Origin of the sequence: Oceanobacillus sp. MO10714A (assembly GCF_037072045.1) — a bacterium.
Lineage (GTDB): Bacteria > Bacillota > Bacilli > Bacillales > Amphibacillaceae > Oceanobacillus > Oceanobacillus indicireducens.
In genome coordinates, this window is record NZ_JAXHDC010000028.1 from 1 (window position 1) to 44,785 (window position 44,785).

Here is a 44,785-nt window from a genome sequence, read left to right on the forward strand (position 1 = left end):
CCCATAATACAATTTATACAGAAAATAGCGTATGTAGTGTTTATAATCTATAAGATCTTTTTGATTAAATACTTGAAACTTTAAAAAGTCATAAGCATTATGGTTTTCAACGCTTTCAAGAACCTTAGAATATTCATTTCTAATCTCAATAAACCTTCTTTTTCCTTCTTGTTTTTCAATAAAAGGCAATTCAGATAATAAGATTTCCAAGTCAGCGTATAAGTCATCAAGTTTTATATAACAATTTTTTAAATAGATAATTCGTTCTCTATAATTTAGTGAATTTACACCGACAGTTATTCCAAACAAGAAAAGTGATGCTATTACTGTGAAAAGGGAAAAATGGGTGTTATCAGTGGTATTTAATGACCAAATGGATATACTCAAAATCACTAGTGTATAGTAATTAATTAAAAACTGGGTAACCTTGTTAGTAAAAACCAGCCTATCAGAAGTATTAATTCTACACTTTCGAGTAATCCAGACTTTATTAGATAGACTTTTTATTTGTTCTTCGTTCATCTAGTTCATTCCCATCACATATTTGCATATATATAATGTGGAGTTCCCCTTAAAATAATTACATTTTCACTTTTACGAAAAAAGCCAAAAATGTGCTGCCGTCAAACACCACACTTCTTTAAGGTTTACCTTGAAACCTTGTTGATTAGCCACGTTCCTTTTTTAAACGGAACCTTCTGATAGATTTCAGAATAAGGGGAACTCCCTATCTATTTTTACATTTATTAACTATATAGTAAACCTAAAATACTTATATTCTATTTATGAACCTCTATGAAGCTAGGTTTTTATATTGTTAAAATTACCCTAATCTCCAAATATTAATATTACGATTATTTCTTACAACCATTTTTATCACAAGTAATTTTGGAACTAGTATTTACCCAGTGACTTGATTTTTCCTTCGTATTGAATCCGCAACCAGTGCTTCCACCTTTTGTCCCACTATGAACAATTCCAGTTGGTATATGTTTAACAGCCATCTTTATCACCTCCTTAAATTACTAGTTTTATATTTAAGATTATCTGTCCTATAGCATAGGAACAGTCACTCACAAACAAAAAATGCCAGTCATTAATAAAAGTTCCTTAACCTAACTTTTTCTAAAATGACTGACATCCGCTGTTATAATCTATATTCACCTTTTGATTCCGCTGCTTGTATACCCCAATCCGTTACTTCCGTATGCTCCGCCATCAACTCCGCTTGATGCATTACTGTTTCTAATGCCTTCTTCGCCTGATCAGGTGGATAATCATACTTTCTTAAAAGCCTCTTAATAATTCGCCTCATCCCAGCACGTGCGCTCTTCCTTACATGCCAATCTATTGTCATGTTGCGTCTAATCGCTTGAGTCAACTCATTGGCTATTTTAAGTAATACCTCATCTTCCATTAATTCTTTGACAATAGATTCAGAAGTTAAAGCATCATAGAATGCAATCTCATCTTCATCTAATCCTAGATCCTCTTCTTCTTGTCGGGCTACTTTCATATCTTTTGCCATTTGAATTAATTCTTCCATTACTTCGGCATTGGTAATTGCTTGGTTTTTATATTTGTTCAGCGATTGTTTAAGCTTTTCTGAGTACTTCTGAGATTTTACTAGATTGCGTTTTTCCATTGTCTTAATATTACCTTCTAGAAGCTTTTTGAGCATTTCAACCGCTAAGTTTTTATGTTCATAAGATCGTACTTCTTCTAAGAATTCCTCAGATAAGATAGAAACATCAGGATGTTTTAAGCCCATAACTTCAAAAACATCCACAGCTTCTTCAGAAATAATGGATCGTTCTAGTAATTGACTCACACGAGTCTCTACTTCCTTCTTTGATTTACGTTTTGGCTGTTTTTGTTGGAGCTTATTAAGACTTGCTTTAACAGCTTTAAAATAACTTACTTCCATAGCAACCTGTTTTCCTTCGTCTGTTGCTGCACAGAGTGAGTGGGCTTTTGCTAATTCAGTTGCAGTCTGTTTGAATTCTTTTTGTTCTTTCTCATTTTTACCAAAGATAACGTTCATTCCACCAGTGATAGCACGAATACGTCCAGCTTGTGAAGTACCCATATAAGCCGAATAATCATAGCCATGCATCATGTTTTGTAGAATTTCAAGTTTCTCTTTCATCACCGCAATGGCTGCAGATGTATCAATGCCTGTTGTCTTTTTATCACTATCGGTATATTGATTTAATGCTTTCTTTAAGCTTTCTAATATACCAATATAATCAACCACTACTCCACCTGACTTATCTTTAAACACACGGTTAACCCGTGCAATTGCCTGCATTAAGTTATGTCCCTGCATAGGTTTATCAATATACATGGTGTGCATAGAAGGTACATCAAAGCCTGTTAACCACATATCACGGACAATAACAATTTTTAATTCATCGCTATTATCTTTCATACGTTTAGCTAACAGATCACGACGTTTCTTTCCACCTATATGGGCTTGTAGTCCATCTTCGTCCCCTGCACTACCTGTCATGACCACTTTAATTTTACCTTTATCTTCAACATCAGAATGCCAATCTGGACGAATACTAACGATTTCATTATAAAGAGCTACGCAAATTCGGCGGCTCATACAAACGACCATCGCTTTTCCATTTATCGTTTTAGATTTTTCCTCATAGTGATGAACAATATCTTTAGCTAATTGCTTAATACGGTTAGGAGAACCAACAATAGCTTCAAGACGAGACCATTTTGACTTGTATTTCTCACGCGTTGATTCTTCCTGATCCTCCGTAATTTCTTCAAACTCTTCATCAATACGGTCTAGTTCCTCTTCATTAGCTTCCAAGCGAATAATACGATTCTCATAATAAATTTTTACAGTTGCCTCGTCTTCAACAGCACGTGTCATATCATAAATGTCAATATAATTACCAAAAACAGCTGGTGTTGATTTATCCTCTAACTCAATAGGTGTACCTGTAAAACCAATAAAAGAGGCATTAGGGAGTGCATCACGTAAGTATTTTGCGTAACCATATTTCACATCGCCTGTTTTCGTATTTGTCTTTGCAGAGAAACCATACTGACTACGGTGTGCCTCATCCGCGATAATAATGACATTTCTACGATCAGTTAGGACAGGCATTTCTCCTTCTTCTTCCGGCTTAAACTTTTGAATTGTCGTAAAAATAATTCCGCCTGATTGCCGCTCATTTAGTAAATCGTATAATCCATTTATTTCTTTAGAGTTTTCTTTGGCCTGTTGTTTCTTCTGCTCATTACTCAGCTTACGGACTTCTGCCTGCTTCGGTGTTTGTCTTAATATATCTTGTGATTTGGAAAAAGTATTATAAAGTTGGTCATCTAAATCATTACGGTCTGTAATCACAACAATGGTTGGATTATTTAACTGATTAATAAGCTGACCTGTATAGAAGACCATTGAAAAACTTTTACCAGATCCTTGCGTGTGCCAAATAACCCCAATTTTTCTGTCTCCATTTTCACTTGTTGCAGTTTTCGTATGTTCCACCGCTTTTTTTACAGCAAAATATTGATGGTATGCAGCCATTATTTTGGCAATCGTCTTCTTATCACCAATTTTTTTACCATTATCATTGCGTTCTTCTTCACTAGATTCTTGAAATAGAATAAAGTTTTGAATGATATCTATTAAACGTTCTTTTGAAAGCATTCCTCTTAGCAACACTTCATACTGAGGTACTTCCAAGGGTTCAATTGTCTCACCATCAACCGATCGCCAATTCATAAAACGTTCCTGATTAGCGGTAATAGTACCCGCTTTTGCATTAATTCCATCTGACAGAACGCAAAAAGCATTATAGTAGAACAAGGAAGGAATATCGCGTTTATACGTTTGAATCTGTGAATAGGCATTATCAATGCTAACATTTTCATCCGAAGCAGATTTAAGCTCAATAACAACGAAGGGAATACCATTGATGAATAGAACTAAATCCGGGCGACGTTCTTCTTTTTCAACAATCGTAAATTGATTGACCACTAGAAATTCGTTATTCGATGGTTCTTCAAAATCAATTAGAAAAGCCTTCATAGAGCGATTTTGACCATCTTTATGAAAAGATACATCTATGCCATCAGTAATTAGATTGTGAAAATAGCGATTGTTTTCTTCAAGACTTGGACTGTTAAAGGCAATGATTTGACGAAAAGCTTCTTCCAATGCCTCGTGTGGCAAATGCCTATTATTCTTAAATAAAGCATCCTTCACACGGTCCTCTAAGATAACAGTTCTATAATCTTTCCGTTCCGGTCTTTCCCCATCTGAACTAATTTCGGGTCCAAAGATATACTCGTAGTCAAGCTCTTGAAGAATCTCAATGACTGCTTCTTCTAGCTTATCTTCTGTGAAATTTTCTAGGAAACTCATTCACCTCTCTCCTTTCTAAAACAGGGGTTATATTAATACCTTTCTGACAATCATTCCTCATTCAATGGAATACGGACTTCTCCAGTCATAAGTCGAGGAATTAAGGTATCTCTAACTTTTCCTAGCAATTCCGATTCCTCGTTATTTGTTTTTACTTTTTCAAATAATCCTTGATAGAACTTTTCATAAGAGTTCATTAAATTATTATCCGGTATTAAGATTTTTGTGTTTTTTATATCTTTTTGTGTTATCAGAGGTTGTGTTGAACCTCTATTTAAGGATTTATAATCTATGGAATTCAAAATATTATAGGTAAACCCATAATACTTTGATTTAATTACTAAAGTATTATCAGAAGCCCATATTTTATTAGTGAACGTTTGTATAACTCCATGTGTACCAACTCTTCCTATTATTAATACAGGTTCGTTATAGTTAAATTCGGATGTGTAACCCATAATGGAGCTTGCTCCAACAATAGGAAATGGATGTTCATTACTAAAATTATCTTGTTTATCCTTCGGGCGTTTACCACTAGATATGCTTATAATATCTCCTAACTCTCCAAGGTTCCATCCTTTTGGTATTAAGCCTAACCCACTCTCAACCATTTCTCCACCACTTGATTTATACGGCTCTCCATTTTCATTCGGGAACTCGAAGTTAACAAACCAATGTTGAAACAACGCTTGGGCTATTTCTTCCAGCTTTTCATTGATTTGATTGTTTGTTTCAATTTTTTCGTCTAAGGTTGAAAGGATGTTTGCTATAGCCTTTTGTTCATCTAATGGCGGAATTGATATCTTTGTTTTTTCTAAAACATCTCTTTGCGCCCGTTGACGACCTGAAGTACCAGTCATTGATTTTATCGCGATATTTCTTAATTTATCAGATATTGATAAATAATATATAAAATCATTATGTGACTTCTCTGGTATTTCCCGCATGACTATGAATTCAGTAGATCCAAAACCTACTTCATTCTCATCTAGTATGTCAACCTGCGCAGTTTTTCCGTTCTCAAGACAGGGAGTTATTCGTGCTAATAAAGTATCACCATTTCTAAACTTTGTTCCACTTTTAAATTCAGCATATTCATATCCAGTAATTTTCCTCTGAAATTCTGCTAACTTATCCATTCCAATCTTTTTAGCTTTAGTTCCTTTTTTTAAACTTTCTCTGGGGTTAAATAAAATAACTTCATCAAGGGATACTTCTTTCCAATCGTTAAATGTCAAAGCCAATCCCCCCTAAATTCTTCTTAATTTCTTCTTTCAAGCGGTGAGATTTATCAAATAACTCTCTTAATTCTCCAGTAAGAGTCTCCATTTTCTCTTCAAAAGGAATTCCATCATCCGCAACATCACCTAATCCAACATAACGTCCGGGAGTCAAAACATATTCGTTTTCACGAACTTCATCCAATGTAGCTGATTTACAGAATCCTTTAATATCATCGTATGCTTTATCTTCTTTACGCCAATTTCTATAAGTGCCTGCAATCTTTTGAATATCATCTTCTGTTAGCTCTCGCAAACGTCGATCGACCATTTGTCCCATGTTTCGTGCATCAATAAACAAAATCTCATGTTCATGACTTTGATAGTTTGGATTGTTTTTCTTATTTCGGTTTAATATCCATAAAGAAACAGGAATTCCAGTCGAATAGAATAACTTGTCAGGTAAAGCAACAATAGCATCGACTAGATCTGCCTCTATTAGATTTTTACGAATCTCACCTTCATTAGATGTATTAGAACTTAATGAACCATTCGCCAATACAATACCTGCTGTTCCATTCGGGGCAAGGTGATAGATTATATGTTGTAGCCATGCATAGTTCGCATTCCCATCTGGTGGTGTCCCATATTTCCAACGAACATCATCAACTAATTCATTTCCTCCCCAGTCACTTATATTGAAAGGAGGATTGGCAAGAATATAATCAGCTTTTAGAGTCTTATGCAAATCATTATGGAATGTATCCGCATGATGTTCACCGATATTCCCTTCAAGGCCACGAATAGCAAGATTCATCTTAGCAAGTTTCCAAGTAGTTGAGTTCAACTCTTGACCATATATAGACAAGTTTTCAATTTTACCCTGCCTACGTTCTACAAATTTTTCACTTTGTACAAACATACCGCCACTACCACAGCAAGGGTCATAGATTCGGCCCTCATATGGTTCAATCATTTCAACCAGAGTTTTTACAACACTTTGCGGGGTATAGAACTCTCCCCCACCTTTTCCTTCTGCACTTGCAAATTTACCAAGGAAGTATTCATAGACACGGCCAAGCAAATCCTTTTCTTCTTTACTGTGTAGTTTTATTGTAGAAATCAGATCAATCAGTTCACCTAAACGACGCTTATCAAGCTCTGGACGTGCATAACGTTTATCTAAAACACCTCTAAGCGATGGGTTTTCCTTTTCAATCTCAATCATCGCTTCATCAATATATTGACCAATCTTTGGGTCTTTTGCATGATCTTTAATGAAGCCCCAACGTGCTTGTTTTGGAACCCAGAAGATGTTTTCGTATGTATATTCATCACGATCTTCTTCAAAACCATCTCCTTCTTCAAGTAACTCATTATATTTGGTTTCAAACTTATCTGAAATGTATTTTAAGAAAATTAATCCTAATGCAACGTGTTTATACTCAGATGCATCCATACTTCCACGTAATTTATCCGCTGCTTTCCAAAGTGTTTCCTCAAATCCGATCTTTGCTGTTTCCATGCTCTAAAACTCCCTTTTTAATAGTTATGGTCATCTAATACTTCAAATAATTCGCTTTCAAACTCATCCTGTTCAGGGCCTGTAGAAACCCAATCCGGTAGCACCTCCAAATAATGTGCCAAGCCCTCAATCGTTTTATGGAAAGTCGGTTCATGCTGTGCTTTATCTAAAAGTTCCAAAATTAATTTAAATGTATCTAAATAAGGATGGTGTTCTGTTTTATTTATCATTTCCCGAAACTTTTCAATAAGCTTCGCCCTTTCAATATCATGTTCAATTTGATTTATTTCCTCTTTATCATAAACAGGAACTTCAACAAGATCATTTTCATCACCAATCAGAAATTGTTCTTCATGTTTCATTATAACAGGTTGAAGATCTCGTTTTAGTTTCTCCTTTTGAATCTCCAGCTTTTCCAGTTCGGTTAATTCCTTAGAAAAGTATTTAGCCTCTATACCAAAAATGTTCTCCAAAGTCGGTAGATGCTTTTTAGAGATATTTTGCTTCCCTTTAATCCATAGGTTAATATTTTGCTTTTTAATGCCGAGTTTCTCAGCTAATTCAATATGCTGCATCCTATAAAGATCTAAGATGTATTCTAAACCTATCAATTGATCACCTACCTTAAATATTGTCTGAGTCAATATATAGTTATATTGTAATAGGAAATTTGTATACAGTCAATGATTGAGTTAGGTCGTTCTTCAGTTTATTTAGTAAACAGTGGTTATTAGAACTATTGGATCAACCAAAAGTATATACTGTTTAACAAACTATCACCTTGACACTATGAATATAATTGCTTAAAAAAGGCGATGGAGTATTGGGCTATTCGTTGTTCTTCAAAAAAAGCGTGACCTGATTTCAAAGACATCAGGTGAACTCGATATTAGAAATGTTTAGGCTTTTAATTCTGCAGCAAAAATTGAAGAGGACAAACCAAATGGAAGATCTCCCATATTAATATTGTTGTTTTAACGGAAAAGGCAGTCCCCCAAGACGTTAAAGATTTAACTTCCCGGGGGACAGACTTTTTTCCTTGATTTAGAAAGTGTAGATGGTTTAACGCTTAGCTTTTAAAAATGATAAGATTTATTTCTTCGGTTTACTTAAAGCGTTCTTTACTTCGCTTGGTAGAATTCCCATAAAATAGTATTCTATATTATCCCAAAACCATTTTGAGTAATTTAGAATTTTCTCTTTTGGTGAATTCCCTTCTTGTTCTTTTGTAAAAAGATACTTCAACATTTCAACGCTTGTATAATGTTTATCTTGGACATCTTTTAATATGCTATTTTGATAAAAATCACCTTGTTTAATAGCTTTTTCTAATGGATAAATTGAGTTCATTCTTAAATATATTTGTGGGTTGTTTCCACCAACAACTTGATAATTTAATAACCTTCGACTCTCTCCAATTCCAAGTGCTGCTATTTTGGCATCTAATTCAATACTATTTGCCCTCATGTAAAATGTAAGTATATCACCATCGTTCTCAACAAAATTATCATTCGGCTTCAATGTTGCTAACAAACCCCTTTTAATAAATGTTGTGAATAAATCTCCATCTAAATGAATGATATACCTCGGTTTAGAATCTCCACTGCTTGCACGCTCAGATATAAATTTAACCTCTTTTATTTTTGAGTATTCAAACGCTGCGTTAATGACCGTTTGTGCAAACGTCATTGCTTCAAATTTATCAGAGATTTTTAATGCTTTCATAAAATGGTATCCAAGATCCTCGACTGAAAAATGTTTACCAGATATTTTATAACTATTAACGAATGTTTCAAATGCCTGTAAGATTAAATTATACTTGGAAACAATTGACTCATCTGTTTCATTGTTATTTAATCCTACATATACTCCTGAAGCATATATAAACTTTTCAAAAATAGATTTATGCTTCAGTTTCTCTCTTTCTTCCGCTGTGTGCAATGCAAATTTGAAACTTGGAAAAGACATATTTCTATAATGTTTCTCCCATATTCCACTCAAGTTAACCTGATATACAGCAGAATAACTCTCACTCTGTATTTCGTATAGCTTGCTAAAATATCTTCCTAAATTTGAATGAATAAATGTTCTTTCTAATTGAGGAGTAACGAATATTAAATCATTTCCAAATAGACTTCTTGGTCTTGCTACAAAGGGAGAGTATCCAAGCTTATTTGGTGATGAAAAGTCTTTTTCGATCATTAATAACACTGTTTTCACTTTATTATCTAATGAATCTTCATCACGTTTGTTTTGAACAAAGATATATTTAAAATCCTCTGGACTAATAATTAAATTACGGTTATTATTCTTTTCTTTATATACTGATAAAACTTTTTTCATAACCTCTATAATTTGACTCTTTCGGATCGCCGACATACCGTATAGCTGTTTAACTTCATTCATATCACGATTTAAAAAATCAATTAAACCAAATCCATTAGCTACTTTATCCTTATCACGGGCTGCTCTTCCGACTTCTTGAATATAATCAACAACATTCCCAGTAGGAGCATAATGGTACACATTTGTAATATCAGGAATATCGATACCCATTCCAAAAGCTTTAGTTGCTAAAACAAATTGTAAATCTCCACTTTTGTATTGATATAAAACCTCATCTTTTTCCTCTTTAAGAAGGCTTCCGTAATATTTACCTGTAGCTTTAGCAATATCTGGTTCATTTTGTGTTAAAAAGTTACTGAAATCCGTCAACAATCTTACTGTTGGGAAATAAACTAATGATTTTTGTTTGTTTTTATGGGCCTTTTTTAAATGTTTCAACGCCAATGCGTGCTTCGTTTTTCGATAATCCCTTCCTTCTTTCTCTAAATCTTTCTCACTACTTTGAACAACCATAATTAACTCATCACGACGAACCTTTCCGAAGTATGAAATAGGACTTATCATATTAAGGCTATTTCTCGTATCTAAATACATATCTTCTCGGCCACCATATATAGCCGTTGCAGTGAAAGTAACGATAGGAAATTTGTATTCTTTCCTCAACTTAGCTAGATAAATACCTAAATACCAATAATCAGAACGAAATGATTTTCCCCAAGTAGTTACTATATGAGCCTCATCAATAATCACCACACCAATATTTCTATTACCAATCAGCATTTTAATATCGGATCGAGCTTGTAACGTTTCAGGAGATAGGTATAAAATATCAACATGCTGATTTTGAACTTCATCAAGTATGCGTTCTTTTTGGTAAGGTGGGGTATTTCCGTTTATCGTAGCTGAATTATTAATACCTTTTCTATGCATACTTTCAACTTGATCATTCATTAAACCAATTAATGGTGATATAACTAAAGTTAAAGGCTTATCATCTGTATATTTATTTGCTAAATATAACGCAGGAACTTGAAACATCACTGACTTTCCCGCTCCAGTTGCTGCAGTTATATATATATCACGAAAATCTTCAGCATGTATTGCTTTTTCTGCCTGAATGACTATATCATCGATAATTTGGGCTTGCGAAATTTTTATCGTTTCTTTAGATTGACTCTCTATGTTCTTATAAAACTCAATTTCCTTGTAATTATCGTACCCATAAACGTTATTCAATATTTTTACATAGGCATCTTCATTCTCTATTACTTTTCTTCTTATTGATAATGTTGTAAAATAAATTTTTATATCAGAAATATTAGCGATAATATTAATACGTGCTAAATAATTATTAGGTAACGACTCACTTGCCCCTGATAAAACAAATAAAACATTATTGGTATCTTCTTTTAATATAATGTTCATAATAAGATCTAAAAATGGAAGTTCATCATCTGATAATTCTATTTGCAAAATATGCTCTGTTGGGTAATCATCGCTATATTCAAAGTCATAATCCATCTCATCATAGTATTTGAAGGTCAATGGCTTTTTATCAAATTCTGGGTAAGTCACATAATAATTACCACTATGCTTTGAATAATCTATTTGTCCATAAAACTTAGAAACATTTTCTAATACCTTTAACTGGTCATTTTCTAATTCATTATCTTCTTGATAATATAAATAATGGTAAATGCTATCTACATTTGACAGTGTATCTCTGTATGGATACTGTTTATCGAATAAATTATTTTCGATTACCAGCAAAGGCATTTTATTAATAGCTTCTTGTTCTTTAAATAATTGATATTCTTCAATCGTCATCCATAAATAATCTTCTGTAAAAGTACGATGTTTGATAATGTCTTCTATTACTTGTTCTTCTAATGTTGACAAATCTACTTTATCGAAATAGTCTATATCAAACGAAAAGTACTTTTGCTCTCTTTTTAGTTCACTTGTATCAAAACCTTTTAAAACAACAATAGATGGTCCATTTTGCTTCACTATTTCCTCAATTCTATTTTCAATATTCATACATATACTCCTTTAGCACTCTTGTCGTTTTTGGTTTTCGAAGCTTCCTAAGCGCTTTTGCTTCTATTTGTCGAATTCTTTCTCTTGTTACATTAAATATTTGTCCAATTTCTTCTAGTGTCATTGTTTGATCATTATTAAAGCCTAAACGATAATATAAAATTTGCATTTCTCTCTCTGTTAATTCTCCTTGAAAAATATCATCAATTATATTTCTTAGCTCAATCTTATAATATTCTTCATCTGGAGTTTTTAAATTTCCATCTAAAACTAGTTCACCTAATGCCGTACTTTCATCGTCCCCAACTAGACGGTCAAGACTATCTAAATTACTTTGTGAAATATAAAAACGTAATTCTTCAATAACATCAATTGGCTCTTCCATTGCTTTGGCAATTTCAAATGTTGTAGCTGGCCTAGCTAATTCATTCCACAGTTCATTCTCTATTTTTATGAATTTATTCATTTTTTCCCTATAATGAACTGGAATTCGTATTAATGTTGAGCAATCCGCTATTCCCCTAGTAATAGCTTGTCTTATCCACCAAGTTGCATAAGTTGAAAACTGATAACCCAAGGAAACATCGAATTTTTCTGCAGCCTTTAGTAATCCAATAACCCCCACTTGATACATATCGTTTACATCAAAGCCCACTGTTGCTAACCCTGAATAACGCTTTACAATCTTCCAAACTAATTTTCTATTCGCTTCAACTAGATTGCTAATTGACTTCTTTCGTTTGGATTCATCTCCTGAATGTATTTGATTTAAATATTCAATATTCCATGACTTATCGATAACATCTTCGAGTGAATCAACATGGCCAATGAAGCTGTCATCATCCAGTAATGAATGTAAATCATCTTCAAATAAGTCATCAGGTAGATCGAAATCAAAGTCATTTTCATTTTTCTCTTGCTGTGTATCGTCAATAATGATATAGCCTTTTCTCATTAGATCGCTTAGAATATTCTCTTGTATACTTTCATCTATATTATTTTGATTGAACCAATTTTTAAGAATACTTCTGTTAATTTCATTTTCTAGCTCGATACATTTAAACAACTTCAATAAATTTGCCTTTAATACAGTTTTGGGGTGATCAATGATTTCAATTTGCAAAGCGTCTAGTTCATCATAAACGGTAAACCTTTCTTCGACTTTAAGTGTGTATTCTTTAAACCACTGGTCCACAATATTCTGCTTTATTTTACTACCAAAACGAAAATTATCGTTAATATGGGAAATTAGATCATCTAGCTTTTTATTCATTGCATCACCTCCCAAACCTACTAAACTTATATTTATTAGTTGGCTTGTAATCTTTAACTGCTTATAATTAAAATTTGCAAGCAATTACATAATTTTGATCGAAAGGAAATTACTTAATCATTTCTAACAAGATGGAACAGATCAAATTAATCCAATCCCTCAATAACATTTCTAAGCCCCATCTTAGTATAAGCATTTAACTTCCCGTGCTTTAATACTTCATTTGCTTGTTGGAGCAATTCTATATATTTCCATTCAGCATCATTAACTGTCTGTATTATTTCTTCTTGCCCATCTATTTCAACATCAGGAAACTCAATATCCTCAATATCCCTTGTAGTTAATGCTTTTACCGTTCCACCCTTTTTCATCCCCTCAATGAGAGCCACACCAACTGGACTATCAAGGAAAACTTTAATGTACTCCGGCTTATATGCCTTATCCTTAATTCTAATTCTTATAAACATATTAGATAGTACTAAAGGTTCATTATGGTCAGGAACGATTGCCACTTTATAAGCCGTTCCACGACTAGCAATAATAATGTCTCCACTCTCAATCATGTAACGTTCAGCATTTTTAACTGGAATGACTTCAATACTATCTAAGTCTATTTTACCATCTTCTACATCCTTTAGTTGGATAACCTTATATCCTTTTTGTCCTTCTTTAATTGTATTCTTTGCTGGTAAGTTAACTCCGCGCGATAATTGGGCTATCTCTTTTAAAGTCCTCTTATTTTTAACCTTTTCATCATATACAGCTTTATTTATAATGACATCACCAAATTGGGTTTCCACAGTTTGGCTTGTAAAATATTGATTTGGATTTAAATTAAATTCATTTTCTATAATCTCTGGCAGTTTAGCAATTTTAACATCATCTGTATCTGTTGAAGAACGTTCATACATAGCAACAATTGTTTCAATATTGTCTTGTGTTAAATAATGTTGTGATCGTACTTGGCTTGTAGACTGTTCTTCGGCATTTATAAACAAAACTTGTTGATTTCTACTTGAATGCTTCTTATTATTTAATACTAGTAGCACAGTTTGAATCGTTGTATACGACAAGAGTTTATTTGGTAATAATACAATAGCCTCGATAATATCATTGTTGACAATATATTCTCTAAACGCCCTTTCAGCATGAGAACTTCTTGATAATACTCCTACAGGAACTATTACAGCGGCTTTTCCTGTTTCATTCAAAGATGCAACTGTATGTTGTAAAAACGCTAGATCACCATGCATTCTACTGATTTTTCCCATTCTACCGCTAAAACGGCCATAAGGATCATAATCCATCATTTGTATATTGTTTAATTTCAAACCAAAGGGCTGATTCATCGCAATATAATCAAACTGCATTAAGTTACTATCATTTTCTATAAATGCGGGAGAGAACAATGTATCACCTTTTGCAATTTGAAATTTTGATAAATCTATTCCATTTACAATTGCATTCATGTAAGCTATAGCAACATTTGATTCATTTATCTCTTGCCCAAACATTGAAATGTCATTATTGAAACGGTAAGCTTCAATTAACGATCCCCCAATTCCTGCTGCTCCATCGTACAAACTGCCATTAGAAGGATTTAATATTCGTATCATAAGTCTATTTAATCCTTCTGGTGTTACAGATGTTCCTAACTCTTTTCCTTCACTTTCCATTAGTCGTTGTATGAGATGTAAGAAATATTCACCAGTTATTTTTGTATCTTGAAACTCTTCTATTGTTAGAGAACTTTGGTCCATAATCATTAGGCAATCATACAGTACATGGTCTCCTATCTTTGAAAGAGAAAAACTACTTAGCAGATCTAGATTAAAATCATTGTTATGCGCAATCTTATGAAATAACTCATCAATCAGATTGCCTATATTATAGTGAGAAGAACTGATTCTTTCCCACGACATATCATCTGGTATAGTTATTGAATGACTTTTATTTACTAACAAGAATTTTGCTGTAAAAATTCTACTTCCTACTTCATGGTATTGATAAGACTGTACCTCTCCTCTAAGTCGTTCGCCAATTGCCCTACTTGTTTTATTTGCTCTTAATTCAATGTTATCCATCAAAGCAACAACTCCTCATTAATGTATTAAATTTATTCTAATAAGGTATTTCAAATTCCTTTTAATTATCTTTTAATAAAAAGCCACGTTCTCGTGGACAGCATTTATAACACTAGAAATTCCTTTACTACGGTGATAAACCACTTTAATTCCAAATTTATCTGCAACATCTTTAACTGCATACATTGTACCATGAGATACAGCTGATAGTATAACTATAACACATTCAACATCTTTTAATAAGTTGCTGAAATAATTTTTGGTCCCTTTTCTTTTTATTCTTCCATCATGATATTTTAACTCAAAATTTAATGTCTTTAACTTGTCCTCGTATCCTTTTTTATTATCACCACCAATAATGGCAACCTTTTTCATATTTACTCACTCCATCTCTTAAATTTCTAAATCCCTAGTAACATTTAAATACGTAGTAATCTGTTGACGTTTACTACTTAATAGGTCTGCTAGTAACTTAACGTCTGATTGTGTTACCTTTGCCATTCTACTAATGTGTTGTTTTCTCGTATTACCTTCTCTGTTAACATTCTTTTTCAGGACTGTCTCAAACTTTACTAAATTCCCTCTAGGAGTGATCCTATAGTTATTCAATCCCATTATGCTTAATAGCGTATTGAACTTTACTGCTTTCTTTTCATGGTTAACAAATTTAACAATTGGTGCAAATATTGCTCTTGAATCTATTTCTACAGTTTCAACAACAAACCGAATTTCCCCAAATACTTCTGAAAGGTATTTTAAATTCCTTTTTTGTTCCTCCAAAAGTAAATCACGTTGAAACATACTTTGATTATTTGTCGCTACTCTACTTCTTTCTGCAACTGTTCTATTCATAATAGAAACCCTCCCAATGTTTTATAAAGTTTTAACTTCATTTTTCTGTCTAAAATAGTTATATCATAAATCATCAATACTTGTAAAGGGTATTTGTAATTCCTTTTTAAATTTTTATTTATTCCTTTTTCAAATGTGAAAAAAGAGAAGGCAAACATCTAATGTCGGATTGCCTTCTCTGTCTACTATTAGAATAGAACTACTCAAACTGATTTTTAATTTCAATTACAATTCACGTAGGTTATTATGCAAAAAAGTATTAACTCCATAATCAACTGTAATAATACGGATTTTATATTCTTCTCGTAGTTTTTCGATTATAAAAGATAGATAATCGGAATTTCTTGAAATTCGTGATGGATCGCTCACTATAATCGCATCGATTTTTTCTTGTTGTGCATCTTCAATCATTTTAATAAAATTTTTATTAATATTGCTTCCTAAACCAATATCCGCATAAACAGAATCTAAGTACCAATTGTTTTGAACAATAAAATCCTCGATTATTCCTGTCTGTTTTTGTAAAGAATCCTCTTTATTTTTTCCATTACTAGTTCGAACATAAGCAAAACATTTCATATTTTGTTTCTCTCCTCAAAAATTTATTTGTTATTAAAATATACTTCATCGACTTGTGTAAAACATTGTATCCTCGTTTTTTGATATTTGAAGAGGATACCAAAAAGTTTTTTAATATTTTTAGACGATAATTTAACCATATTCTCTAGATCCGAAATTATCTTCTTGCTCACTAATACATAAGCATCATACTTGTTATTGATAAAATTGAATTCTATCCTTTTTATCTTTCAATTTGAAAAACATCATGAAATTCTAAACCTAATTGATTTGATATTTTCTTTGCAACCGCTGGGCTAGGGTTTTTCTTATGATTAACAATTTGGTTAAAGTAATTTTCACTTAATCCGGTATGTCTCGAAAACTCTCGTTGAGAAAATCCTTTTTCAATTAACATTGCTCGTAGTTTATCGGAATCTTTAACAATGATTTTCATGTTTTAATTTTCCCCTCCTTTTGTTAAATGCGTGTTCTTCAAGATAAATAAAAAGAGAAAACCACCTTTAAAAGACTGCAGCATAAACACAACGCTGTCACTCTATAAAAATGGGGTTTTCCCTTTTTAGATCTATATTCAATTCTACTTTTTTACTGTTACAACTATATTCTAACAATCTTTTTCTATATTTTAAGGATCGAACACATTTATCCACTTCATTTTAAAAACATCTTTGCCAATTCATCATTTTCCTGTTTAGATATTATTTCTCTTACACTCTCTTCGGGCATAACAACTTGGAATGTCATCTTTTCAATACGGCTCTTTATCCTCCCAGCAGGATACTTCTTTTGGAGTGACTGTATCGGCATATTAGATGTGATAATAGTCGGTCTTTTGTAACTCATTCGCTCATCTAAGATTTGCGTCAAAACCTCCTCCGACCAATCTGTTGTTTTCTCAACACCTAAATCATCCATTAACAATACTGGAGCTTGCTTAAATGATTCCATTAAATTATAAAAGTTTCTGTTAGGATCTTTAATAGAAAATGAATGCTTCATCTCATTTAGCATATTTACTACCGAAATATACATTGGCTTGATCTGATACTTGATGATGAGTTCGTTGGTGATTGCAATTGACAGAAGCGTTTTACCAGATCCTTTTACATTACTATAAAAGTATAATCCTTTGCCCATGTCCTCCAACTCTGGATATTGTTCTACATAGCGTGTTGCAATTTTCTTAGCATATTGCGCTACTCTACCATTATCGTTTATCTGATAGATTTTTGTATCGAAATCTTGGATTCTTTTATTTAAATATTCATCTGGTATTCTAGCAGTCTTAATTTTACGCAACAGTTCTTTGTATTCTCTGCATTTACACATCATCATATATTCATATCCATTTTCCTTAATAACATGAATCAGTCCAGATCCATCACATTCTCTGTACATACAATCATCTGTTGCTTTTGTTAATCTACCCGGCATCTTGTATAATGGCTCAGCCGTATCGTTGGAAGTATTCGTCTTGGGCAATATATCCTGTAGCTTGTTCATCCTCTAAAACCTCCTGTTGATATTTATATGCTTGATCAAAAATGTAATTTGCTACATATCGAAATGTCCGAATATTATCTAGCTTGTGTTTCGGTTTAAAGTTATTGAAGCAATCTTTTATCCAACCAATAACTCGATGAGTCTCCCAGTTTTCGTCTACAACATCCCTAATCGCTTTTTGATCATTAAGCGATAACTGCTTGTTTTTGCTAAGACCCAAGTAGGTGTTACTAATTAATTCAAATTGATTTGTATCATAAATGTCAATTTCATCTTCAATCCATTCATTTGGCGAAGAAGTCTCTGAATTAATTTTTGGAGTAATCTCTGTAGTAATCTCTGGTATTGCTGTGCAATCATTGGGCTTCGAATCATCTTTTTCTACATTCGGAGGAATCGTTTGTTTGCTCGAAGTATCATTTTCTTTAATTCGTAATAACTGTTTGTACTCATTTATCGGATATCCCAAATTGCTTAAATCTAAGATGACTTTCACCAAGTTCACACGATATTGTAATGTCTTATCCCACTTATACCGAGGGTTGTTTCTTCTTTTAACAAAATCTTTTTCTACTATTTTACCTAGATACTTTCGAATCGTATTCGCCGATACACCAAGCATCACTTCATCCGCCAACTCATCAGCTTTCTTGTAAATCCAACCGTGTTTAAAAGACCCTTTATATGCTGAGTCATTATATAGATGTTCTCTTTCCTCAGCCTTATATTGTTCAGCATCTTTCATACGATCTATCCAGTAAATTAATTGACCTAAGATTACAGCTTCTTCCATGCTGCTTGTTAATGCCACCAAATCTTCTCTAATGACAGCCTTTTTTATTTTTCGCAATTTAATACTCTCACCTCTTACTAAATATATTTTCTAACCTAGTTTGAATTTTGTTTTCCGAATATCATCTCCTTGTCTACGTCTGCCATTTGAATTTTTCAAATAAAAAAGAGAAAAACCCAAGACAGACGTAGCAAAATCTATACACAAATATATGTGCATATTTCACTACTTCCTCTTGGGTTTTTCCCTTATTGTTGAGAAAGTCGTTCAAATTATTTATTTGACTATCATTATACAACTATGATTTTATTTTGCAAGTATTTTTTTACATTTCTTTTATTAGTAACCACAATTTTTGATTTTATATGTTTTCTTTCATAGAACTAGAAATATCCAAATTTGAAAGTACACTATTTAAAAGATCACTTCCTCTTAACAATCAACTACCCAAGTAATGTAGGTTAATCTTTTCAATATAGCATTCCAATCTCATTACTTGTAGGAAGTGTATTACTTGTAGAATTAGCACGGTCTAAGCTGACATATTGAGGCCAAACAATAGTAGGTAGATAGGAGGAATAAAAAGAGTTCTACAATAGAAAAAATATTCACCCCAAAATTTGAAAGGAGAGAGATTATGCCTGATAGGATAATATTAAAGAAAAATACCAAACAACGATTAGAATTATCTAAAACTGACTTACAACTTTTAGCTTTTCTAGAACAACAAAGGATGTTAACAATGCAGCAACTATATCAAGTTGCTACAAAAATATTTGAAATTAGAATAAAGGAATACAGTTTTAAAAACCGAATTCGTAAATTCGAAGATTACTACTTGATCCGTGGTTATAATTATAGTGAGGGATTTGATGGAGAACGATTTAAATATTTATGTATAGGTAGTAAGGGTATTGATTTGCTTATTAAATATAATTTATTAGACCAATCCTATAATAAATCAAAAATCTACAAGTTTAACCAAAAGAAGAATTTGATGCACTTTTTAGCTACTCAGCAGGCAGCCATTAACATATTGAACAGTCTTCATGCCAAAGTCATTAAGGGTGAGGCCTCAAATGAAATTAAATATACTGGCTTTTATGATATAACTTTATTTTCCCATTCACCATCGGTCTTTCAATACACTGAATGGATACGGAAAGAGAAAAATTGGCATCGCCATAATAAAGGCGCTTATCATTCTTATATAGCAAAACACATGAATGGAAACTCTAGTACATTTGGTAAAACGATGACCTTTGTAAAACCCGATTGGATCATTGAGTTACAATCGAAAAAAGCTAAAAATGCCTATATTAATATTGAGTTGGATATGGGGACTGAACCCATCGAAACATTGATAGAAAAAGTCTTTAAATATGCAATTTTAGCTGAGAGAAATAAAGAGGAACTTCATATCATGGACCTTGTTATCGCAGATAGTAGTTTCTCTAACCGCTCTAAACTTACGAACGGTATAAAAAGAGGGGATAATATTATTAAGAGATTTGTCGCAGATCCCGCAATAAAGAAAAGATTAGATGAATCCGGATTGATGCTCATTATTCATCCGTTAAGAGATAATGAGAAGGCAATTGATAACGTACTAACAAGGTTTTAAACCCCACCAGTCATTCATTTCGAATGACTGCATACATAATAAACTACAATTATTCTGAATAGATTACAATATACGTTACCATTAATAGAAACCACGTTTAACCTCTGAAATATCAATACTTGTCTCATCCTAATCTTCTTTATTTTCTTCACCATTTTCCTATTCGTTACGAATATTAGTAACCATTATCCTAAGTAATAAACTTATACATTAACTTTCCACACTATAAATTGCGATTATCATACGATTGGTAACCAATAATGGATACCATGACTGACATTCGCTGTTCCAGTATTTTCTCTAACTTATATGTTCTTTTCTTCTTCCTAGTATCTATTATTAGTTACCTTTAATTGTTACCATATCTTATTTGACAAGGCGTCGAGGGAATAAAAGTCATAACAGTGCTGCTAGATGCTTAGGCTATCCATTTTAAAAGGGGAGAACACTTCTTTTCTATTCAGAAATTAAACGGTAAACACTATTAGTAACTTGGGAAAGGAAAAAAATAACTACTGTGACTTCTCCTTTTGGCTTTAACAATTAATTATTTCCATAAAACTAGGCTGTTTTCTTATTCCCCCTTCGAATAAGAAATAGAAGAAAGTATAATATTTCAAATATCTAAGGAGGAAAGATAGCTAAAATTGTCAACCTAATGCAAATATGTCATTCATTTTACATTAAAATCACTGCATCAAAAACAAATGGAAAGGAAGCTTTGTAATGGAACTAAGTCAAAATATGCAAAAGGAACTCTATGAAGAAATGCTCAATGTTAACGAGGATAATATAGAAGGTGAATTCTTTGCCTCATCAATAGAAGATTTGAAAAGTCAAGTCATCGAGTTCTTGATGATAGATTTAAAATACGATCCAATTGATTTGGAAGATATAGATTTGGATATCCGCTGGAAAGGGGAAGGGTTATACTCTTTCTGGGGGCATTATTTTACTGACACTCATTTATTAGCCCACATTGCTGAGATATTTGAGACTGAAACAGAAGTTCATCCTTCCATTTTCCTTGGAAACCAAACACTAATCAAACATGAACGAAGCAAGTGGTACGACATCGGTAACTTTGTGTATGTCATTTGGAATAATCAATTTGAGTTAGTGGATGTTGTCTATAGCGATGAGGAGGAAACAATGTTTAATAAAAGACGTGGCGGCTATTTTATTACTGAATTACGTGAGTTAGATAACTATCGTTTTTATGATTTTTTAAGACAGTATGAGAAAAAATCATTGATGGGCATTTTATAACACTACATCAATCTTGGTGTATGGAATTCACATAATAGTTCTGAAAAAAGGGCAGAGAGAAACAAAAAGACTTTCCAGAGGAAGGTCATCCGTAAAACATCGACCAATACAGTCTTATGCAAAATAGAATCTTTAAAGTTCAACTAGAATATTAGCCACAATTAGTAACCAGTTATAGGAATAGAAAGGTTGCTCCTGTTTCTTTAAACAGGGGTAACATCTTATTAATTTCTATTTTAATAGATTATATAAAGGCATATATTTAGTAGATTTAGGAGAGTCCCTTATGTAGCAAATCTTAAAGCCGTTGGCCGACCACTCTCTTCATTCTTTTATTACGTATAACAGGATCACTTGATAACCCTTTACATAAATCCCGTACTGAAGCTACTTTTTACATAAGAGCAGTCCAAGAGCTTAACTTTTATATGACTCTTTCATCTAGAATCCTATCTTCAATCATCTTCATAAACTGAATAACTAAAATCTATATAATCCTCAAGTCTTGTATTTTCAGTCTGGTTCATCCCCCAGCCATATCGCTGGTAATTCTTCCCTCCATCTACAAATATAGCTCCACAACTACATCTTTTAAAGTCATAACTGTGTTTTGATTCGATAATATCGTCGCACTTTTTACAACGAACCTTGTTTATTAATACCCTTTTCACTTAGTATCATTCCTTTCCACCTAGAAGAAGTTTATTTGATTTCATTCAATTCAAACATGAAGTTGAAGATATGCTGGGCGTAAAAATTGATGTCGTCACAGAAAATTTCCTTCATTGGAGTATAAAGCAAGATGTATTAGCTGAAGCCGTTAAACTATAAAATGATGCATTGAATGATAAAATATATCATAATGTCTAGAATCGATGGACTTAAAACCACTTACACTTTCTAATATTTAAATGCTCCCAAATTTTATTGTTATTTATATTGGCCAGTTGGATGCCCTAATTTTTCAATATCAACAAGTAAGTCAAGGTCGCTTTTTGGTCCATCCTCAAAATTTGCTACCGTACCAAATACCCGTACATTACCAATTCCATGCTTATCTGCAATTTTTAATATTAAATCACGTTTTTTTAAGAACATCACACAACACGGTACATCCCTCTGATCCGTATTTTATCTTCTAATGAGAATGTATTAGGATAATGATCACTAATTATCCTTTTTTTGATCATCAACTATCTTTTGCAAGAATGCTTCCCACTCTTTATCTTCTAAGTAGAAAAAGTCCAAATAAGAGGATTCAGTTTCATCTACAGATGACTCCTTTTCTATCATCATTCTTTGACCATATCCTTCGTTTTGCGAAGAATACATATATTGCAAGTTAGAGATTAATTGGTTAAATCGTAGGTCCGGTTGCTCTTCCCAAATCCTTTGTATGAGTGACATAATTCTATTTATTCGTTCTATCTCTCGGATTTTTCCACCTCTATTTTCTTCGGTATTAATTCTTTCAATTGTACCATCGTAATGTTCTTTAACCCATCCCTGTTCCGTTCTATATACAATAGCAGTCTTATGGACTTTTGCATCAATCCTTGCGCGTTCACCTGTCATCTTTGCCCACTTATCCACCCATTCAAACTTTCTCTTATTTTCTGTCATAAGATAACTCTATCCTTTCCTACTTTAATCTTAAAGCAATTATGTTATATCTCATTTCATTATCGACTTTTCTTATTTGCTAACAAGCTGAAAGTTAATTATTTAACGTTTAAGAAACTGTTTTAAACCGTTTAACCTTGTTCAACTAATTTCCCTTTATTTATATATTCGCTATATCCAATATCACCCTTATATAGATTACACTCAAGACAAGCACAAACACAGTTAAAAGGTGTACTAGCTCCATCTTTTGATTTAGGAACTTTGTGATCAATTGTATCACCGTATAAACCGCAGTAATGACAAGTATATCTATCTCGTTCTAATACAAATTGCCTTAATGATTTCCAATTGAAGAAATTATGAATTAATGTACTATGTACTATACCAGCCGCTCCTTCTTCCACTAGTTTCTTTGCTCTGTTATAGTTTATTATGTTTTCATATCTATAATTACTTGCACTACGCCCACGTATGATGATTTCCTTAGACGCATCTAGAATAGATGTATCGAAACTATATTCTTGTTTTGGACCTAAAATTACCTCATGCCTACGATCTTTACAATCCCGACAAAATGATTTTCTCTTTGTTGGATTAGCCTTTCTTCCACCCTTAGCTTGAAATTCCTTTACATATTTAGTTTCTCTGCATATTTTACATTTCTTATACAGCCTGCAAGCATCACCTACACTGACACCCAATATAAACACCTCCAAGATAACGATACATTCAAACCGCTATCCAAAGAATAATAATTTCTAATGTCTTTAATTTAACCGTTTATGACCACTAACTGACCTGATAAGGAAATAGTCTATAAATCTTATAAGTTAATAGTTATAATAGCAGTAGTAAATAAAGTAAGAGCAAAATGAACGCAGGAGACAAGGACAATAGTTTAGGGAACAATTATGAACGGGGCATTCTATATTTTCGGTATGTAGAAAGGAATGGGGACAGAAGTAATGAAAAGACACGTTGTAATTGGCTTTGATGCTAGAGATCATGTTGCTATAGGTATAGTATTTGAGGATTTCAAAGAAGCAAAGGAATATCTTAATTATTTAAACACAGAAAAGATTGGACAAATAATTGGACAGGAAAATCGTCTTCTAGAATACACAGATATATTCGAAATGGATTATATTCCTTTAAAAAGGTAACTTGAGGATAATAGTCAGTAAATACTTCATACAATCCAAATCCTCCCAACGGAATCTTTTACAACAGGACTTTTTACATAAATTCCGTACCGATAATATGTGAAAATTCATATACGTACATGAATCATATCTCACAAAAAGAAGCTTCCAGTTGGAAACTCCTATATAATTAATACTTTACAGAGTATTTGCTATTATGTTCATGTTCTTTGATCCATTTTTTGTATCTGTCCATATTAGATAATGTAAAGCTGAAACGCTGGGCAGTGTTATGCGTTCGAAATTCATCCCAATTCCTCGTTATACATTCAAAAACCTTATCCATTCGGATACTTTTATTTCTATTAGTAGAGGCAACATAGTAACACGCAAAAAGAAATGTCAAATCTGCAAGGGGCATTGTTCCCTTTTTTGCTTCCACCATAATACTTCGGGGAATTATATAATACCCATATTGATGAACCAATCTTCTTGGAACTTCTTTGCCATCATCAATTATGTAATGGATTATATATTCACCACGATTGGTGCTTACTTCCTCATCTTCAAATAAAGCTTTTGGTATTTCAATCATTCCTGCTTTTTTAACCATTATTTTCTCAAAAGCCCCTTAGTCAAATTTAATCGTTATTCGATTTGCCTTGTTATAAACTGATTCTGCCCTTCTTATGCATTCCAATCTATTCTTTTCAATTACTTCTAATTCAACGTCATACGCTACGCCCTTATTTTCCAATGTGGCCCCAATCGACTGGGTGATATAGCCTTTTGCACCCAAAAGAGCCATTATTTCATCAAATAATTCTGTTGCAAATCCTTCATGTGCCTGATCCGTCATAACCTTCTCTACATCATTTGTTTCCACAGCTGTTACAAGATCCACAACCAATTTCCCTCTATAAAGATTCTTAGATGACAATAAAAACATCTCCTTTATTTTTTAGGTATTAATAATGTATCTACAAAAAATGAAAATGCATCTTTAAATGCCACGCGATATGTTAACTTACTCTGCTGGAATACCTGTTGAAATATATTTGATTTAAGATCTTCAATAAGATTATTCTTAGCCTCTTCATCAAGATCGTTAATGCTTGACGATAGCTTCTGCTCTAAATCCTGATAAATGCCCTCCATAAACATTTCGTATTCCTCACTAGTAATAATATTTTCCAAACGATTTTCGATTAGTTGATTAACCAATCTTGGGAAACCATCAATCATTTAAACACCCCTCTATTCTTAATATGAATATATTTATATTACGAATATAACATAGTATCTATTGATTGTAAAACCAGAAAATAATACGATTAAGTAAATAGAAGAATGAGAAGGGAAATAAATTAATGGATGATACTCAGGCAGGAAAGTTAATACGTAGATTAAGAAGAGAAAATAAATTAACAATGGTTAATTTTGCAAAGCAAATTGGTCTTTCTCAACCTTCTTTATCGCGGATAGAAAGTGGTAACCAAGAGATCACCTTCTCCTTATTAGAAAGAATTTGTACAGCACTTAATATATCAATGGGTGATTTTCTGTATGCACTTGAAGGGGAAAGCAAGCTACAAAACATTGAATTAAGTGAAGAAGATGATGTAGATACAGAAGAGGAACTAGATGCTATATTAAGTAAGATGATTTCAGCTTTATCGTTTGAACAGAAGAAAGGGTTATATACGCTGTTACTGCCATATACTAAAGACTAGAAAGCGGAAGTGTCATAAAGGCACTTCTGTTTTTTCATTCTAATAATTAATCTGATAGTGGATTGCTCCCTTAACTTTTATCCTCCTTTTACTTTGTACTATCTACTGTATTTCTTTAGTTTAAATAATCTGAAAATAAAAACTTCATTTTAATCCTTACAAACTCTTAAAATATTAAAATTCGAAGGTATCATGTTTTCAACCAAATGAGGTTGCCGGCAAAAATTTGGATTTTACTTTAAGAGGGAAGATTCAAAATGAAAAAAAATAAAGACTTACTTGATTATAACGCTTACTACGAATCTATATTATCTACCGAAGATGATGTGGAGAAAGTAAATGCTTCTGATTTTATTGAACACTTTTCTGAACTTATTATTAAGCATTCTGCCACATTGGAAAATAAATTCTTACGTAAAGGGGACTCCAAATAATGAGGAGAAAAAGAAATAATAGAAATAAAAAAATATTAAATAAAAGATCAAGAGCCTACGCCTATGCAAGAAGAAGTCCTAATCCTGACGAGGATAGTACATCAATTGAGAAACAAATTGAAGAAATAGAGAAGTACTGTTTACAAAATGATATTGAATTAGTAGATATATTCATCGATGATCTAAAGTCAGGTAAATCATTCGAGGGTAGAGATAACTTTAAAGAAATGTACAATAGTATATTAAGATCCGATGATATAGATTACATCATTGTATTTAAACAAGATAGAATATCTCGTGATCCCTTAGATACACTCTATATTTTAAAGAGACTTAACTCAGTTGATAAGCATATGATTTCTATTACTGACAATGTTAATACAGAAGATCCTAGCGCAAAAATCCTCGTTCATATTTTGTCATTAGTTGCAGAACTTGAAAGAGAATTTATTAATTTAAGAACTAGCTCTGGAATGGAAAAACGTGCAGAAGAAGGGCGTTTCCTAGGTGGACAAGTTTATGGATACAAATTAGTTAATAAAGAGTTAGAAATTATTCCCGAAGAAGCCACAGTTATTAAATATATTTTTGAAAAATACACCAAAAATATGTGGGGATATAAGAAAATTGCAGCGAACCTTAATCTGCAGGGCATCAAAACAAAAAAAGGGAATTACTGGACAACATCCGCTATTAAGACAATATTAGAAAACAAACTCTATATTGGAATAACTAAATGGAAAGGGGATTATCATAAAGGCATTCATACACCTATCATTGAACCCTCTCTCTGGGAGGAGACTCAAGAAATGTTGAAAGCAAGAAGCTATACTCCAAAGAAGGTTCATCCGGGTGCATATCCGTTATCTGGTTTAATAAAATGTCCTGAATGTGGTTCAGTGATGGTACAAGGTAATAGTAGTCAAAAATATAAGTATTATCAGTGTAGCAAAAATAAAAGCAGCGGTAGAGTTGCTTGTTCTTCCAACCTTGTTAAGAAGGAATATGCTGAAGAAAAAGTTCTAGATGAAGTATTTCAATATCTAGGTAGTTTCAATCTAACACCTGCAATTGAAAATGCCACAAATGATAGCTTAGCATTTGAACTACAACCCTTAGAGAGAGAAGCTAAATACCTTAACAACAAAATCAAACGCATTAAGGAAGATATGTCTAATGTAATTGACCTAATGAACGATGAAAAATACTCCATCGACAAAGAACTATTAATGGATAAACTTATGATCCATCAAGAAAACTTAAATGAAAATAATAACGCCCTAAAAGAAATAACTAAACAGATAGAATTCAGAAATAGTAGAACATCCCATGAACTTATTAATTACTGTACTGAAAACTTTAATGATTTCTATTTTGCAATTCCTGATGAAGAAAGAAAGTTATTATTACACCGTATTATTAAAGAAATCCATGTCAGTAAAGGGGAAAAACCTAAAGACCGCACAATAAAGAATGTTGTTTTCAAATTTAATAACGAGGATATATTTATGGAATAGGAGAAAGGAAGCCATCCTTTCTCCTTTTTTGCTCTTTCAAAAGTATTCGTTAATTTTACAGTAAATCTTTTTAATAGATCATTAACATCACTATATATTGTGGGAACAAATATTCTATGTTACTATATTTAGTATACCGGTTGGTAACATCACCATTTAACAAACAATACGAAAGGGGATTTGTAATGCCTGAAACAATATATAAAAAAGGTGTTTTAGAAGAAATGATTGAACAACTAGATTTACCTGAGTATGTTGTTGAAAAAACAATTCAAAGATATAAGTCGTTGGGAGAATGGGTTAATAGAGAAAATAGTTCTTTCAAAGATTTAGATATAAACATATTTCCTCAAGGCTCTTTTGCATTAGGAACTACTATAAAACCTATTAATGAACAAGAAGAATATGATTTAGACATGGGTTGTAAAGTCATTTTCCCTAATTTTAAGTCTTTGTTTACACAGGAACAATTAAAAGAAATGGTCGGTACTGAACTAGAAAGTTATCGTGTAGCAAAGGGGATCAAGCAGGAACTAGCAGAGAAGCACCGCTGTTGGAGATTGGAGTATATGGACGAGATTAAATTCCATTTAGATATAGTTCCATGTATACCATTAAATATTGATAAGCAATCGGTCTACAAAAAACAATTGGAAGATACTTTTAATTATGATGAATCCTTAAACAAATCTGTGGTTGACGCTGCTATAAACATAACTGATGATCGACTTGATAATTATTCCATCATCTCGCAAGACTGGAATATTAGTAATCCAGAAGGATATTTGAAATGGTTTGAGAATCGAATGACAACAGGCGACTTCGGACTATACAACCGTTCTTCAATAACGCCTGTTCCAATTTATAACAGAAAAACCATTCTTCAAAGATGTATTCAATTGTTAAAGAGACATCGCGATAATATGTTTGGAGAAGATGATAGTAAGCCTATTTCTATTATTATAACAACTTTGGCAGCTAGAGCTTATAATGGAGAATTAAATTTAGAAGAAGCATTGATAAATCTATTGGAAAACATGCCAAGATATATTAATTCAAGTACTCCGAGAGTTCCTAATCCCGTAAATCCCAATGAAGATTTTACAGACAGATGGGATACGTTGGAGGGGAAAAAATTAGATTTAGAAGGGAATTTCAAAAACTGGTTGTTACAAGCGAAAATTGATTTTAACAACTTATTAAAAACGGAAAGTTATGAAACAGCTAGTCTAATCTTAAATAATAAATTCTCTTTGAATATAGATAAAAGCTTTTTAAATAAGACATACAATCTTAAAAATGACAAGCAGAGAAATGTTACAAGCTTACCAATAAATCCACCAAAGCCTTGGGGTGATGCATATTAATATTAAGGAATTAGAAAGGTTTTTAGATAGCAACCCCCAAATGTCTTTGGCTCCTTCAAACAACGAAGAGTACGTAGTTAAGGGGATCTTGTCTTTTGATATAACGGATGACTCGTATGGAAATATAAAGGACGAGTTTTTAATAAAGATTGTCATCCCTAAAATTTTTCCAAAAGAGATTCCAACTGTCTATGAAATCGGAGAGAGATTTCCTAAAACATTAGATTATCATACTTATTCTGATTCATCTCTATGTTTAGGATCGCCAATGAGTTTAAAGAAACGTATTAAGGACAACCCTACTTTAGATGGCTTCATTCATTCATGTGTGATTCCATACTTTTATGCAATTTCACTGAAACTTCAAGGTGAGGAAAACTTTGTTTTTGGTGAGTTATACCACGGTATAGATGGTATTATTCAGGATTATGTGGAAGTTTTTGAACTTAAATATATTGATCAAGTAATTAACTTACTGGATATATTAAGTCAAAAACCAAATAGAGGTAATAAGAAGAAGTGTCCGTGTGGTTGTGAACGCATAGTAACAAAATGTTCTTTCCATAAAAAAATAGTTGAATATAGAGATGTGATGACACGAAAGGAATTTTCTATAGATAAAGATATTATTTCTCTTTATTACGATAAGTGGAAAGAAAATCAAGTGCAGAAACGTATGCGAAAATTAATACCATATGCATAATTACAAAGTTATATGAAGGGATGATATCGGTAATGAATAAGGTCCTATTTCAATGTTTATTAATCTTGTTACCAGCAATAGTAAGTATCTTCTACCCACTTCAAGATATTGCTTATGGTATTCTCTCTCTAATAGGTATGGATACATCAAATTTTGATGAGATGATAAAAAATATTATTAATAATGAACGAGTAATTTCTCTTATTGGCGGGGTTGTTTTATCTATAATTATTTATATTTGGAGAATAAAAGCAAATAAGGACAAATTATTTAACACTGGAAACAAGTATAACGAGTATCCGATATGGGTTTATTGGTTGGCCAGCAAAATACTTGGCTATGGGAAGGTTAGCCTAGTAAGAGTACCAATGTATCTACAATACAAATTACTTTTGAAGGATATTTTCCCTGAAGTGATCGTTGATAGTGATGTAGAAGAAAAAGCTCAATCAATTAATGTCATCGAAAAGAATATGGATTATCCATCAAATGAGTTGAATTTGATACTGGTTGATACCTATGAAATTACTAATAATCAAATTCCAACAAATAAGGCTCATCTTCCTACTATTTTGATTAAAAGTGGTAACGAGATTGATAGCAATCGCTCTCTAAACCCTGAATATATAAAAGAAATTAGAAGAAAAACCAATGTCTATCACAAGATTTATAAGAAACTAAATGTATTTTGCACCACGAATACTAATCATAATCAGTTAATCATAAATAAGTGTTTTAAAAATGGCAGTAGAACAGGGTTTGAAAACATCGTTGTGTATCAAGCCTCTCGAAGTAACTATATGTTTAATAGGGGATATAAAGTGTTGTAAGAAAAATCCCATGAATTAATAGAAAAAAATTAAATGTAATCTTGAGGATTAATGCAGAAAACCTAACATTGCACAGATGTTAGGTTTTAAAATTCTTTATTTGTATTATTTATAGATGAACGGTTTTCATATATACTTTCACTTTTTAGGATATCAGTAATATTTTCGATTTCATTAACTAACAACTGTAATAACTTTGGTATTCTAAATTGGATTCTTTCAAAATATCCATCTAAACCGATAAATCGCTCAGTTATTTCCTGAAAATCTTCATGGGCTTTCCGCTGTCCTTCTTCGAAAGCATAATTTAAATCATCGGGATCTCCTGAATGGTACTCATGCATTTTTTGTGCATAATTAATTTGCAATTCTTGAAAGTCAAAACTGGCTAATTCCTCCAACAAACCTTCTAATTTTTGAACTTGGGTATCTAGTAAGATTAGTAATTTGTTTATTCTATGAACTATACTTATATCTATATATTGATCAAATTCATCAAGGATCATAACTTGTATTAAATCTTTAGCCTCATTTATCATTTCTGTAAATCTATTTAATTTTTCATAAGATATGGATGCATTAGTTAAGTCGAGAACCTTTTCCTCAAGTGCATATCTAACTTCAGCATATGTAAAAATGCCCATATCTAAATGATCAAAGAAATCGTTACATTCAACTAACCAATCTGCTACATATTCCATATAAACGGTATAAAAAGAAGTTGTGTATCGAATAGAACGACTTATGATTTCTGGTATTAATTGTTTTTTTACAGCTTTTATATCTTCGTAATCGGTAAGTATAATTCCTGCTTCCACATTATTTTTACTTTCATCAGAGAAGTTACCTGAACCAATATATGCTATATTTTCAGTCATAATAATTTTAGAATGATTTTCATAACAGAAATAAACCGTTAAATCACAATTATAGTTATCACGATCTAATTGATTAAAATAGTCTTTAATATTTTCTAAAGCCCGATCAGCTGGTGTCTTCATTTGATTACTTCTAAAATACTTTTCATGTCTTTGCGGTAAATTCGTTATAAATGTCACCGAAACACTTTCATCTAACATTTTCAATTCATCTAGTAATCGTGTATCATTTTTAGAAATATTAAAAGTAACAATAATGATTTCCTTTGCAGAGGGGAAATCATCGATTACCTCTTGATATCCATAATCATGATGACTTAAAGTAATAACACCATTGTTTATGTTAGTCTTTTTAAGCATTTTCCTATCATCCCTCCAAACTATGTCTACGAGATTTTACCTCCTATGCCATCTTTATAACCATTATGTAACAAGTTATTATTCCATTAGAAAGCTGCGGGTTCTAGCAGACCATTGGTGTTAAGCAATTAGAACTCTTTAATAACAAAGTCAATCAATCCTGCTTGTTTCTCTTTACATACATAATGCTCCATAGAATTTCTTGTTTTAAAGCAGGTTTAATATCATTTAATATAACTAAATCTATTTGTTTGTGAAAATGATCCTCAAGTTCAATTTTTAAGTCCATGTAATTATCAAAAGATAAATCAGAATCGTTAAATTCTACTGCAACATCAATATCGCTAGATTCATTTTGTTTATCACGGCTGTACGAACCGAATAAACCGATGCGCTTAACACCGTAATTTTCTTTCCATGTTTTTAGGTTTTCTGACAATTCATCAAGGATTTCTTGTTTCGGTAACATATCATCAACACCATTTTTCAATATTAATGATTTTTTCATAATAAATTTCCTTCTATCCTATACTATCCCGTAAGTTAATAAAGTAGAAGACAATTCATTATTAATAAAACGATTTTGGATTTTCAATGAAATGGATACCGGCTAGTTGATAGCGGAAAAAAGGATTTTGCTCATCCCAACCATCCTGCATTTTTGCTGAGGGTAGCAAGTTATCTTCATCCTTTGTCACAGTACACGTATAGTAAAATTTCATTAGTACACTATAGATTTCGGTATACTTCAAATTTCCTTGTTTTGCTTTTTTCACTAAAGGCTTTAAATAAAGATTTTTAGGAACCATGTGTTCAAAAATTAGTTTTGCTTTTTCTCTTTCTTGCAATATATGTAATGCTTTCGGAGTAATAAAGTCCGCCATACTGTATTTACCATTATATAAATTGTTTTTCCGATGATAACTCTCCGTTAAGAAGTATAAATCATCTCCCAATGCTTTGGGACTCAATTGATATTCACGTAAACGTTGATCAGTTATTTGAAGTTTTAAATTAATGACTTGTTCTAGATTTTGACTTAAAAAGTCAATTAACTCTGTTCTCGAAAATTTATTTTCTTTAATCAGATTATCAATGGCATTAATATGTCTCGCTCTTCCACTCATTTGTTTAAAACTATAAATTTCTCCATTTATGTGCTTATAACTTTTATTTCCATGAATTCCCTTATTAACAATTGACCAAGGAATAAGTTCTCTTTTTAACTCTACCTTCATGAAATGAGCAGCTTCTTTAATTGTTGGAAACTCTTTTAGTAGAACATTGTTTTTATAAATTATTACTGGGATTCCATTTTTTATGATTTCAATCTACTCTCCCTATCTTCAAACTTGGGTATAAATGAAGGTGCAAGTGTATTCTTTAACCCACTTTCCTTTATATTAATCTATAAATATCATCTAAATCATATAATTTTTTTATCCATCTAATCCCCGACAATTCAGGGAGGAGATTTTTGTACTTTCCTAGGTTAAGAATATGTATAGGTTCTAGTTTAGAATAATTAATGGAGTTTATATTCATCGTGTTGTAAGCTGGAGTATGCACGTAGATTAACAAACTCTCAGCCATATTAATTTCATCCTGCCAAATATCATCTGTTGGAATGTTTGAAGCACTTAATCTCCCAACATATACGGAAAATTCATCTTCAAACCAATATGAATGTTGTGATATTCTAGTTCCAAATGTCTGTTGATTAGCTTGTCCAATATATAACAGGGTGTTTTCTCCATAGACAACATGGTTACCATAAATCTGATAAATCCCATAATCAGTTTTTTCGTTCTTTAATAAATCAAGATCCGTAAATTTATAAGGCCCCTCCCAATGAATTTGAATTAAATATTTCTTTATAATTTCCATAATATCTTCACTCCCCTCTGAACTACTAAATAAATATAATCCCTTTTTATAGCCTGTCAGATTAAGTAAAACATTCACTTATAATATAACATGAAGTCCTATTTCCCTTGTTTAAAATTTCATTGTAATATCAGTTTGAAGGAGGAATAGATATGGAAATAACCAAAGTAGCTATCTACGCCCGCGTAAGTACAGAAGAACAAGCAAAAGAAGGCTTCAGTATATCCGCTCAACTTCAAACACTTCGACAATATGCTCAAGTTTATAAATGGGAAGTAGTAGACGAATACGTCGATGAAGGAATTAGCGGTAAATCCGTAAAAGGACGTCCAGAAATGAAAAGGCTAATTAAAGATGTAGAAAATGAAAGATTTGATGCTGTGCTAGTTTGGAAAATTTCTCGACTTTCAAGAAATATGCTAGATACACTCACAATTCTAGATAAGTTTGAAAAATACAATGTGAAATTTATATCTTACTCTGAGAACTTTGATACCAGTAGTCCTATAGGTCGTCTAGTACTTCAAATTATGGCTTCTATTGCTGAAATGGAGCGTAATACTTTAGCAGAAAACGTAAAACTGGGAATGAAACAACGGGCATTAGAAGGACGATGGAACGGTGGTATAGTATTTGGATATGAGACTGTAAAGAAGGAACTTGTCATCAATGAAAAGGAAGCAGAAGTAGTCCAGCTAATCTACCATATGTATGCAGATGGTAAAGGGCTAAGAGCAATTTCTAACCATCTAAATAAAGCAGGGTATAAGACGAAACGTAACCGATACTTTTCCATCAATGGTGTAGCTCAAATCCTAGACAATGTAATATATACCGGTAAAATCAGTTGGCTAAAATTTGAAAATTGGGATTCTAAACGAAGGAAAGGGAAAAATCCAAATCCCATTCTTGTAGAAGGAAAACATGAACCTATTATTTCAGACGAACTTTGGAGCGTTGTACGAGCAAGGAGAAAAAGTAAATCATTTAAGCAGCGACAATCAAACGAACCATTTTTACTTAGCGGACTTTTACGCTGTCCTGATTGTGGTCAAGGAATGGTTCCATCGATTACAACACATACACGAAAAGATGGAACGAAACGGAAACATCGTTATTACGTCTGTAGTGATTTCCATAATAAAGGATCGGCTGCTTGTAAGGCTAATTCTATTAAGGCTTATGAAGCAGAGGATACGGTTATCAAGAAAATCGAACATTTTAGTTCTAATAAGAAGAGATTATATAAAACGCTCACAGACATAAGTTCAAGTTCTGCTCATTCGATAAGTCAGCTTAACAAAGAACTAGAAAAGATGGACAAACGATTAAAAGAAATTGAACAATTACAGGCAAAGTATATGGATGCATTTGAGAAAAATACTCTCCCTATAGATATTCTACAAGAAAGATTGCAAAAGGTCTCCAATGAGAAAAGAGAGTTAGAACAGAAGAAAAATGAGGTTATAATACAATTAGGTTCTATCGATTCCAAAGTGATTCAACCAGAGTTGATCGAAAAGTTACTAAAAAAATTCCTGTCAGTTTATAGGGAGTCTTCTAGAGAAAATCAAAAACAATTACTTCAGTTGTTAATTGATAATATCGCAATCAAGCAAATAGATAAATCTAGAACTATAAAAGCCATAGAACTTGATTTTGATTTTACTGAAATGAACATATCGAAAACGTTTATACTAATCCACTTGTTATATCGTGAAACGGATAATGAACACACGTTTTCAATACCCGCTTCCGATAAAGAATTACCACCTTACCTGCAACAGTTTTTGCCTCTATTTGTGATACGGTTCCCCCCTAATAATCCTAAACCCCCGATACACCTGCTCCAACAAAACCAACCGCATCAACTGATGAGGAAACGTTAACTTCGAAAACGACAGCGCAAAATCACTCCGCTTCTGCACTTCATCACTAATCCCAAGCGACCCACCAATCACAAAAGCAACCTTACTCTTACCATACGTCGCAAGCTCATCCATTTTTGCGGCAAGACCTTCCGATGTCAGCATCTTTCCTTCAATCTCAAGCGTGATGACATACGTATCAGGTTTAATAGCGCCGAGGATTCGTTCGCCTTCCTTACGTTTCACCGTTTCCATCTCCGCTTCACTCATCGTTTCTGGTGCTTTCTCATCAGCCAGTTCGACAATGGAAACGTCGGCATAGCTTGATAGGCGCTTCAGATATTCCTGAATGCCTTGCTTGAGATATTTTTCCTTTAATTTACCGACAGAAATGATCGTTATTTTCATCTTTGTTCTTCCTCTCTATTTCCACGCGTAGTCGCTCTTATTATCTATCATATCCTGTTTCAGCCAAGATAGGGACGCATCCGTTTCATCACGTTTAAAGGTAGGATACGCAGCCGCATCCTCTAAAGTAAAAGAAGACACAACTGCTTTTACATTCTTCACTCTATCAAGGAGATGCCGGTCCTCTTTCTCTGACAAAAGTACTAGCTTAGGAAATGGTTGATCCTTAAATCCCTCCACGATGAGTACATCTATTTTCATAAAAGCATAAAAATCAATAAGCTGCTCCAGTGATAAATCAGGAGCTGAAAATTGAAAAACTCCTTCTCCTTCGACTCCTGCGATAGCCGCTCCGGCCTTGCGATGTTTTTCACTATCGGTATTACTAAATCCAAGGGAGATGCCACCATGCCCATGGTGCTTAAGGGAACCTACTTTTAGGCCTGTTTCTGTGAACATTTCAATTATTTTGGTCGAAAGGTTTGTTTTACCGCTATTTTTGTATCCGGTAATTTGGATGATTTTCATACTGTTTCCCTCCTGATTCCTGCTGTAAAGCTATTTTCCCTTTAGTTAAAGAAGTATTTTGTTTACTTTTATTAAAAACGGTTAATATACATAGTATCACTTTAAAGGAGTGATGCGTTTATCGCGGACCTGAAAGATAGATTGGTGGTCCAGATTGAGAATAAGCGATTGAAAATGTACGAGGCCTATACGAATGATGCCACTTATGAAAAACTAATAAATATATCACAGGAACTTGACCAATTGCTTAATCAATTAGCAACACTCAATCAAAAGAGAAAATAAGAAAAATAACTTCGTTGTAGGAATCATGTAACAGACTAGAGAATCGGCCTACATAGAAAATAAACCGAACAAACATCTTGATTTGTTCGGTTTTTTCCTGACTATTTTTCAACTCCATGACAAACTAGGAAAATTGACAGGTATGTATTACTATTTTACAATCTGCACTTTCCGAATGGTACGATCTTCTACGTTGAGGATTTTAAAGGTAAGATTGTCGCGTTCGAGTGTGTCGCCGGCTTTTGGAAAGTCTTTGAACTCACTTAGTAAGTAGGCGGCAAGGACATCTTCTTCCTCTGGGATTTCGGTCTGGAATATCGTATTTAAGCGGTGTAACGTGACTTTCCCGTCACAGACTACTTTCGTCGGTGTGAGCTTTTCAATCAATGCTTCACTTTCCTCATCCATCTCATCATGAATCTCAAGTCCAATCATTCCCTCAATAATATCCTCGTGGGTGATGATACCCTCTGTTCCGCCATATTCGTCCAGCACGATGGCTAAATGTCTGCGCTCTTTCGTCATCATTCGGAAAATCTCCTCAATCGGCTGAAATTCATAGACGATTAGTGGTTCGGAATCAATAAATTCCTCCAATTTTCGGCTCGGGTTCACAGACCAAGAGAGTAAGTATTTCGTATGCATGATTCCGACAATATTATCGATATCTTCATCATATACGGGAAAACGGGTAAATCGGTTATCAATTGCAAAATCGCGCACTTCTTCATAGGTGGATGAGATCGGCAAGGCGACAATATCCACACGAGGGGTTTTCATGACGTCACGGACATTTAAATTGTAGAAGTCAAGTACACCCTTAATCCGGTATGATTCATCCGCCCGGAATGTCCCTTCCAGTCCGGCGAGATCCACTAGTGTCCGGAGCTCATCTTTTGACATAGAGGCTTCCTCTACTCCTTCTTTATGAAAACGGTTGGCGATAAGTTGCGATATTTTCTCAAGTAACCAGATAATCGGTTTTAGTATTTTGATAATGCCTTGAATAATCGGGGATACAGCTGATGCAATTTCCTGCGGGATCGCTCGTGCTATTGTTTTTGGAATGATTTCAGCAAAAATAATAATCGCCAAAATAACAAAAGTAACAGCAAGAATCGTGTTCATATTCGTATCCAATGTCCAGTAAACGACAAGGGCAATGATGGAAAGATCGACAATATTATTGCCGATCACGTTCACGATATACAATTCACCCGGATTTTCAATAATTCGCAGGAGCTTCTGTGCTTTTCGGTCCTCATTTTTTGCCTGGGTCTGTAATTTTACCTGATTTAACGAGGCAAACGCTGTCTCACTCACAGAGAAGAAAATCGACAGAACGAATAGTAGAACGATGATCGCAATGATCACTTATTTTTCCTCCTTCAAGATACTTAAATCACGTCTAGGTAAAGAAAAGAAAACCCGGTCCCGAAGGAATGTGCTTTCTTGTGTTCAAAAAGGAGGATAAAAAGGACCGAGAAGTTCGAGGCGGCGCAGCTTTGAGTGGCGGAACGTATGCAGTTGATACGTGAGCATACGAAAAGCAAGCCAACGAAGAAATTCGAAGTGTCATTTTTACCGGACTTTTTGAACATCCTCTATTAGAATAAATTTTGAATGAATAGGCGAATGACATCTGCTCCGGCAACAAATGTACCTAAGGCACTGCCAAGGTTCGCCAATACGATGACAAGCAGGACGCGGGTTACTTTATTATCCCAAAATCCTTTAACACTTGTCACGTCATCCGCTAACGTTTCAAAATCTCGGACGATTGGCTTTTTCATCCATGCTTGGACTAATCCGGCAAACCAACCAGCTGCAAGAAACGGATTTAATGATGTAAATGGTGCTGCAACGATGGCCGTGAGTACGGCAAGTGGATGTCCAAGCGCAATAATCGTCCCAATACCTGCAAGCGACCCATTCCAGAGCAGCCAGCTCCAGACTTGCTGCATACCAGCATCTGGGTTTTGGAAAAAGGTCAACACAACGAGGGCGATAATAACAATTGGGATTGTCCAGCCGATGATTTTTGGGGCCTTTGATTTCGGCGGCCGCTTCGTCAACGCCTTCAGATCTTGATCTTTATGTATTTCTTTTGTAATTCCAGGGACATGTGCCGCTCCTAGCACAGCAACTACCTTGTCACCTGGTGCTTCTTTAATCTTCTGTGCCAAGTATTGGTCGCGTTCGTCGATCAATGGTTTTTTAAGTTTCGGGAAACTCTCGGTAATCTCTTGGAGCATCGCATTGATTGTATCCTGCTGCTTCATCTTCTCCAGTTCTTCTTCGGTAATTGTTTCATTACTGAAGATGCTAAAAATGATTTGGCTAAGCAGAGTTGCTTTTCCTTTGAAGCCGATATTTCCCCAGATTCGTGAAAAGGTGACTTGAATATTCCGGTCGGCGAGGACCAATTCCGCTCCGACATCTTTAGCTGATTCAATTCCTTGAATCATTTCCTGACCTGCATTGATGCCAAACTGTTTTGCCATCCGTTTTTGGAAAGAGGAAATGGCTAGGTTCATAAGCAGTAAGGATGCCTTCTTTTGCTTAATGACTTTAAAAATATCCGTATCCTGCCATTTGTTCCCATCGGATATCGATTGATAGCGCTGTTCGTCCAGTTCAATACAGACGGCGTCGGGTTTTTCTTGTTCAATAACATCTTTTACCTGTTCGGCACTCTGTTTGGAAACATGGGCCGTTCCGATTAGGATGATTTCTTTTCCGTTTATTTCTAATCGCGTTATATTATCCACAAGTATAGATTCCTTCCTTTAATTAATCCTAGGCATGATTATAAAACGAAACTCATTCAGTGGAAGTCTTTGCTTTTTCCCCTGAATGTTAATGGAGTAAATCAGGGGGTTAGTGACTGTTTCTTTCGCTAAAATAGATTTGATTTCTTTCCTTATATCATAAGAAAGATTTACGGACAATGGCACCGTGAAAAAATGTTTATTACTTCTATAATAAACTAGCGTTGCTTGAAATTGAAATAAAATGTGCTTTTTTAGACGGTTCTTTTTTAAAATTAGGTCTTTCTTTTTAAGAAGGAAATTTGTATGATTGAAATTAAACAGATAGCTTGGTAAAGGGTATCGGCATAAAGAGGGGGAGTAAGATGCTTGAATTAGCGTTGGATGAAGAAATTACATTAAGACATATTCAGGAATCAGATGCGGCTGAGTTGTTCAATCTGACGGAAAAATCACGTACGGAGCTCCGGGAGTGGTTACCATGGGTCGACGGGACACAGACAAGGCGAGATAGTTTAAAATTTATTCAGCATACGCTTGACGCATACAATGCAAAACGGGCATTGAACTGTGGGATTATTTATAAAGGAAGGCTTTGCGGGATGATTGGATTTAATTTGGTTGACTGGTCAAACCGTGTTGGTCATATCGGCTACTGGCTCGCTACAGATATGGTAGGGCGCGGAATTATGAGCCGGGCGGTGAGCGGGTTGATGCACTACGGTTTTTATGAGCTTGATTTGAATCGGATGGAGATTCGTGCAGCTGTCGAGAATCGGAGAAGCCGGGCGATTCCAGAACGGCTCGGATTTAAGGAAGAAGGAACAATTCGTGAGGCTGAGTGGCTATATGATCATTTTGTCCACCATGTTGTCTACGGCATGCTGCGATCGGAATGGGAATAGAAAGTCTGACCCGTCCCAGAGTTTTGACGATTGTTGTCGAACGAATTATCGGTCCGTTTCTTGAAATTTGATGTCGATGACTTCCTCTGTTTTTTTCGTATAGCGGATGTCGATATAGACACCGAATTCCCGATCTTTCCCGCGAAGCCAAAGTTTAAATTTTTCTGTCGTCTCGCCGTTTCTTGTAATCGCACCGATATGCAAGTAATCGATGATTTTAGCATCCGGATATTTTTCCTTCGTTTTCTTCATGGCAACTTGGCCCCATTTGGCATAAGAAGGGGCTTCTTCTGCCGTAGCAAATTCGCTTGGTGCTGGATTAGTCACGATACTAATTGAGAAAAGCATGAGAGGAATGGCGAGTAGTAATTTCCACATATCATCAGCTCCTTTTTATATAGGTTGTGTTTTTTAGAGACAATTTATGAGGAAAAAATAGAAAAAGCATATCCATCTCTATTTAAAGAGGGGTGGATATGCTTTTTCTTAATTCATTTGGACGTTATGGAGCCTTGCAAAAATGCCATTTTGTACAATTAATTCGTCATGGGTTCCTTGTTCTTCAATTCCATTTTTCGTAACAACCATGATACGGTCTGCATTTTTAATCGTTGCAAGACGGTGGGCGATAACAAGTGTTGTCCGATTTTCCGCTAACTCATTCAGAGATTCTTGAATAATCCGCTCGGTCTCTGTATCAAGTGCAGATGTCGCTTCATCGAGAATAAGGATAGGCGGATTTTTGAGGAACATACGAGCAATCGCGATCCGCTGCTTCTGTCCACCAGAAAGCTTGAGTCCACGCTCACCGATCTGTGTTTCATAACCGTTTGGAAGTTCTGCAATGAATTCTTCCATATGAGCACGGCGGGCTGCTTCATAAATTTCCTCATCGCTCGCATCAAGATTACCATAAGCGATATTTTCCTTTAGTGTCCCTGTAAATAGGAAAACATCTTGCTGAACGACGCCGATATTTTTACGAAGAGACTCTTTCGTCATATCGCGGATATCCATACCATCTATAAAAATACTGCCGTCATCCACATCGTAAAAGCGCGGAATCAAGGAAGATATCGTCGTTTTACCGGCACCTGATGGACCTACGAAAGCCACAGTTTCTCCTGCGTGTACGTTTAAATTTAAATTATCGAGTACAGCTGGCTTATTTTCCTCATAACCAAAGGTCACATTTTTAAATTCAATATTACCTTGAAGTTTTTCGACTTCCACTGCGTCTGGTCTATTCTTCACATCCGGGTCCACATCAAGCATTTCAGTGAATCGTTTAAAACCAGCCATGCCTTTCGGATACAGCTCAAGAAGGGCAGTAATTTTATTGATCGGGGTTGTGAGTACGTTCGTTAAAAGAATAAAACTGACTAGTTCCCCGTACGTTAAGAGGTTATTGAAGGTGAGCCAGGCGCCAAATACGAGCACAAGCAGCGTCATAAGCCGCATGAGCAGATAGATGTTCGAGTGAACCGTCGCCATCACGCGGTACGCTCCCAGTTTTGCGCGGCGGAACTTTTTATTATTTTCATTGAACTGGTCCATTTCAAACTGTTCATTCGTGAATGCTTGAACGACACGCACACCGGAAACAGCATCTTCCACACGGGCGTTCACATCCGCAATATCCTCATACATCTTTTTCCACGAACGATTCATGCGAATATTCCCGTATGAAATGAGGAATATGAGGATTGGAATGGTAATTAATACAATAAGTGCGAGCATTGGGTTAATCGTGAACATAATAAAGAATGCACCGAGAAATGTCATAATCGAAATGAAAAAGTCCTCTGGCCCATGGTGGGCAAGTTCTCCGAGATCAAAGAGATCTGTCGTAATCCGGCTAATCATATGGCCGGTCTTCGTATTATCGAAAAAGCGGAAAGACTGCTTCTGTACATGATGGAATAATTCATTCCGCATATCCGTTTCGATATTTACTCCTAGCTTATGGCCAAAGTAAGTTACAACATATTGAAGCAGGGTGCTGACGATGTAAACAACCAAAAGCAACGCACCAACTGTTAGTATGATATTCCAGTCGTCACCCATCAAGAGGTCATCGATAAACCACTGGACGGCGAGTGGAAAAGCAAGCTCGAGAATAGCCACAATCATCGCTGCCGAGAAGTCGACAATAAATAGCCGTTTATGTGGCTTATAATAAGAGAAAAAACGTCGTATCAACGTGATGCACTTCCTTTTCCTTTTTTATTGTATAAGAAACTATAAAGTAAAAATGCTGTGATAACTTTTGTATGGAGGGCTAGCCACGTCCGGCGCAAGCGCCTTTGTTAAAAAGTCTACTTGAAATTATATGCTTTGTTAGAGGGAGATTCAAGAAAGAAGGTTATTGGTTGTGAGTAAGTGAAAAGTTGTTGCATGTTATTCACGTTGGGGAAAGTTTTCCCGTGGATAAATCGTGGATAAGCAGTTTTTCCTGTTGAAACCATGTGATTATCCCCAAAGTTATCCACATATGCACAAGTGTTCCTACTTATTTTGTTACGCAACAAGTTTTTACTACTATATATAGATTCTGCGTGGAATTTTATCCACGGAATGTTAATAAGTTCGCTTTTTCTGTGGATAATAGGGTGTGTTTGACAGAAAGTTCAGTGGATAAGGTGCAGTAATTTGGATTACTGCACCTCTTTTTTCTGGGACAAATGCTCTGACCCCATGTCCCACTACTGAGCGGTGAGGGTTGCTTCGGTTTCGTGTAGCTGGCCGCCGCGGTAGTAGGTGATGGTTAGGGTGTCGCCGATTTCTTTTTCTTGGAAGAGGATTTTTCTTAGATCAATGACATTCGTAATTGGTTCGCCGTTTAGTTCAACGATAACATCGAGCCGCTCGAGTCCGCTTTGATCGGCAGGGGACAGTGGCTGGACACTCCAAATATATACACCCCCGGTTACATCACTTGGCAATGATAATGTATTTTCCCATTCTTGATGGGGGATTTCATCTAACGAATAAACTTCAACTCCAAGGAAGGGGCGCTCGACTACTCCCGTTGTTTCAAGCTCTTGCATGATTGGCAAGGCATGGTCAATCGGAATTGCAAATCCAAGTCCTTCTACAGCTGCTTCATTTATCTTCATCGAATTAATGCCAATGAGCTGGCCGTAAATGTTGATAAGTGCGCCTCCACTATTTCCCGGGTTAATCGCGGCATCTGTTTGGATAACCTCTGCTTGCCAGTCAGGGCGCCCGTCCATGTCAAAGTCTTGGGGGATTGTTCGCTCTGTACCGCTAATTACACCTTGCGTAACCGTGCTGGAAAACATAAGCCCAAGAGGGTTGCCAATGGCGATTGCCGGCTCACCAACCTTTACATTGCCGGATACGCCAATTTCAATTGCCTCCTGAACGTTATCACTTGGCATCCGAATTACTGCTAGATCACTGAATAAATCACTGCCAACGACTTCCGCATCGAGATGGGTATCATCATAGAGGACGATCTCAATCTGATCGGCTCCTTCCACGACATGGTGATTCGTTACAATATACGCATTTCCATCTTCTATTTTATAAATAACTCCTGAACCAGTTCCAGCTTCAACGGAACCTTCCTCCAGCCAATAATGATTCTCCTTTTGAATATTTGTTACACCGACAACGGCCGGGGTAACCCGATCCACGACCTCCGTTATTTGGGTGGAGACGTCGACGCTTACAGATGTATTTTGCGGCTGTCCATCTAGCCCGTCATGAATTGTTTCTGTCATTCGGTCTGTTGTTGTTTGGGGAATCAGATTTGCTTTCATTAGTTCGGGAAGCGCGACTGAGACAATTAAAATACCGATAATGACACCTAAAAGCAGGGGAGTGAGCCAGTATAATTTCCTGCGCTCCCTCGATTTATAATAACCCATGCCCTAACCTCCTCTATATCTCTCTTTACTTACATGTAGTATTACCAAAAATCGCTTCTTCATAACGCCTTTTAGACTGGGACATTTGGGGTCAGAGCATTTGTCCCAGTGGGACAAGTGCTCTGACCCCAATGTCCCTG

45 protein-coding genes are annotated in these 44,785 nt (G+C 34.3%); 12 read left to right on the plus strand and 33 right to left on the minus strand.

The genetic code is table 11. From position 1 onward, the window contains the following. From SPD53_RS13260 to SPD53_RS13330, 15 genes are all read right to left on the minus strand, one after another. Positions 1-522: SLATT domain-containing protein (locus tag SPD53_RS13260; protein ID WP_336252836.1), on the minus strand; the 522-nt coding region annotated here is incomplete at its 3' end. A 332-nt stretch (positions 523-854) separates the two neighbouring features. After that, a complete protein-coding gene (locus tag SPD53_RS13265; RefSeq protein WP_216884232.1) occupies positions 855-1,004 on the minus strand; it encodes a hypothetical protein in 150 nt (49 codons plus the stop codon). Positions 1,005-1,147: 143 nt separating this feature from the next. Beyond that, complete coding sequence (locus SPD53_RS13270; protein WP_336252837.1) at positions 1,148-4,396, minus strand: type I restriction endonuclease subunit R; 3,249 nt, start codon at positions 4,394-4,396, stop codon at positions 1,148-1,150. 50 nt (positions 4,397-4,446) lie between these two features. Then, entirely contained in the window at positions 4,447-5,634 is a 1,188-nt protein-coding gene (locus SPD53_RS13275; protein WP_336252838.1) for a restriction endonuclease subunit S, read from the minus strand. Then, on the minus strand, positions 5,624-7,141 hold the full coding sequence (locus SPD53_RS13280) for a class I SAM-dependent DNA methyltransferase (RefSeq protein WP_336252839.1): 1,518 nt from the start codon (positions 7,139-7,141) through the stop codon (positions 5,624-5,626). Before SPD53_RS13280 ends, SPD53_RS13275 begins: the two co-directional genes overlap by 11 nt. Positions 7,142-7,158: 17 nt before the next feature. Next, positions 7,159-7,752 carry a helix-turn-helix domain-containing protein gene (locus tag SPD53_RS13285; RefSeq protein ID WP_336252840.1) on the minus strand — a complete coding sequence of 198 codons (594 nt, stop codon included), beginning with the start codon at positions 7,750-7,752 and terminating at the stop codon, positions 7,159-7,161. 481 nt (positions 7,753-8,233) lie between these two features. Further along, on the minus strand, positions 8,234-11,527 hold the full coding sequence (locus SPD53_RS13290) for a DEAD/DEAH box helicase (RefSeq protein ID WP_336252841.1): 3,294 nt from the start codon (positions 11,525-11,527) through the stop codon (positions 8,234-8,236). After that, positions 11,517-12,800: a sigma-70 family RNA polymerase sigma factor gene (locus tag SPD53_RS13295; protein ID WP_336252842.1), complete on the minus strand. Its 1,284-nt coding sequence runs from the start codon at positions 12,798-12,800 to the stop codon at positions 11,517-11,519. Before SPD53_RS13295 ends, SPD53_RS13290 begins: the two co-directional genes overlap by 11 nt. Positions 12,801-12,946: 146 nt before the next feature. Beyond that, positions 12,947-14,884 (minus strand): N-6 DNA methylase, encoded by a 1,938-nt coding sequence (locus SPD53_RS13300; RefSeq protein WP_336252843.1) that lies wholly within the window; start codon positions 14,882-14,884, stop codon positions 12,947-12,949. A gap of 72 nt (positions 14,885-14,956) precedes the next feature. Beyond that, positions 14,957-15,259, minus strand: a complete 303-nt coding sequence (locus SPD53_RS13305; protein WP_239429126.1) for a DUF2325 domain-containing protein — start codon at positions 15,257-15,259, stop codon at positions 14,957-14,959. Between the two features lie 18 nt (positions 15,260-15,277). Next, a complete protein-coding gene (locus tag SPD53_RS13310; protein ID WP_336252844.1) occupies positions 15,278-15,736 on the minus strand; it encodes a hypothetical protein in 459 nt (152 codons plus the stop codon). A 225-nt stretch (positions 15,737-15,961) separates the two neighbouring features. Next, positions 15,962-16,315, minus strand: a complete 354-nt coding sequence (locus SPD53_RS13315) for a recombinase family protein (protein ID WP_336252845.1) — start codon at positions 16,313-16,315, stop codon at positions 15,962-15,964. Positions 16,316-16,538: 223 nt separating this feature from the next. Then, positions 16,539-16,751 carry a helix-turn-helix domain-containing protein gene (locus SPD53_RS13320; RefSeq protein ID WP_062351179.1) on the minus strand — a complete coding sequence of 71 codons (213 nt, stop codon included), beginning with the start codon at positions 16,749-16,751 and terminating at the stop codon, positions 16,539-16,541. Positions 16,752-16,969: 218 nt separating this feature from the next. Next, positions 16,970-17,821 carry an ATP-binding protein gene (locus tag SPD53_RS13325; RefSeq protein WP_336252847.1) on the minus strand — a complete coding sequence of 284 codons (852 nt, stop codon included), beginning with the start codon at positions 17,819-17,821 and terminating at the stop codon, positions 16,970-16,972. Continuing rightward, positions 17,766-18,632, minus strand: coding sequence for a hypothetical protein (locus tag SPD53_RS13330; RefSeq protein WP_336252848.1), 867 nt, complete (start codon positions 18,630-18,632; stop codon positions 17,766-17,768). Before SPD53_RS13330 ends, SPD53_RS13325 begins: the two co-directional genes overlap by 56 nt. Before the next feature lie 619 nt (positions 18,633-19,251). Between SPD53_RS13330 and SPD53_RS13335 the strand changes: the two genes are divergently transcribed. Both SPD53_RS13335 and SPD53_RS13340 read left to right on the plus strand, forming a co-directional pair. Continuing rightward, positions 19,252-20,238, plus strand: a complete 987-nt coding sequence (locus SPD53_RS13335) for a replication-relaxation family protein (RefSeq protein ID WP_336252849.1) — start codon at positions 19,252-19,254, stop codon at positions 20,236-20,238. 726 nt (positions 20,239-20,964) lie between these two features. Beyond that, entirely contained in the window at positions 20,965-21,507 is a 543-nt protein-coding gene (locus SPD53_RS13340; RefSeq protein ID WP_062351168.1) for a hypothetical protein, read from the plus strand. 455 nt (positions 21,508-21,962) lie between these two features. On the opposite strand, the gene SPD53_RS19875 is transcribed toward SPD53_RS13340, so the two are convergent. The 4 genes from SPD53_RS19875 to SPD53_RS13355 form a co-directional block, all read right to left on the minus strand. Beyond that, on the minus strand, positions 21,963-22,178 hold the full coding sequence (locus SPD53_RS19875; RefSeq protein ID WP_062351165.1) for a DUF7695 domain-containing protein: 216 nt from the start codon (positions 22,176-22,178) through the stop codon (positions 21,963-21,965). A gap of 259 nt (positions 22,179-22,437) precedes the next feature. Further along, the gene (locus SPD53_RS13345; protein WP_336252850.1) at positions 22,438-22,605 is read right to left on the minus strand and encodes a hypothetical protein; all 168 of its coding nucleotides are present in this window, start codon (positions 22,603-22,605) and stop codon (positions 22,438-22,440) included. A gap of 69 nt (positions 22,606-22,674) precedes the next feature. Continuing rightward, positions 22,675-23,130 carry a hypothetical protein gene (locus SPD53_RS13350; RefSeq protein ID WP_062351162.1) on the minus strand — a complete coding sequence of 152 codons (456 nt, stop codon included), beginning with the start codon at positions 23,128-23,130 and terminating at the stop codon, positions 22,675-22,677. Positions 23,131-23,261: 131 nt separating this feature from the next. After that, on the minus strand, positions 23,262-23,834 hold the full coding sequence (locus SPD53_RS13355) for an HNH endonuclease (RefSeq protein WP_336252851.1): 573 nt from the start codon (positions 23,832-23,834) through the stop codon (positions 23,262-23,264). 264 nt (positions 23,835-24,098) lie between these two features. On the opposite strand from SPD53_RS13355, the gene SPD53_RS13360 reads away from it, so the two are divergent. Then, positions 24,099-24,296 carry a hypothetical protein gene (locus SPD53_RS13360; protein WP_062351156.1) on the plus strand — a complete coding sequence of 66 codons (198 nt, stop codon included), beginning with the start codon at positions 24,099-24,101 and terminating at the stop codon, positions 24,294-24,296. 169 nt (positions 24,297-24,465) lie between these two features. On the opposite strand, the gene SPD53_RS13365 is transcribed toward SPD53_RS13360, so the two are convergent. The 3 genes from SPD53_RS13365 to SPD53_RS13375 are packed head-to-tail and all read right to left on the minus strand — an operon-like array spanning position 24,466 to position 25,520. Beyond that, complete coding sequence (locus tag SPD53_RS13365) at positions 24,466-24,888, minus strand: hypothetical protein (RefSeq protein ID WP_062351153.1); 423 nt, start codon at positions 24,886-24,888, stop codon at positions 24,466-24,468. Positions 24,889-24,906: 18 nt separating this feature from the next. Further along, on the minus strand, positions 24,907-25,215 hold the full coding sequence (locus SPD53_RS13370; protein WP_077216085.1) for a hypothetical protein: 309 nt from the start codon (positions 25,213-25,215) through the stop codon (positions 24,907-24,909). A gap of 14 nt (positions 25,216-25,229) precedes the next feature. After that, positions 25,230-25,520, minus strand: a complete 291-nt coding sequence (locus tag SPD53_RS13375; protein ID WP_062351146.1) for a hypothetical protein — start codon at positions 25,518-25,520, stop codon at positions 25,230-25,232. Positions 25,521-25,645: 125 nt separating this feature from the next. Here SPD53_RS13375 and SPD53_RS13380 point away from each other — a divergent pair, with 125 nt between their 5' ends. The 6 genes from SPD53_RS13380 to SPD53_RS13405 all read left to right on the plus strand — a co-directional run bounded on the left by SPD53_RS13380 (position 25,646) and on the right by SPD53_RS13405 (position 30,859). Continuing rightward, a complete protein-coding gene (locus tag SPD53_RS13380) occupies positions 25,646-26,008 on the plus strand; it encodes a helix-turn-helix domain-containing protein (RefSeq protein ID WP_336252852.1) in 363 nt (120 codons plus the stop codon). Between the two features lie 257 nt (positions 26,009-26,265). Continuing rightward, positions 26,266-26,442 (plus strand): hypothetical protein, encoded by a 177-nt coding sequence (locus tag SPD53_RS13385; protein WP_336252853.1) that lies wholly within the window; start codon positions 26,266-26,268, stop codon positions 26,440-26,442. Then, positions 26,442-27,959 carry a recombinase family protein gene (locus tag SPD53_RS13390; RefSeq protein ID WP_336252854.1) on the plus strand — a complete coding sequence of 506 codons (1,518 nt, stop codon included), beginning with the start codon at positions 26,442-26,444 and terminating at the stop codon, positions 27,957-27,959. The genes SPD53_RS13385 and SPD53_RS13390 overlap by 1 nt, the downstream gene beginning before the upstream one ends. Positions 27,960-28,144: 185 nt before the next feature. Continuing rightward, positions 28,145-29,326 carry a nucleotidyltransferase domain-containing protein gene (locus tag SPD53_RS13395; protein ID WP_336252855.1) on the plus strand — a complete coding sequence of 394 codons (1,182 nt, stop codon included), beginning with the start codon at positions 28,145-28,147 and terminating at the stop codon, positions 29,324-29,326. Continuing rightward, positions 29,316-30,029, plus strand: coding sequence for a hypothetical protein (locus SPD53_RS13400; protein WP_336252856.1), 714 nt, complete (start codon positions 29,316-29,318; stop codon positions 30,027-30,029). The genes SPD53_RS13395 and SPD53_RS13400 overlap by 11 nt, the downstream gene beginning before the upstream one ends. A 32-nt stretch (positions 30,030-30,061) precedes the next feature. Next, positions 30,062-30,859, plus strand: a complete 798-nt coding sequence (locus tag SPD53_RS13405) for a hypothetical protein (RefSeq protein ID WP_336252857.1) — start codon at positions 30,062-30,064, stop codon at positions 30,857-30,859. Positions 30,860-30,945: 86 nt separating this feature from the next. Here SPD53_RS13405 and SPD53_RS13410 read toward each other — a convergent pair whose 3' ends face one another. From SPD53_RS13410 to SPD53_RS13425, 4 genes are all read right to left on the minus strand, one after another. Then, positions 30,946-32,097, minus strand: a complete 1,152-nt coding sequence (locus SPD53_RS13410; RefSeq protein WP_336252858.1) for a phospholipase D-like domain-containing protein — start codon at positions 32,095-32,097, stop codon at positions 30,946-30,948. Between the two features lie 154 nt (positions 32,098-32,251). Then, complete coding sequence (gene mntA, locus SPD53_RS13415; protein ID WP_336252859.1) at positions 32,252-32,605, minus strand: type VII toxin-antitoxin system MntA family adenylyltransferase antitoxin; 354 nt, start codon at positions 32,603-32,605, stop codon at positions 32,252-32,254. Between the two features lie 61 nt (positions 32,606-32,666). After that, positions 32,667-33,335, minus strand: coding sequence for a hypothetical protein (locus SPD53_RS13420; RefSeq protein ID WP_336252860.1), 669 nt, complete (start codon positions 33,333-33,335; stop codon positions 32,667-32,669). Positions 33,336-33,495: 160 nt separating this feature from the next. After that, the gene (locus SPD53_RS13425) at positions 33,496-34,062 is read right to left on the minus strand and encodes a hypothetical protein (protein WP_336252861.1); all 567 of its coding nucleotides are present in this window, start codon (positions 34,060-34,062) and stop codon (positions 33,496-33,498) included. A gap of 74 nt (positions 34,063-34,136) precedes the next feature. On the opposite strand from SPD53_RS13425, the gene SPD53_RS13430 reads away from it, so the two are divergent. Further along, positions 34,137-35,873 carry a recombinase family protein gene (locus tag SPD53_RS13430; protein WP_336252862.1) on the plus strand — a complete coding sequence of 579 codons (1,737 nt, stop codon included), beginning with the start codon at positions 34,137-34,139 and terminating at the stop codon, positions 35,871-35,873. Here SPD53_RS13430 and rlmH read toward each other — a convergent pair. Together rlmH and mobB are read right to left on the minus strand one after the other, a co-directional pair. Further along, positions 35,781-36,260 (minus strand): 23S rRNA (pseudouridine(1915)-N(3))-methyltransferase RlmH, encoded by a 480-nt coding sequence (gene rlmH, locus SPD53_RS13435; protein ID WP_336252863.1) that lies wholly within the window; start codon positions 36,258-36,260, stop codon positions 35,781-35,783. The two genes, SPD53_RS13430 and rlmH, sit on opposite strands and share 93 nt — an antisense overlap. Before the next feature lie 15 nt (positions 36,261-36,275). After that, positions 36,276-36,788, minus strand: coding sequence for a molybdopterin-guanine dinucleotide biosynthesis protein B (mobB, locus tag SPD53_RS13440; protein ID WP_336252864.1), 513 nt, complete (start codon positions 36,786-36,788; stop codon positions 36,276-36,278). 144 nt (positions 36,789-36,932) lie between these two features. Between mobB and SPD53_RS13445 the strand changes: the two genes are divergently transcribed. Continuing rightward, on the plus strand, positions 36,933-37,073 hold the full coding sequence (locus SPD53_RS13445; protein ID WP_232334324.1) for an aspartyl-phosphate phosphatase Spo0E family protein: 141 nt from the start codon (positions 36,933-36,935) through the stop codon (positions 37,071-37,073). 150 nt (positions 37,074-37,223) lie between these two features. On the opposite strand, the gene SPD53_RS13450 is transcribed toward SPD53_RS13445, so the two are convergent. Together SPD53_RS13450 and SPD53_RS13455 are read right to left on the minus strand one after the other, a co-directional pair. Continuing rightward, positions 37,224-38,447 carry a hemolysin family protein gene (locus SPD53_RS13450; protein ID WP_336252865.1) on the minus strand — a complete coding sequence of 408 codons (1,224 nt, stop codon included), beginning with the start codon at positions 38,445-38,447 and terminating at the stop codon, positions 37,224-37,226. 233 nt (positions 38,448-38,680) lie between these two features. Continuing rightward, positions 38,681-39,850 carry a TraB/GumN family protein gene (locus tag SPD53_RS13455; protein WP_336252869.1) on the minus strand — a complete coding sequence of 390 codons (1,170 nt, stop codon included), beginning with the start codon at positions 39,848-39,850 and terminating at the stop codon, positions 38,681-38,683. A 359-nt stretch (positions 39,851-40,209) separates the two neighbouring features. Here SPD53_RS13455 and SPD53_RS13460 point away from each other — a divergent pair, with 359 nt between their 5' ends. Next, complete coding sequence (locus SPD53_RS13460) at positions 40,210-40,749, plus strand: GNAT family N-acetyltransferase (RefSeq protein ID WP_336252866.1); 540 nt, start codon at positions 40,210-40,212, stop codon at positions 40,747-40,749. Positions 40,750-40,794: 45 nt separating this feature from the next. On the opposite strand, the gene SPD53_RS13465 is transcribed toward SPD53_RS13460, so the two are convergent. The 3 genes from SPD53_RS13465 to SPD53_RS13475 all read right to left on the minus strand — a co-directional run bounded on the left by SPD53_RS13465 (position 40,795) and on the right by SPD53_RS13475 (position 44,645). After that, the gene (locus SPD53_RS13465; protein WP_336252867.1) at positions 40,795-41,127 is read right to left on the minus strand and encodes a DUF3889 domain-containing protein; all 333 of its coding nucleotides are present in this window, start codon (positions 41,125-41,127) and stop codon (positions 40,795-40,797) included. A gap of 108 nt (positions 41,128-41,235) precedes the next feature. Beyond that, entirely contained in the window at positions 41,236-42,951 is a 1,716-nt protein-coding gene (locus tag SPD53_RS13470) for an ABC transporter ATP-binding protein (RefSeq protein WP_336252868.1), read from the minus strand. 503 nt (positions 42,952-43,454) lie between these two features. Next, complete coding sequence (locus SPD53_RS13475) at positions 43,455-44,645, minus strand: S1C family serine protease (protein WP_156855369.1); 1,191 nt, start codon at positions 44,643-44,645, stop codon at positions 43,455-43,457. Between the last annotated feature and the right edge of the window lie 140 nt (positions 44,646-44,785).

Excerpts from the sequence above, each read along its gene's own strand:
- SPD53_RS13265 (WP_216884232.1), bottom strand. The coding sequence starts at position 1,004 with ATGGCTGTTAAACATATACCAACTGGAATTGTTCATAGTGGGACAAAA.
- SPD53_RS13270 (WP_336252837.1), bottom strand. The coding sequence starts at position 4,396 with ATGAGTTTCCTAGAAAATTTCACAGAAGATAAGCTAGAAGAAGCAGTC.
- SPD53_RS13280 (WP_336252839.1), bottom strand. The coding sequence starts at position 7,141 with ATGGAAACAGCAAAGATCGGATTTGAGGAAACACTTTGGAAAGCAGCG.
- SPD53_RS13290 (WP_336252841.1), bottom strand. The coding sequence starts at position 11,527 with ATGAATATTGAAAATAGAATTGAGGAAATAGTGAAGCAAAATGGACCA.
- SPD53_RS13295 (WP_336252842.1), bottom strand. The coding sequence starts at position 12,800 with ATGAATAAAAAGCTAGATGATCTAATTTCCCATATTAACGATAATTTT.
- SPD53_RS13300 (WP_336252843.1), bottom strand. The coding sequence starts at position 14,884 with ATGGATAACATTGAATTAAGAGCAAATAAAACAAGTAGGGCAATTGGC.
- SPD53_RS13305 (WP_239429126.1), bottom strand. The coding sequence starts at position 15,259 with ATGAAAAAGGTTGCCATTATTGGTGGTGATAATAAAAAAGGATACGAG.
- SPD53_RS13310 (WP_336252844.1), bottom strand. The coding sequence starts at position 15,736 with ATGAATAGAACAGTTGCAGAAAGAAGTAGAGTAGCGACAAATAATCAA.
- SPD53_RS13315 (WP_336252845.1), bottom strand. The coding sequence starts at position 16,315 with ATGAAATGTTTTGCTTATGTTCGAACTAGTAATGGAAAAAATAAAGAG.
- SPD53_RS13320 (WP_062351179.1), bottom strand. The coding sequence starts at position 16,751 with ATGAAAATCATTGTTAAAGATTCCGATAAACTACGAGCAATGTTAATT.
- SPD53_RS13325 (WP_336252847.1), bottom strand. The coding sequence starts at position 17,821 with ATGAACAAGCTACAGGATATATTGCCCAAGACGAATACTTCCAACGAT.
- SPD53_RS13335 (WP_336252849.1), top strand. The coding sequence starts at position 19,252 with ATGCCTGATAGGATAATATTAAAGAAAAATACCAAACAACGATTAGAA.
- SPD53_RS13340 (WP_062351168.1), top strand. The coding sequence starts at position 20,965 with ATGGAACTAAGTCAAAATATGCAAAAGGAACTCTATGAAGAAATGCTC.
- SPD53_RS13345 (WP_336252850.1), bottom strand. The coding sequence starts at position 22,605 with ATGTTCTTAAAAAAACGTGATTTAATATTAAAAATTGCAGATAAGCAT.
- SPD53_RS13350 (WP_062351162.1), bottom strand. The coding sequence starts at position 23,130 with ATGACAGAAAATAAGAGAAAGTTTGAATGGGTGGATAAGTGGGCAAAG.
- SPD53_RS13360 (WP_062351156.1), top strand. The coding sequence starts at position 24,099 with ATGAAAAGACACGTTGTAATTGGCTTTGATGCTAGAGATCATGTTGCT.
- SPD53_RS13365 (WP_062351153.1), bottom strand. The coding sequence starts at position 24,888 with ATGGTTAAAAAAGCAGGAATGATTGAAATACCAAAAGCTTTATTTGAA.
- SPD53_RS13375 (WP_062351146.1), bottom strand. The coding sequence starts at position 25,520 with ATGATTGATGGTTTCCCAAGATTGGTTAATCAACTAATCGAAAATCGT.
- SPD53_RS13380 (WP_336252852.1), top strand. The coding sequence starts at position 25,646 with ATGGATGATACTCAGGCAGGAAAGTTAATACGTAGATTAAGAAGAGAA.
- SPD53_RS13385 (WP_336252853.1), top strand. The coding sequence starts at position 26,266 with ATGAAAAAAAATAAAGACTTACTTGATTATAACGCTTACTACGAATCT.
- SPD53_RS13390 (WP_336252854.1), top strand. The coding sequence starts at position 26,442 with ATGAGGAGAAAAAGAAATAATAGAAATAAAAAAATATTAAATAAAAGA.
- SPD53_RS13395 (WP_336252855.1), top strand. The coding sequence starts at position 28,145 with ATGCCTGAAACAATATATAAAAAAGGTGTTTTAGAAGAAATGATTGAA.
- SPD53_RS13400 (WP_336252856.1), top strand. The coding sequence starts at position 29,316 with ATGCATATTAATATTAAGGAATTAGAAAGGTTTTTAGATAGCAACCCC.
- SPD53_RS13405 (WP_336252857.1), top strand. The coding sequence starts at position 30,062 with ATGAATAAGGTCCTATTTCAATGTTTATTAATCTTGTTACCAGCAATA.
- SPD53_RS13410 (WP_336252858.1), bottom strand. The coding sequence starts at position 32,097 with ATGCTTAAAAAGACTAACATAAACAATGGTGTTATTACTTTAAGTCAT.
- mntA (WP_336252859.1), bottom strand. The coding sequence starts at position 32,605 with ATGAAAAAATCATTAATATTGAAAAATGGTGTTGATGATATGTTACCG.
- SPD53_RS13420 (WP_336252860.1), bottom strand. The coding sequence starts at position 33,335 with ATGAAGGTAGAGTTAAAAAGAGAACTTATTCCTTGGTCAATTGTTAAT.
- SPD53_RS13430 (WP_336252862.1), top strand. The coding sequence starts at position 34,137 with ATGGAAATAACCAAAGTAGCTATCTACGCCCGCGTAAGTACAGAAGAA.
- rlmH (WP_336252863.1), bottom strand. The coding sequence starts at position 36,260 with ATGAAAATAACGATCATTTCTGTCGGTAAATTAAAGGAAAAATATCTC.
- mobB (WP_336252864.1), bottom strand. The coding sequence starts at position 36,788 with ATGAAAATCATCCAAATTACCGGATACAAAAATAGCGGTAAAACAAAC.
- SPD53_RS13460 (WP_336252866.1), top strand. The coding sequence starts at position 40,210 with ATGCTTGAATTAGCGTTGGATGAAGAAATTACATTAAGACATATTCAG.
- SPD53_RS13465 (WP_336252867.1), bottom strand. The coding sequence starts at position 41,127 with ATGTGGAAATTACTACTCGCCATTCCTCTCATGCTTTTCTCAATTAGT.
- SPD53_RS13475 (WP_156855369.1), bottom strand. The coding sequence starts at position 44,645 with ATGGGTTATTATAAATCGAGGGAGCGCAGGAAATTATACTGGCTCACT.